Annotated in this window: 47 protein-coding genes (2 of these 47 cut by a window edge); 16 read left to right on the forward strand and 31 right to left on the reverse strand. The window is 61.4% G+C overall.

Features of this window, described 5'->3' with window-relative positions; all coding sequences use genetic code 11:
- Positions 1 to 719 carry the 5' portion of an ABC transporter substrate-binding protein gene (locus LPJGGPFB_RS27340; RefSeq protein ID WP_173423085.1) on the reverse strand. 304 nt of this gene lie to the left of the window's left edge, so only the first 719 of its 1,023 coding nucleotides appear in the window; its start codon is at positions 717 to 719; its stop codon lies beyond the left edge, outside the window.
- Positions 716 to 1,834, reverse strand: coding sequence for a LacI family DNA-binding transcriptional regulator (locus tag LPJGGPFB_RS27345; RefSeq protein ID WP_173423086.1), 1,119 nt, complete (start codon positions 1,832 to 1,834; stop codon positions 716 to 718). The genes LPJGGPFB_RS27340 and LPJGGPFB_RS27345 overlap by 4 nt, the downstream gene beginning before the upstream one ends.
- Positions 1,835 to 2,054: 220 nt before the next feature.
- On the opposite strand from LPJGGPFB_RS27345, the gene LPJGGPFB_RS27350 reads away from it, so the two are divergent.
- The 7 genes from LPJGGPFB_RS27350 (at position 2,055) to LPJGGPFB_RS27380 (ending at position 9,167) form a co-directional block, all read left to right on the forward strand.
- A complete protein-coding gene (locus LPJGGPFB_RS27350) occupies positions 2,055 to 2,735 on the forward strand; it encodes a YoaK family protein (RefSeq protein ID WP_173423087.1) in 681 nt (226 codons plus the stop codon).
- A gap of 294 nt (positions 2,736 to 3,029) precedes the next feature.
- Positions 3,030 to 4,487: an ABC transporter substrate-binding protein gene (locus tag LPJGGPFB_RS27355; protein WP_234903124.1), complete on the forward strand. Its 1,458-nt coding sequence runs from the start codon at positions 3,030 to 3,032 to the stop codon at positions 4,485 to 4,487.
- 433 nt (positions 4,488 to 4,920) lie between these two features.
- Entirely contained in the window at positions 4,921 to 5,874 is a 954-nt protein-coding gene (locus LPJGGPFB_RS27360; protein ID WP_345791092.1) for an ABC transporter permease, read from the forward strand.
- Positions 5,871 to 6,722 (forward strand): ABC transporter permease, encoded by an 852-nt coding sequence (locus tag LPJGGPFB_RS27365; protein WP_173423089.1) that lies wholly within the window; start codon positions 5,871 to 5,873, stop codon positions 6,720 to 6,722. The genes LPJGGPFB_RS27360 and LPJGGPFB_RS27365 overlap by 4 nt, the downstream gene beginning before the upstream one ends.
- A complete protein-coding gene (locus tag LPJGGPFB_RS27370; protein ID WP_173423090.1) occupies positions 6,719 to 7,531 on the forward strand; it encodes an ATP-binding cassette domain-containing protein in 813 nt (270 codons plus the stop codon). The genes LPJGGPFB_RS27365 and LPJGGPFB_RS27370 overlap by 4 nt, the downstream gene beginning before the upstream one ends.
- Positions 7,525 to 8,271, forward strand: a complete 747-nt coding sequence (locus LPJGGPFB_RS27375; RefSeq protein WP_173423433.1) for an ATP-binding cassette domain-containing protein — start codon at positions 7,525 to 7,527, stop codon at positions 8,269 to 8,271. The genes LPJGGPFB_RS27370 and LPJGGPFB_RS27375 overlap by 7 nt, the downstream gene beginning before the upstream one ends.
- A gap of 191 nt (positions 8,272 to 8,462) precedes the next feature.
- Entirely contained in the window at positions 8,463 to 9,167 is a 705-nt protein-coding gene (locus LPJGGPFB_RS27380) for an OmpW/AlkL family protein (RefSeq protein WP_173423091.1), read from the forward strand.
- A gap of 110 nt (positions 9,168 to 9,277) precedes the next feature.
- On the opposite strand, the gene LPJGGPFB_RS27385 is transcribed toward LPJGGPFB_RS27380, so the two are convergent.
- The 4 genes from LPJGGPFB_RS27385 to LPJGGPFB_RS27400 form a co-directional block, all read right to left on the reverse strand.
- Positions 9,278 to 9,697 carry a CBS domain-containing protein gene (locus LPJGGPFB_RS27385; protein WP_173423092.1) on the reverse strand — a complete coding sequence of 140 codons (420 nt, stop codon included), beginning with the start codon at positions 9,695 to 9,697 and terminating at the stop codon, positions 9,278 to 9,280.
- 189 nt (positions 9,698 to 9,886) lie between these two features.
- On the reverse strand, positions 9,887 to 10,648 hold the full coding sequence (locus tag LPJGGPFB_RS27390) for an FkbM family methyltransferase (RefSeq protein WP_173423093.1): 762 nt from the start codon (positions 10,646 to 10,648) through the stop codon (positions 9,887 to 9,889).
- Between the two features lie 99 nt (positions 10,649 to 10,747).
- Positions 10,748 to 11,212, reverse strand: coding sequence for a cyclic nucleotide-binding domain-containing protein (locus tag LPJGGPFB_RS27395; RefSeq protein WP_077501973.1), 465 nt, complete (start codon positions 11,210 to 11,212; stop codon positions 10,748 to 10,750).
- A 92-nt stretch (positions 11,213 to 11,304) separates the two neighbouring features.
- Positions 11,305 to 14,007, reverse strand: coding sequence for an ABC transporter ATP-binding protein (locus tag LPJGGPFB_RS27400; protein ID WP_173423094.1), 2,703 nt, complete (start codon positions 14,005 to 14,007; stop codon positions 11,305 to 11,307).
- Positions 14,008 to 14,325: 318 nt separating this feature from the next.
- On the opposite strand from LPJGGPFB_RS27400, the gene LPJGGPFB_RS27405 reads away from it, so the two are divergent.
- The gene (locus LPJGGPFB_RS27405) at positions 14,326 to 15,000 is read left to right on the forward strand and encodes a class I SAM-dependent methyltransferase (protein ID WP_173423434.1); all 675 of its coding nucleotides are present in this window, start codon (positions 14,326 to 14,328) and stop codon (positions 14,998 to 15,000) included.
- Here LPJGGPFB_RS27405 and LPJGGPFB_RS27410 read toward each other — a convergent pair.
- The 9 genes from LPJGGPFB_RS27410 to LPJGGPFB_RS27450 form a co-directional block, all read right to left on the reverse strand.
- Positions 14,978 to 16,144: a glycosyltransferase family protein gene (locus LPJGGPFB_RS27410; protein WP_173423095.1), complete on the reverse strand. Its 1,167-nt coding sequence runs from the start codon at positions 16,142 to 16,144 to the stop codon at positions 14,978 to 14,980. The genes LPJGGPFB_RS27405 and LPJGGPFB_RS27410 overlap by 23 nt on opposite strands.
- Positions 16,141 to 17,385, reverse strand: a complete 1,245-nt coding sequence (locus tag LPJGGPFB_RS27415; RefSeq protein WP_173423096.1) for a glycosyltransferase — start codon at positions 17,383 to 17,385, stop codon at positions 16,141 to 16,143. Before LPJGGPFB_RS27415 ends, LPJGGPFB_RS27410 begins: the two co-directional genes overlap by 4 nt.
- A 4-nt stretch (positions 17,386 to 17,389) precedes the next feature.
- Positions 17,390 to 18,607, reverse strand: coding sequence for a glycosyltransferase family protein (locus LPJGGPFB_RS27420; RefSeq protein WP_173423097.1), 1,218 nt, complete (start codon positions 18,605 to 18,607; stop codon positions 17,390 to 17,392).
- A gap of 75 nt (positions 18,608 to 18,682) precedes the next feature.
- Positions 18,683 to 19,858, reverse strand: coding sequence for an ABC transporter permease subunit (locus LPJGGPFB_RS27425; protein ID WP_173423098.1), 1,176 nt, complete (start codon positions 19,856 to 19,858; stop codon positions 18,683 to 18,685).
- Positions 19,855 to 20,853: an ABC transporter permease gene (locus LPJGGPFB_RS27430; RefSeq protein WP_173423099.1), complete on the reverse strand. Its 999-nt coding sequence runs from the start codon at positions 20,851 to 20,853 to the stop codon at positions 19,855 to 19,857. The genes LPJGGPFB_RS27425 and LPJGGPFB_RS27430 overlap by 4 nt, the downstream gene beginning before the upstream one ends.
- A gap of 1 nt (position 20,854) precedes the next feature.
- Entirely contained in the window at positions 20,855 to 22,756 is a 1,902-nt protein-coding gene (locus tag LPJGGPFB_RS27435) for an ABC transporter substrate-binding protein (RefSeq protein WP_173423100.1), read from the reverse strand.
- Complete coding sequence (locus LPJGGPFB_RS27440; RefSeq protein WP_173423101.1) at positions 22,753 to 24,645, reverse strand: ABC transporter ATP-binding protein; 1,893 nt, start codon at positions 24,643 to 24,645, stop codon at positions 22,753 to 22,755. Before LPJGGPFB_RS27440 ends, LPJGGPFB_RS27435 begins: the two co-directional genes overlap by 4 nt.
- Positions 24,646 to 24,767: 122 nt before the next feature.
- Entirely contained in the window at positions 24,768 to 25,718 is a 951-nt protein-coding gene (locus tag LPJGGPFB_RS27445) for a polysaccharide lyase family 20 protein (RefSeq protein WP_173423102.1), read from the reverse strand.
- Between the two features lie 8 nt (positions 25,719 to 25,726).
- Positions 25,727 to 27,076 (reverse strand): adenylate/guanylate cyclase domain-containing protein, encoded by a 1,350-nt coding sequence (locus LPJGGPFB_RS27450; protein WP_173423103.1) that lies wholly within the window; start codon positions 27,074 to 27,076, stop codon positions 25,727 to 25,729.
- Positions 27,077 to 27,462: 386 nt separating this feature from the next.
- Between LPJGGPFB_RS27450 and LPJGGPFB_RS27455 the strand changes: the two genes are divergently transcribed.
- On the forward strand, positions 27,463 to 28,800 hold the full coding sequence (locus LPJGGPFB_RS27455; RefSeq protein WP_173423104.1) for a nucleotide sugar dehydrogenase: 1,338 nt from the start codon (positions 27,463 to 27,465) through the stop codon (positions 28,798 to 28,800).
- Here LPJGGPFB_RS27455 and LPJGGPFB_RS27460 read toward each other — a convergent pair.
- Positions 28,790 to 29,950 (reverse strand): DUF3095 domain-containing protein, encoded by a 1,161-nt coding sequence (locus LPJGGPFB_RS27460; RefSeq protein ID WP_173423435.1) that lies wholly within the window; start codon positions 29,948 to 29,950, stop codon positions 28,790 to 28,792. The genes LPJGGPFB_RS27455 and LPJGGPFB_RS27460 overlap by 11 nt on opposite strands.
- 329 nt (positions 29,951 to 30,279) lie before the next feature.
- On the opposite strand from LPJGGPFB_RS27460, the gene LPJGGPFB_RS27465 reads away from it, so the two are divergent.
- Positions 30,280 to 31,110 (forward strand): MBL fold metallo-hydrolase, encoded by an 831-nt coding sequence (locus LPJGGPFB_RS27465; protein ID WP_173423105.1) that lies wholly within the window; start codon positions 30,280 to 30,282, stop codon positions 31,108 to 31,110.
- Here the strand turns inward: LPJGGPFB_RS27465 and LPJGGPFB_RS27470 are convergent.
- The 6 genes from LPJGGPFB_RS27470 to LPJGGPFB_RS27495 all read right to left on the reverse strand — a co-directional run bounded on the left by LPJGGPFB_RS27470 (position 31,097) and on the right by LPJGGPFB_RS27495 (position 39,996).
- Positions 31,097 to 31,867, reverse strand: a complete 771-nt coding sequence (locus tag LPJGGPFB_RS27470) for a polysaccharide deacetylase family protein (protein ID WP_173423106.1) — start codon at positions 31,865 to 31,867, stop codon at positions 31,097 to 31,099. The genes LPJGGPFB_RS27465 and LPJGGPFB_RS27470 overlap by 14 nt on opposite strands.
- Positions 31,864 to 32,961, reverse strand: coding sequence for a glycosyltransferase family 4 protein (locus tag LPJGGPFB_RS27475; RefSeq protein ID WP_173423107.1), 1,098 nt, complete (start codon positions 32,959 to 32,961; stop codon positions 31,864 to 31,866). The genes LPJGGPFB_RS27470 and LPJGGPFB_RS27475 overlap by 4 nt, the downstream gene beginning before the upstream one ends.
- Positions 32,962 to 33,035: 74 nt before the next feature.
- The gene (locus LPJGGPFB_RS27480; protein WP_234903103.1) at positions 33,036 to 33,320 is read right to left on the reverse strand and encodes a hypothetical protein; all 285 of its coding nucleotides are present in this window, start codon (positions 33,318 to 33,320) and stop codon (positions 33,036 to 33,038) included.
- A 335-nt stretch (positions 33,321 to 33,655) separates the two neighbouring features.
- Positions 33,656 to 35,110, reverse strand: a complete 1,455-nt coding sequence (locus LPJGGPFB_RS27485) for an MltF family protein (RefSeq protein WP_173423108.1) — start codon at positions 35,108 to 35,110, stop codon at positions 33,656 to 33,658.
- A 25-nt stretch (positions 35,111 to 35,135) separates the two neighbouring features.
- Positions 35,136 to 37,280: a mechanosensitive ion channel family protein gene (locus LPJGGPFB_RS27490; protein ID WP_427858559.1), complete on the reverse strand. Its 2,145-nt coding sequence runs from the start codon at positions 37,278 to 37,280 to the stop codon at positions 35,136 to 35,138.
- A 118-nt stretch (positions 37,281 to 37,398) separates the two neighbouring features.
- Complete coding sequence (locus LPJGGPFB_RS27495; protein WP_173423109.1) at positions 37,399 to 39,996, reverse strand: SH3 domain-containing protein; 2,598 nt, start codon at positions 39,994 to 39,996, stop codon at positions 37,399 to 37,401.
- 268 nt (positions 39,997 to 40,264) lie between these two features.
- Here LPJGGPFB_RS27495 and LPJGGPFB_RS27500 point away from each other — a divergent pair, with 268 nt between their 5' ends.
- The 6 genes from LPJGGPFB_RS27500 to LPJGGPFB_RS27525 all read left to right on the forward strand — a co-directional run bounded on the left by LPJGGPFB_RS27500 (position 40,265) and on the right by LPJGGPFB_RS27525 (position 45,339).
- Positions 40,265 to 40,723 (forward strand): helix-turn-helix domain-containing protein, encoded by a 459-nt coding sequence (locus LPJGGPFB_RS27500; protein WP_173423110.1) that lies wholly within the window; start codon positions 40,265 to 40,267, stop codon positions 40,721 to 40,723.
- A gap of 29 nt (positions 40,724 to 40,752) precedes the next feature.
- A complete protein-coding gene (locus LPJGGPFB_RS27505) occupies positions 40,753 to 42,624 on the forward strand; it encodes an AfsR/SARP family transcriptional regulator (protein ID WP_173423111.1) in 1,872 nt (623 codons plus the stop codon).
- 136 nt (positions 42,625 to 42,760) lie between these two features.
- Entirely contained in the window at positions 42,761 to 42,991 is a 231-nt protein-coding gene (locus LPJGGPFB_RS27510; protein ID WP_077502012.1) for a hypothetical protein, read from the forward strand.
- A gap of 18 nt (positions 42,992 to 43,009) precedes the next feature.
- Positions 43,010 to 44,260, forward strand: coding sequence for a YcaO-like family protein (locus tag LPJGGPFB_RS27515; protein ID WP_173423112.1), 1,251 nt, complete (start codon positions 43,010 to 43,012; stop codon positions 44,258 to 44,260).
- Positions 44,257 to 44,982, forward strand: coding sequence for a TfuA-like protein (locus LPJGGPFB_RS27520; RefSeq protein ID WP_173423113.1), 726 nt, complete (start codon positions 44,257 to 44,259; stop codon positions 44,980 to 44,982). The genes LPJGGPFB_RS27515 and LPJGGPFB_RS27520 overlap by 4 nt, the downstream gene beginning before the upstream one ends.
- A 120-nt stretch (positions 44,983 to 45,102) precedes the next feature.
- A complete protein-coding gene (locus LPJGGPFB_RS27525; protein ID WP_025428511.1) occupies positions 45,103 to 45,339 on the forward strand; it encodes a hypothetical protein in 237 nt (78 codons plus the stop codon).
- Between the two features lie 185 nt (positions 45,340 to 45,524).
- On the opposite strand, the gene LPJGGPFB_RS27530 is transcribed toward LPJGGPFB_RS27525, so the two are convergent.
- From LPJGGPFB_RS27530 to LPJGGPFB_RS27570, 9 genes are all read right to left on the reverse strand, one after another.
- A complete protein-coding gene (locus tag LPJGGPFB_RS27530; protein WP_173423114.1) occupies positions 45,525 to 47,102 on the reverse strand; it encodes an ABC transporter substrate-binding protein in 1,578 nt (525 codons plus the stop codon).
- A 48-nt stretch (positions 47,103 to 47,150) separates the two neighbouring features.
- Complete coding sequence (locus tag LPJGGPFB_RS27535) at positions 47,151 to 48,245, reverse strand: S-methyl thiohydantoin desulfurase family protein (RefSeq protein WP_173423115.1); 1,095 nt, start codon at positions 48,243 to 48,245, stop codon at positions 47,151 to 47,153.
- Positions 48,242 to 49,372: an S-methyl thiohydantoin desulfurase family protein gene (locus LPJGGPFB_RS27540; RefSeq protein WP_173423116.1), complete on the reverse strand. Its 1,131-nt coding sequence runs from the start codon at positions 49,370 to 49,372 to the stop codon at positions 48,242 to 48,244. The genes LPJGGPFB_RS27535 and LPJGGPFB_RS27540 overlap by 4 nt, the downstream gene beginning before the upstream one ends.
- Positions 49,365 to 50,924, reverse strand: a complete 1,560-nt coding sequence (locus LPJGGPFB_RS27545; protein ID WP_173423117.1) for a hydantoinase/oxoprolinase N-terminal domain-containing protein — start codon at positions 50,922 to 50,924, stop codon at positions 49,365 to 49,367. Before LPJGGPFB_RS27545 ends, LPJGGPFB_RS27540 begins: the two co-directional genes overlap by 8 nt.
- A gap of 50 nt (positions 50,925 to 50,974) precedes the next feature.
- Entirely contained in the window at positions 50,975 to 52,642 is a 1,668-nt protein-coding gene (locus LPJGGPFB_RS27550) for an ATP-binding cassette domain-containing protein (protein WP_173423118.1), read from the reverse strand.
- A gap of 4 nt (positions 52,643 to 52,646) precedes the next feature.
- On the reverse strand, positions 52,647 to 53,507 hold the full coding sequence (locus LPJGGPFB_RS27555; RefSeq protein WP_173423119.1) for an ABC transporter permease: 861 nt from the start codon (positions 53,505 to 53,507) through the stop codon (positions 52,647 to 52,649).
- Positions 53,507 to 54,535 (reverse strand): ABC transporter permease, encoded by a 1,029-nt coding sequence (locus LPJGGPFB_RS27560; RefSeq protein WP_173423120.1) that lies wholly within the window; start codon positions 54,533 to 54,535, stop codon positions 53,507 to 53,509. Before LPJGGPFB_RS27560 ends, LPJGGPFB_RS27555 begins: the two co-directional genes overlap by 1 nt.
- A 186-nt stretch (positions 54,536 to 54,721) precedes the next feature.
- Positions 54,722 to 57,088, reverse strand: a complete 2,367-nt coding sequence (locus tag LPJGGPFB_RS27565; RefSeq protein WP_234903104.1) for a helix-turn-helix transcriptional regulator — start codon at positions 57,086 to 57,088, stop codon at positions 54,722 to 54,724.
- Between the two features lie 119 nt (positions 57,089 to 57,207).
- A protein-coding gene (locus LPJGGPFB_RS27570; RefSeq protein ID WP_173423121.1) for a LysR family transcriptional regulator crosses the window boundary here: on the reverse strand, positions 57,208 to 57,671 show its 3' portion. Its footprint extends 436 nt past the window's final position; the window shows 464 of its 900 coding nt (coding positions 437-900); its start codon lies beyond the right edge, outside the window; its stop codon occupies positions 57,208 to 57,210.

Genomic DNA, 57,671 nt, shown 5'->3' on the forward strand with positions numbered 1-57,671 from the left:
CACTTGATCGGCAGGCCAAGCTTGGTGAAGCCTTCCCAGGAGAAGCGGCCGATCGGAGCGGCCCAGATTTCTTCCTGCTGCATCAGCTGCACGAGCTGCGAAGACTTGACGTAGAAGGTGACGATCTCGTCCTTCTTGGCGCCGACGGCGGCGATCGCTTCCTTCAGGTCCGGCGTGTTCTTGCCGATCGCTTCACCGACCATGTAGAGGGCCGGCGGGCCCTGGTTGGTGGTGACGTTCGGGAAGGCGACGTGGCTGGCGTTCTTCTCGTCGAGCAGGTCTGCCCAGGAGCTCACTTCCATCTTGTCGGAACGATAGACGATCGAGGTGGCGTAGAAGGTGTAGCCGACGCTCATGCCGTCGCCGTTCGGGTCCTTGGCGATGTCATAGAGCTTGTTGAAGTTTGTGAGTTTGCTGTTGTCGATTTTCTCGATCAGGCCGGCACGCGAGGCCGAGAGCGCGTCCGCCATGGAGACGACAGCCATGTCGACGACAGGGCTTGCCTTGTTGGCTTCCATCTTTGCCAGGCGCTCGACGCTGTTGCCGGTCTCGACCACCAGCTTGCAGCCACACTTGGCTTCGAAGGGGGTGTAGACCAGCTCCTTGAAGGCGTCCTGGGCAAAACCATAGACGGAAATGGTCAGCGTCTTTTCCTGGGCGGAAGCGGCATTGGCGCCGATGAGCAAAAGCGCGCTGGAAGCGAGCAGGATCTTCTTCATGACTGGTGTTCTCCTTCTGGGGCGGTGGTTCTGGCTGGGGCGGTGGTTCTGGCTGGGGCCGTGGTTCCGGCGTTGGCAATCGTCTGAGGCTGAAACTGTGTGGTCGGCGGCGCGGCGCTCGATTGCCGCACGACCAGCTGCATAGGCACTTCGGCGTTTTCGGCGGTCACCGGCGCACCGATGCCGGCGTCGGCCGGATCACGCTCGCCGATCGCCTTCACCAGCGCTTCGACGGCGATCGCAGCGATCCGCGTCATGTCCATGCGCGCCGTCGTCAGCGCCGGGGTTACCACCGGCGACCAGATGAGATCGTCGAAGCCGGTGACGCTCGCCTTTTCCGGCACGTTGATGCCGGCACGCTGCAATTCGGTCAGCGCCCTCAGTGCATGAAGATCGGAGACGCAGGCAAACGCGGTGAAACCTTCGGCCACCTTCTCGGCAAGACCGAGCGGACAGCCCTTGCCCGCTTCGCGCTCGAGCGCTTCAATCCAGAGGATTTCGACGAAGGCGGCCTCACCAAAGGCCGAGCGAATGCCGCCGATACGGTCGTTCTGCACGTTGGAAGCCGGATTGTTGCCGATGACAAGAACGCGCCGGTGCCCGAGCGCCTTCAGATGCTCGGCGATCTGCCGGCCACCGCCCCAATGATCGGCGGCAACCGTGTTGCCCGGCGTCGATGGGGTATCGATGACAGCGACGGGACAGCCGACATCGGCGATGCGCGTGCCGCGCCGGGGCACGATCACCATGCCGTCGACGTCGCGGTCGATCAGCCGTTCGATGGCCTTGGTCTGGGTGGCGACGTCGCCGCGGGAGTCGGCGATCAGAACACCATAGCCGGCCGAAGACGCGGCAAGCTCGATCGCCTGCGCGATCTGTGGGAAGAGCGGATTGGCGATATCGGGAAGGACGAGACCAAGGACGGCGGTGCGGCCAGTGCGAAGCGCCCTGCCCGCAAGGCTTGGCACATAACCGAGTTCCGCGGCAGTTGCGCGGATCTTCTCGGCGAGTTCGGCGGAGACGCGGCCCTTACCGGAAAGCGCGTTGGAGACCGTCGCCGCGGAGACGCCCAGTGTTCTGGCAATCCTCGTCAGTTTTGGTCCGGAACGCGCCAAGGCCGTGGTTTCCGCTATCGGTGATTAAACGATTAATCATGCGATATATCAGAATCTCGTCACTGTCGAATCCTTTTGCCGGCTGTCGAATAATTTGTGCTTCTTGTCGCGCCCGATCTGTGGACAGACGACGCAACTCGCCCTCATTGTCGCTGGGCTCCGACCCCTTCCATTCGCGCGGGCAGCCAATTAAGTCTGAGGAAAACGGCGGGGCAGCATCATGACCTTTCAACGACGGCGTCGGATCATCAAGCGCCAGCGAACCGGCACAGCGCTTCTCGTGGTCGCGCTCATTTCCTTTCTGGCCGGAATGACCGATGCGATCGGCCTTTTGACGGTGGGCGACTTCGTCTCTTTCATGAGCGGCAACACCACGCGTGCCGCGACAGCCGTCGCCGACGGCAACATCCTGCGGTCGCTCATCCTTCTCGGCTCGCTCGCGGTCTTCGTCGTCGGCAATGCCATGGGAACGATCATCGCAAGCCGGCTTCGCGCCGTCGGTGTTCTGTGCAGCGTTACCGTCATCCTCGTCCTTGCCGCCGCAGGCGGCGACCACTTGGCAAACGAACTGCGCTTCTATCTCATCGTCCTTGCCATGGGCGTCGTGAACGCCTCCGTCGAGCACATCGAGGGACTGCCTATCGGCTTGACCTATGTGACCGGCGCCCTCTCCCGTTTCGGCCGCGGCCTGGGCAGATGGATCATGGGGACGGGCAACATACAATGGACGATCCAGATCGTCCCCTGGATCGGTATGCTTGGCGGGGCCATCGTCGGCGCCGTATTGGAAAATCGATTCGGGCAACTCTCGCTTTGGGCGCCCGCAATCCTGGCCGGGCTGCTGTGCATTCTGGCCCTGACGATTCCGGCGCGCTGGTCGAAGCGATACGCGCAACGATAATCCCGTCGATGCATCCTCCATGGGAGGAACACCCTTCGCCTGCCGGCGCCAGCCGCAGGTGCAAATTTCAACTTTGCGCGACAAAACGAACCAAAATTCCCACTAAATTACTAGGGAATTTGTATGATGCACCGCAACCGCCCGATGTGTACATTCGGATGGCAAGCGCGATAGCGCGTGATGAGCATTTATGCAGGAGTTAGGGAAATGACTGGCAACACGATCGATTTGGGTGGACTTTCAGGGAATGGCCGGAAAGGCGGGCGCTCGATCCTTGCCTCTGCAGCCTTGGCCATGGTTCTGTCGACGAGCACGGCAGCGCTCGCGCAGGACGCAGGCTTCAACCCGGATGCCTCCATCGTCGTCGGTTCGCTCTATGAGCCGCAGAACCTGGACAACACTGCAGGCGCCGGCCAGGGCATCAACGAAGCCTTCAACGGCAATGTCTACGAAGCGCTGTTCACGCTGACCGACGCGGGCGACGTCGCGCCCGGTCTCGCGGCCGAACAGACGATCAGCGAAGACGGCCTGACCTACACCTTCAAGCTCCGGCCGAACGTAACCTTCCATTCCGGCGACCCGCTGACGGCCAAGGATGTGAAGCACAGCATCGAGCGCGTTGTCGCGCCGGACTCCAAGAGCTCGCGCAAGAAGAGCCTGGCGACGATCAGCGAGATCCAGACGCCCGACGACCAGACTGTCGTGGTCAAGCTTTCCGCCCGCTCGATCTCGCTTCCCTACAATCTCAGCTACGTCTGGATCGTCAATGACGCGGCCAAGGATCTGAACGCCAGCGAAGACGGCACAGGCCCCTACCGCCTGGACGAATGGCGCCGCGGCTCCTCGCTGGCGCTGACGCGCAACGACAAGTACTGGGGCACGGCGCCCACCAATGGCGAAGTCGTCTTCCAGTACTTCACCGATGCGACCGCGCTCAACAATGCGCTGCTGACCGGCGCAGTCGATGTCATCACCAGCGTCCAGAGCCCGGATTCAATCGCGCAGTTCAAGGACAACCCTGATTTCACCGTGACCGCCGGCCAGTCGACCACCAAGCAGCTGCTGGCGTTCAACGACCGGGTCGAACCCTTCAACAACATCAAGGTCCGCAAGGCCATCGCCCGCGCGATCGACGACAAGAAGCTGCTGGAGTCGATCTGGGGCGAATACGGCACGTTGATCGGTTCTTTCGTACCGCCGACCGATCCCTGGTATGTCGACCTCACTGCCGTCGACACCTATGACGTCGAAAGCGCCAAGGCGCTCTTGAAGGAAGCCGGCTTTGCCGACGGCTTCTCGTTCAAGCTCGACACGCCGAATTATGACCCGCATCCGATCGTTGCCCAGTTCCTGCAGAGCGAACTGGCGAAGGTCGGCATCAAGGTCGAGATCAACGTCATCACCGCCAATGAGTGGTACACCAAGGTCTACAAGGCGCATGACTTCCAGGCGACGCTGCAGGAGCATGTCAACCATCGCGACATCGTCTTCTACGGCAACCCCGACTTCTACTGGGGATACAACAATCCGAAGGTTGTCGACCTGATCAAGGAATCCGAAGCCGCCGCAAACACCGACGAACAGACGGCAAAGCTAACCGAGGCGAACCACATCATTGCCGAGGACGCAGCCAGCAACTGGCTCTACCTCTATCCGCAGATCGTGGTCTCGAGCTCGGCCGTTACCGGCTATCCCGTCAACGGCCTGAACTCGCAGTTCTTCGCCTACAACATCAAGAAAAGCGGGAACTGATCCCTCGTTTTCCAGAGCATTTCCAGGAAAAGTGCGAAGCGGTTTTCCGTCAGGAGATGCGTAAAAACAAAAGACAGAGCGCTTCCGCTTAAGTCGGAAGCGCTCTGAGTTCTCCGTTGTAACGACGCGCTGATGAAGGAGCCCCAAGCGATTTGGGGCTCCTTTGCGTTGCACGTCAGTCCGCTTCACTGCGCCGACAACAGCAACGCAAGGTCAGATCATTTTCGCCCGCATTTGCGACTGCTCCCCGCGCCGGCTCGGATGCCCGAAGTGCAGTGCAGCGTTTGAAACCCGCCGGATCATTTCCGCGGAAATCGATGCTCATTTCGCGGACAATGCAGTAGCGTCACGGTTGTTTTTGTGCAAAAGCCAGCACTGCCGGCCTCGGGCGTCACGCCTGCCGGACGAAAGGAATCCTGCCATTCTCGCCTATATCCTGCGCCGATTCGCCATCTTGATCCTGTCGCTGCTGATTGCTGCGGTGGTGCTGTTTGTGTTGCTGCGTCTGCTGCCGGGCGACCCTGCGAACGCCCTGCTCTCCGTCGGTGCCGATCAGCAACAGATCGAGGCGGCGCGCGAACAGGTCGGTTCCAACCTGCCGCTCTGGGAGCAGTTCCTGCGCTTCGTCGGAAGTCTCGCCCGCTTCGATCTCGGAGCGTCCTTTGTCAGCGGCAAGCCCGTTGTCGAGGAAATTGCCACGCGCCTGACCGTGACGGTGCCGCTGGCGCTGCTCGGTTTCGCGCTCGCGATCGCCATCGCCGTTCCGCTTGGCATCCTCTCGGCCGTCAAAGCCAATCGCTGGTATGGTGCGGCCATTTCGACCGTGTCTCAGCTTGGCATAGCCATACCGGTCTTCTGGGTCGGCATCCTGCTGGTGACCGTCTTTGCCGTCAATCTCCGGCTCTTTCCCTCCGGCGGCTACCCTCGGCGCGGTTGGCAAAACGAGGGCCAGGTTCTTTACGCGCTCGCGCTGCCGGTTTTAACGATAGGGCTCGTGATGGCAGCCTCCCTCATCCGCTACATTCGATCTGCCACGCAGGACGTATTGGGCAGCGACTATCTGCGAACCGCCCGCGCGCTCGGAGCCAGCTTCTCGCAAGCCTTGATCCGGCATGGCATTCGTAACGGCGCCGTGCCGATCGTCTCGATCCTTGGCATCGAACTTGCGACAACCCTGCTCGGCGCCGTCGTGGTCGAGCGGGTGTTCGCCCTGCCCGGCCTCGGCTCGATGCTGCTGCTTGCAATCGAGCAGCGCGACTACCCGAACGTCCAGGGCGTGTTGTTCATCTCGACCCTGCTGGTGCTGCTGATCGGCTTCGCCGCTGACCTGCTCCAGCGCGTCATCGATCCCCGTCTGCGCGAACGGGCGACGGGAGCTGCAACATGACCGCATTGGACCTTTCATCGGATCGCCCCGCCCGCAGACATTCGCTGGCGCTATCGATCGGGCTTGCCCTCGTCGGCCTCAATGTCGCGGTCGCGATCCTCACCCTGTTCTGCACGCCCTACGATCCGCTCAATGCCTCCGGCGGTCGTCTCGAAGCGCCGTCGTTGCTCCATTGGGTCGGCACGGACCGGCTCGGCCGCGACTACCTGACGCAAATCATGATCGGCGCCAGAACGGCCTTGATCGTCGGCACCGGTGCGGTTGCGATCGGCGCCTCGATCGGCGTGACGCTCGGCATTCTCGCTGCTTTCGCCACGCGCCTGCTTGACGATGTCATGGCCGCCACGCTCGATATCCTGATCGCGTTTCCGACGCTGCTGCTGGCGATGCTGGTCGTTGCCGCGAGCGACAGTGCCAGCCTATGGTCGGCGATCCTGGCGCTCGGCCTGGCGATTTCGGCGATCGTCGCCCGTTTGACCCGCATCCTCGCAAAGCGCGTGCTGCGTCAGGACTACATCATCGCGTCGCGGACCTCTGGCACCTCCTGGCCGGGCGTCGTCGTGCGCCATGTGCTGCCCAACATCTGGCCGACACTCTCGGTCAACTTCGCTCTGCAATTCGGCCTGGCAGTGATCGCGGAAGCGTCGCTTTCCTATCTCGGCCTTGGCGCACCGCCACCCAACGCCTCCTGGGGCAGGCTGCTGCAGGAAGCTCAAGGCACAGTCTATACCGCCCCCGTCGGCGCAATCGCGCCGGGCATTGCCCTTGTCGCACTGGTCATCGGCATGAACCTCCTTGCCGATGGCCTACGGGATGTCGGCGACCCGACACGCGGGAGATCACGATGAGCGCCTTGCTTTCTGTTCAGGGCCTGACCGTAAGTACCGGTGGCAAGACACTGGTTTCGGACGTGTCCTTCTCCATCGGCTCCGGCGAACGCATGGGATTGATCGGCGAATCCGGTTCGGGCAAGTCGATGACCGCGATGGCCATTACCGGGCTTTTGCCGGCGAACATCTCCGTCACTGGCTCGATCATGCTTGATGGCCAGGAGGTGGTCGGCACGGATGACAAGCATCTGAACCGGCTTCGTGGGGTTGCAACCGCAGTCGTCTTCCAGGAGCCGCTGACAGCGCTCGACCCCCTGATGAAGATCGGCAAGCAGATTGCCGAACCCGTCCGCCGCCGGCTCGCGCGCGAGCAGGGACGCGTGACGCGACTAGCGGTCGACCGCGAAGTGCTCGACCTGCTCGACAAGGTCGCGCTGCCGCAGCCGGAGCGCATTGCCAACGCCTATCCGCACGAAGTGTCGGGCGGCCAGCGCCAGCGTGTGGCGATTGCCATGGCGCTCGCCTGCCGTCCAAAACTTCTGATCGCCGATGAACCGACAACGGCGCTCGACGTGACCACGCAGGCCGAAATCCTCAAGCTGCTCGATGGGCTGGTTCGCGAAACCGGAATGGCGCTTCTCTTCATCAGCCATGACCTGCCAGTCGTGGCCGAAGTGGTGGAACGGGTGATGGTGCTTCGCGACGGGATCGCGGTTGAAGAGGGCGCCGTTGCCGACGTCTTCGGCAATCCGTCTCATGATTATACACAGACGCTCGTCGACGCCGCACGTGTGTTCGACGAGGCCCTTGGACGGACGGGATCCTGATGCTCGACCTGCGGAATGTGAACTTCGGCTACTCCCGCCACCGCAAGGTTTTGACCGATGTGTCGTTCAGCGTGCGTGCCGGCGCCAGCGTCGGCCTGGTTGGCGAGTCCGGTTCCGGCAAGACAACACTGCTGCGACTGCTGCTCGGTCTCGAACGGCCCACCAGCGGCACCATTCGCTTCGGTGATGATGCGCTCGATCCGGCCGATGGTGCATTCATGCGTCGCTACCGGCGCGCGGTGCAACCGGTCTTCCAGGATCCTTACTCCTCCCTTGATCCGCGCCAGAAGGTGCTCGACATCATCGCCGAGCCGCTGCAATCGCTGCGCATCCCCGGACCGCACAAGGACGCGGTGGCGCAGGCGCTGGAGGCCGTTGGCCTGCCGCTCGACGCCATGCAGCGCTATCCGCACGAATTTTCCGGCGGCCAACGCCAGCGCATCGCAATTGCACGCGCCATCGTCGCACGCCCGCAGATCATTCTTGCAGACGAAGCGGTCAGCGCGCTTGATCTGTCGACCCGCATCCGCATCGTCGATCTGTTCAAGACCCTTTCCGCAACGCTGACCCTGGTGTTTGTGTCGCACGACCTCGGTGTCGTCGCAGCACTTTGCGAGGAGATGGTCATCCTCGAAAAGGGACAGGTGGTCGAGAGCGGTAAGACGCGCGATATCCTGGCAGCACCGCAGCATCCCTATACGCAGCGGCTGCTATCCAGCATCCCGCGGATGCCCGCATGAGCCTTTCGCCTCGATAGCCTTTCGTCAGGTCACGAATCTGCCGGCAACGACCATATCGTCAACGAACAGAATACCTTGATCTAGAACAACCCCTCCTTGAGCGGAGTTGCCCATAGTGCCCGCGGCCGCAGATTCCCTGCAGCCGCCTGCCCTAAATGGCAAATTTGAAACTCTTCTGGGGGTCCGGAATCATGTCTACTCGCTCCATCCTGCCAACCGCCGCCGCACTTCTTCTGCTGGCGGTCTCGGTCACTGCGGCGCCCGCCGCGGACCTGACTGCACCGAGCGAACCTGCCCCTGAATTGCCGGCCATCAGCGAGCAGAGCCCATGGATGATCCGCGCTCGCGCCCTTGCCGTCCTGCCGGAGGACAGGGCCTCGCTGCAGTTGAACGGCACGTCGCTCGACGGCGAAAAGGTCGGCGTCAGCAATTCGGTCGTGCCCGAGCTCGATATTACCTACTTCTTCACCGACAATATTGCGGCGGAACTGATCCTTGGCACGACCCCGCACACGGCCCGGGGCAGCGGCTCGATCGCCGGCCTGGGCGAGATCGGCAAGGCTTGGTTGTTGCCGCCGACGCTGACGCTGCAGTACCACGTCAATCTGACCGACACGATCAAGCCCTATGTCGGCGCCGGCGTGAACTACACCATCTTCTACAACGAAAAGGCCAAGGGCGACTTCTCCAGCTTCAACCTCAAGAACACCTTCGGCGTCGCCCTGCAGGCCGGCGTCGACATCAAGCTCGATGATCACTGGGGGATCAATTTCGACGTGAAGAAACTGTTCCTGGAGACGGACGTCAGCGCGACCCTGCCGGGCGCCGGTGCTGTGACCGGCAAGGTGAAGCTCGATCCCTGGCTGATCGGAACGGGCCTCAGCTACCGCTTCTGACGTTCATCGCCAGTACGAAGCAGGGCTACATCAAGACCGATGCAGCCGAACGACTGTGCGCCTTCGTCACCGTTCAGCGGCGAAGGCGCATCCAGGTCGTCAGTCGCATGTCATGCGTGATGTGCGGTTACGGCCTTGACCAATCCGGTCGTCAGTTCGCGGCTGGTCGCGTGCGAGATATCGCCGAGCGACAACATGCCGACCATGCGCTTTTCGTCATCGATGACCGGCAGGCGCCGTACCTTCTTTGCCTCCATAAGACGGACAGCCTCTTCGATACTCTCGCTCGTGCGGCAATAGACGATGTCCTTCGTCATGATGTCGCGCGCGGTCAGCGACGCGGCGTCGTGCCCATTCGCCCAGGCCCGAACCGCAATGTCCCTGTCCGTCACCATGCCGATGAGGCGATCGTTTTCGCCGACCGGCAGGGCGCCGATATCCTCATCACGCATGATCCTTGCCACGGTGCGCAAATCCGTTTCAGGGGCTATCCAGCGCGCGCCGGGGTGCATGGCTTCCCAAGTTCTCATCGCTTCCTCCTACGGTTTGGAGGAGTGACGATAGACGAAGATCGTGGCCAATCATTGATCCGCGCAGCCGGCATGGTCAGCGAACGTGGCTATTCCTACTCCAACAGGAAGTCGGTCGTCCGGCCGCACGGCCAGTGTCGGCTGCCGTGCGCAAGAAGAGCGAGAAGCTTTGATCTGGGAAGAGCGAGGTTACCGGCCGTCGCCCTTGGCAACGAAGAGAAGATCGAAACCGCGGAATTCACGCCGGGCGGCGGACTTCTTGAGGGCAGTCCATATCGCCGAGGGATTGTCGAGGCGGAACCCGTTGAAGCTACGGACCAGGCCGAAGGTCGCCATGATGGTGCGAAACGCCCTGACGATGACAGGGCCACTCAGCGAGGCGAACAGGATCTGCGGGTGCACGGCAAGCAGGACGCCCGCTGTCCGCGTCCGATCGATATCCCCGAACTGAGCCAGCGACCTGTACTCATAACCCTCGATATCGATCTTGAAACACAGCTTGTCGGTTCGCGCCATCGACTGCAATTCGGCGATTTTGATCGTTTTCGCCTTGATGGCCTGCCCGGTCTCGTCCGCGATCAACGCCGAGGTTTCCGAACTGCCAAAACCGCCGCCGACCGAGTTCAGCACCAGCACCTCGTCCTCGGAGAGCGCGGCATTGATCAATGTGACATCGCCCTCATTCTGCGGCTCCATTTCCTTCAGTATGCCGAAGCAGACGGGATCAGGCTCAACAGTAATGACATTGTCGGCGATCTGAGCCGCCCAATAGGGCGTCACGCCGATCCAGCCGCCGATATCGACAAAGGTCGTGTTGCCGTCGACGAGGCGTTCGATGTTCTGGAACGTGCAAGGCTCCCACTCGCCGCTTTGAAGGCGCGTAAAGAAACGCTTCTTCTCAGGCTTGTCGGGGAAATGGACTGTCTTACAGAAGTAGGTGATCGCACGCATGGCGCTTCTCTAGCCCATATCCCGACGAAGCGGAATCGTTTTTGCGAAGATCTTCCATGCGGCCAGGACATGTCAAAGGCAGGCGCCGCCGAGATGGTTTCACGCTTCCATGCGCTCGTTGCGGCTGCGCGCTTCCGTCAGTTCAGCGGTCGTCTGGCTCAAGCGGTCGGCCAGCACGCGCATGATCTCCACCGCCATTTCCGGGAAGTCGGCCAAGAGCTTCAGGAAGTCGTCCTTGCGGATGCGCAGGGCCTCGAGCGGGGTCGTGGTGCGCACAGTTGCCGTACGCGGGGTATTACAGAGAATGGCGATTTCGCCGACGATCGAGTTCTGCTCGACCTCCGCCAGCTTCAGCGGCCCGCCTGCGGTCGTCACCAGCACGTCGGCCTTGCCGGAGAGGATGACATAGGCGGCGTCGCCGATATCACCCTGGTAGAAAAGGGCCTCCCCGGCGCTATACATGACCCGATCGGAGGTAAAGGCAAGAAGCTTCAATTTTGCAGGCGGCAATCCCGAAAACAGGGTTATCCGGCGCAGCATTTCCACTTCATCCTTGAGCAACATCACAATCCGTTTCTCCCAGTATCCGGTCGAGGGCAACCCGTGTCCCGCTTCGCCGCGGGACCTTATGCTCGTGCCCTGACATTAATATTACATCAAGATGCCATTTCCTTATAGTCGGGTCCTTCGTTAGCCCCCACTTCCGTATCGTCGTCGCGAAGCAGACGGCCATTCTCGAAAACTGCGACGCGGTCAAACAGTTCCATCACCGCCGGATTGGCCACCACCCAGACGATTGCCGGGTTGCGGCCATCCTGGCGCAGAAGCGCAAAGACGTTGCGGATCACCTGTTCCTGAACGCGTTGGTCGAGTGCCAGCAGCGGCTGGTTGAAGATGTAGAAATCGCAGATGCGGATGAGCGCGCGAGCCAGATCCAGCTTCTGCCGCTGACCCGCCGTCAGTCGCTTCCCCCCAGCGCCGACGTTGAAATCGAAGCCGAAGGCGAGCACATCGTTGTAGAGACCGACAGCCTCGAAAAGATCGCGCACGATCGCCCGGATCTTCTCCGATCCGTCGGCGTGCTTGTGGCCAATGCGCCCGAAAAGCACGTTATCGATGATGCTGCCGGAAGCGATGTAGCGGTTCGGACGATAGTGCTCGATCATGCCTGCGAGGTCCGCCGGCAGCCCTTCGTCGAACTCGCGTCGTGCTGCGACGATCCTTGCCATGAGCTCGTCGGTCAGTAGACCGAAACGGTGACGAGGTTCGATGTAACCGAAACAAAGCCGAATGATCTTGATCTGATCGTCCTCGGCAACATCAGCGCGCGCGCGGCCGCGAACCTTTTGCAACAACGCCTCATAAACGGGGATATCTTCAGCCGTCATGAAGGTCAGCTGCTGGAAGAACGGGTGATCCGGCGGCAAGTCGCGGAACAGTTCGACAACGTTCTCGGCAATCTCCAGACCCATCTCATAGAAGACATCACGCAGGCCGACCCGCTGCAGCACTGTCTTGAAGAATGGATGCCCATCGAGCGCACCGTCCCACATTACCTGGTCGGTGATCGTACCGAAGAGCAGGTTTTCGCCGATGGTCGCTTCGATGTTGTACGAGCCGGGCTCGAAGAACACCACGAGATCGCTGAGCTTTTCCTTTTCGAGGCGCTGCCGCAGCGCACCACGCATCTCGACGATACCGGCGGCAAAAGCCGCATTGCGGTTCGGATCGATGGTAGAGCGGACCGCGAGCGCCATCACGTCGTTGGTGAGAAGAACGGCATCGAGGACCGGCCTGATCTTGACCAACAGATCTTCGGGCCCGGTTGCGCCAGCAGCCCGATAGTCGATCCAATCGCTATTGACGTCAAAGTGTGGGTTCCCGGCGAGCTTGGCTTCGACCAGCTCCCACTTGCGATGGACCGCACCTTCACCTTCATAGTGCACTTCCGTCAACGGCGCGTGCTTCAACCCGTAGAGCAGGTTGTCACCAAGGCTGCCCTGGAACACGTAGACATCCGAGGAAGCGTAGGAGATGCGTCTGCCGGTAACCGATTCCGGCATCTCCAGAATATCCTGGCTGCCGATGAGAATTCGACCGCTCGCCGGCCAGATCAGTCGGGCGAAAGCTTCGGCCAGCACTTCGCCGCCGGGCTTGAGTGCGACCGCCTCGCCTGGCTGCACCTGCAGCGAAACGTGATCGAGAAGCGTCGCGCCGCCATCATCGGTCACAGTCAGGTTGACCGCGGCGAGCGCGCCGCTCAAAGGCTCGGCACTTGTCGCGGCGATCGCATGAACCTTGGGATCGAGCAGCGGATCGACGCTGAATTGCTCGACGACCTGCGCATACTTGACCTGCACGTCCTGGCGCGCTTGATCCCAGTCGATCAGTTCCTTCAGAGGTCCCGGCAGATCCTTGTAGGCGCCGATGACGGCAACAAGCTGGCCTATGTCAAGCCGGCCCTGAAGCGCGAAATAGCCCCCGATCGAATAGAACAGGAAGGGCGTCACCTGGGCGAGGAAGTTATTGATGAACTTGACCAGAAACTTCCACTGGTAAAGGTCGTAACGGATCTTGAAGATCCGGGCGAGCCGCGATGCGATGTCGGCGCGCTCGAAATTGGAGGTGTCGTATCCCCGGATGGTGCCGATGCCGTCGACGATCTCACTCACCCGGCCGGACAATTCTCGCGCAGTCAGCTGGCGCTCCCGCCCAAGGACGAGCAGCCGCTTGCGCATGCGTGGAATGATGATCGCCTGCACGGCGACGATGACCGTGGCGATGAGACCGAGCCAGAAGCTCTGCAGCAGAATGAAGATCAAGGCCGTCAATGCCTGGCCACCAAGCAGCGCCGGCGACACGAAGGCATCGCCAGTGAAACCGCCCAGCGGCTCCACTTCATCCTTGATCATCGTCGAGATCTCGGCCGGCTTCACCCTCTTGAAATGCGTCGGTGGAAACCGCAGCACCCGATCGACGAGTTCGAAGCGGATGCGTCGCAAGAGACGCTCGCCGAGCCGTCCCTTGAAGGTGTTGATGTAGAACTTGAAAAGGCCGTTCACCACCACAAGCAGCAGGAAGACGAGGCTCAGTGCCAGAAGCATACCTTCGCGGCCGAGCTGGAAGCCGTCGAACAGATTGATCGTCCCCAGATAGGGCAGGTCAAAAGAGATCGCCAGGAACGCCTGCGTCGCTTCCGGACTGTCAAAGCCGTCACCTTGAATAGGTCCGTTGACGATCTGCTTGGGCAGATCGAAGGACAGGAAATACGGGATCATGGAAAACGCGACGACCACCAGAATCCAGAGCTGGTCCTTGCGCGTATGGGTCCAAATGTAGCGGGAGAGGCGTGATTCCATGTTTCTGGCAACGGGACCTTATTGAACACTACGATGTATGCGGCGAGGGCTGCCACCATACCCGGCCACGATATGCTTGCTTACCGCGCATTTCGACTGAATTGGCACAGGCCTTTGGCCGCGAACGCGTTTCGGCGAAATCCGATCCGGTTTCGAATCCGGTTTATTAGATTATGCAGGTGCAAGAGAAATCCGCAATGGACACCTGCCTTCGCCTTTGAGACCCCCGATCGAATTCCATGACAAGAGGTGGAACTCGTACGAAGGGAGAAGAGCGCCCTTGTTGCACTCGATTGCCCGCCAGCTTACAACGGCAGCATGAAACACGCCAGCCACCACCCTACTCCCGCGAGCGACTGGTACGAAAATGCTTTCGACCTGACGCGCGGAATTGCCGCTTACACCAGAAGTCCGCTGATCGACGGTATCGCCAAGGTGATCGCCAAACACCCCGACGCCGATATCGCCAACGCCTTCAACCACAAGCAGGTCGCCTGCAAGATCTGGGCGCGCGACACACTGCTGGAAGCAGCAGGAAAATCCTATCAGCGGATCGTGGTTCTGGGCGGTTGGTACGGGATCCTTCCGGCAATGTTGCTGGAGGACCGCCGCTTCGAGATTGCCGCAGCTGAAAGCTATGACATCGACCCCTCGGTCGAGACTGTGGCACGCACGCTCAACGCGACCCATGCCGACCGTTTTCGCGCGGTCACCGCCGATATGTATGCGATCGACTACCCTCGTCTCGGCGCCGACCTGATCGTCAACACGAGCTGCGAACACATCGCCGATCTTCGCAGCTGGCTTGAGCTGATACCGGCGGGCACACGTGTCCTCCTGCAGTCCAACGATTATTTCAGCGAACCGACACACATCAACTGCGTTGCGTCCGTCGAAGCGTTCGCCGACCAGGCCAAACTTGCGACACTCGATTTTGCCGGCGCCTTGCCGACGAAGAAATACACACGGTTCATGCTGATCGGGACGGTCTGACGGGCGCCTTCAAAAGCCACGCACGCAGGATCGCCGCCGTCTGGGCGGCGCCTTCGAGGTCAAGCGGCGGCATTGCCGGCTTCGCACGAGCAAGCTGCGTTTCGACATCGCGCGCCAGGCGAGCAGGCGATACGTCGTGCTCGGGCAGGACGCCGGCGAGCCCGAGCTTTTCCAGTCGCGCTGCCCGCGTCGATTGTTCCGTTTCGCCGCCGGCCGTGAACGGGATCAGCAGAGATGCGCAACCCGCTCGAATGATGTCGCAGACCGTATTGTAACCGGCCTGTGAGACGGAAAGCCGCGCACCGGAAAGCAGGCTGGCGAAATCCCGGCGAAACCGGAACAGTTTCACATTCCCCGGAGCGGCGGATTCGAATGCGTCGTAGTCGACCTGCGGCAGATTGGGCCCGGTCACCAGGCACCAACTAAGCTCCGGCGGCAGAAGTTTCGCGGCCTCCAGGCCGGCGCCGATCAGTTCCTTACCGACAGCGCCGCCGCCAGCCGAAACGACCACATCGAACCGCTCCAGCGGCAGCGCAGGCGCGCTGCCCGCAACGAGGCCGGTATAGGCGACTTTGTCGGCGATCTCCCGCGCGTAGGGAAACGTCTCTTCAAGCCGGGCAAAGGCGGGATCGCCATGCACGAGCACGAGGTCGAAATGCGCCTGCACCAGCTCCAGCATTTCCTCCGCCCGGCCCGGCTTGTTCCGCTCCTGCAAGATATCGCGCAGCGATGTAGCCACCAGCGGGCGCCGGTTTGACGCCTCGATCAGGTCGAGCAACGGCATCAGTTCGAACCGCATCTGGCGCCGCCCGAACGGAAAGGCCTCGAAGATCACGACATCCGGATCACATGTGCGGAATGCGTCCAGCAGCATGTTCCGCCGACGTTCCCTGAAATCATCATCGACGGGCTTTCCGGTTTCGTCGGCGAGGCCCGAAAACCCCTTGTCGCCGGCAACGACCGGTGGAAGCGCGACGTGCTTCAATTCGGACGCTGGAAAGCCGGGAACCGGTGTACCGCCAGTGACCACCGTGACGTCGAAACCATCGAAAGCGAGCGCACTGCAAACGCGGCTTGCCCTTGCCAGATGGCCGATCCCCAGCAGATGCTGGACATAAAAGAAGACCCGCAGCTGCCGTGTCATGCCGATTTCCACTCGTGTGCAAACAGGTTCGTCAGCTGCTCGATGCTGGAGTGATGGTCAAACTGCGTCCTCACCCGCCGTTCGGCAGCAGCGCCCAGCTGGCTGCGGCGCGCAGGGTTGCGGATCAGCTCTTCCAGGGCGAGCGACAGCGCTTGCGGATCTTCCGAAGGAACGACCCGGCCGTTTTCACCGTCAATCAGGAGCTCGGGCACGCCTGATATTGCCGTAGACACGCAAGCAAGCCGCTGGCTCGACGCTTCGACGAGCACATTCGGCAGGCCATCGCGATCACCGTCGGCCGTCACGCGGCAGGCGAGCGCAAAGATATCACTGGTTCGATAGTGCGCGAGCACGTCCGTCTGGTCGAGTGCACCCTTCCAGGCAATTCTGTCGGAAATGCCGAGTTCGTCACCCAAAACCTTGAGCTTCCCCGTCAATTCTCCGGCGCCGATGTGCTCGAAGCGCCAATGCAGCTCGGGCGGCAACAGGGCGAGCGCCTTCAGGAGGACATCGTACCCCTTCTTGCCCACCGCCCTGCCGACGCTGACGATGCGGACCGGTTCCGCCCTATCGGAGCCATCGCGGATCGAATGTTTGCCGTCGAAATGCGGGAAGCGCTGAAGGTCGAGACCATGATAGCTCAGGTTCACCCTTGCCTTCTGCGATGTCAGGCTCCGCAGGTGCTCATATCCGGTGCGCGTGCACGTCACCGTCCAGCGCGCGCGACCGAGCTTTTCGGAAAGCTCCCAGTCGGGCGATGTCCAGATATCCTTGGCATGCGCCGAACAGGTCCATGGCGTGCTCGCGATCACGCTTGCATATGCCGTGACCGAAGCGGGCGTATGGATGAAGTGCGCATGCAGCCAGCCTGGATCACCCGGCCACTCCGATGCAAGCACCAGGGCCTGTCCGAAACGACGGAAGCGATTGCGGGTCGGGTCCCGTGCAAGGTCCTTCGAGAATTGCCCAAGCGCCTGCCAGAAACCCGGTTTCGGCAGTGAACGCACCAGCGCCTTAAGAACCCGCAGCGGCTCCTCGTGCAGATACTCCGGCAGATAGTGCACATCCGCGCGGATCTCGTCATGCACCGGATGGCGCTTGCCATCGGTCGGACGTCTCAGCGCGATCAGGACGAGATCATGCCCGGCCTTCTCAAGCCCGAGCAATTCCTGCGCAATGAAGGTTTCCGAAAGGCGCGGGTATCCTTTCAGAACGACGGCAATCTTGCGGTCTGTTGGCAATGCTTCAGCTCGATTTCTTGACGATGCTCAGATGCTCGCCCGACTGCTCGCCGAGCCACCCACCGACGATTTCCGAGATATGGACGAGCCCCTCGAGCCGTAGCCCGTTGGCACAGCTTTTGGATGGCGGTGCACGTTGCGGCAGCGCTTTCAACGCAGCAGCGAAACGCAAGGGGTTCTCGGCCTCCTCGGGCAGCAACATGTCGATGAGACCCAACTCGGAGGCGCGGCGTGCGCGGATCAGCTGCTCTTCACGCGGCTGGATACGGGGCACGATCAGCGCCGGCTTGTCGAAAGACAGGATCTCGCAATAGGTGTTGTAACCGCCCATCGCGACGACGCCCTTGGCTCCCGCGATCAGCTCTTCCATACGGTTGTCGAATTCGATGATCTTGATGTAGGGGATCTTGCTTCCCTTCTTGATCAGCTTTTCGCGTTTCTTCACCGGCATGTAGGGGCCGAGGACCACCAGCGCCTTATGGGTCAGCTCCGGATCCTGCTGGTAGGCATGAATGAAATCGTGGATCAGCTCGGCACCATCGCCACCGCCACCGGTCGTGACGAGAATGTAATCGCCTTCCGGCTTATGGCCGGGCAATTCCTCGCGCGGCACGCTCCTCTGCAGGAAGCCGACGAAGTTCATGCGCTCGCGCACCGCAGGTGGCACTTCGAGTTCCGTGAGCGGATCGTAAAAATCCGGCGGGCCATAGACCCAGATCGTATCGTAATACTGCTCGATCTTGCGCATGGTGTCGCGGCGCTTCCATTCCGCTTCGAGCAGATGCGGCGCATCCATCACCTCGCGCAGGCCCAGCACAAGCGTGGTACCATGCGCCTTGAGGTAGGTCAGCGTCTCCTCGACCTCGCCGCGCAACCCCATCGGCTCCTTGTCGACGATGAAGATGTCCGGCTTGAAGGTTTCTGCCGTGTGCCGGATGATCGACTGGCGCATCTTCAAAGTCTCGTCCAGCTCGATATGGCGATCGAGGGACGTGTATTCGCCGTTATGCAGCTTGATGACGCTCGGTATCTTCACGAAATCGACGCGTGCGCGATAATCGAACGCACCGGCAATCGTTGCGCCCGAAATGATCAGGATGTTCAAACCCCGATAGTCTTCCACCAGCGAATGCGCAATCGTACGGCATCGGCGCAGGTGGCCGAGCCCGAAAGTGTCGTGGCTGTACATGAGAATTCGGGCATCTTCTAAGCGCCGCATCATGCCAGAAACCTTTCGCTCAGGAAAAAACGTACCAAAAGACGCGACGCCGGCTTGCGGCCGGCGTCGAAACGAACCTCATTTGTAGGGATCGGCGGCATCGCGCAAGCCATCTCCCAAGAAGTTGAACGCCAAAATCACAAAAATGACCGGGATCGTTGGGAATAGCAGCCAGGGGTAGAAAGCAATGACGCTCACGCTTTTCGCCTCGGTCAGCAGGATACCCCAGCTGGTGATCGGGGGACGCAGCCCCAAGCCAAGGAAGCTCAGCGCCGTTTCGCCAAGGATCATGCCGGGGATGGAGATCGTCGCGGTGGCGATCAAGTGAGACATGAAGCCTGGCACCAGGTGGCGGCCGATGATGCGGCCGCTCTTGGCGCCCATCAATTGCGCGGCAAGAACGTAGTCCTCCTCGCGCAACGCCAGCAATTTCGAGCGCACCGCTCGGGCAAGCCCGGTCCAGTCGAGAAGCCCGAGGATGATCGTGATGCCCAGATAAATCAGGATCGGGCTCCAGGTCGCCGGCATGATTGCGGCCAGCGACAGCCACAGCGGAATGCTCGGGATCGACTGCAGCACTTCGATGACGCGCTGGACGATCAGGTCGAAAACACCGCCGTGATAGCCGGCAAGACCACCGATAACGATGCCGAGAACGAAGCTGACGGTAATGCCGAGGAGACCGATCGTCAGCGAAATGCGGGCGCCATAGATGATACGCGACAGCACATCACGGCCAAGCCTGTCGGTACCGAGCAGGAAGAGTTGCCCATCCTTTGCCGGGCACACGAGGTGCAAGTTGCTTTCAAAAAGCCCCCAGAACTTGTAGCCGTCCCCGCGGCAGAAGAAACGGATCCGTTCGATTTGCTCCGGGTTGTCGGTATAGGTGCGTCTCAACGTCTCCATATCGAGTTCCATCGTCCGTCCGTAGACGAACGGCCCGATGAACTGGCCCTCGTGAAACAGCCGTACGGACTGCGGAGGCGCATAGATGAAGTCCACATTGCGCGTGTGCAGATTGTAGGGCGCCAGGAACTCGCAGATGAGGATCATCAGGTAGAGCGCCACCAGGAAGATGCCGGAGATCAGCGCCAGCTTGTGCCGGCGGAATTTCCACCACATGAGCCGCAGTTGCGACGCCTGGTTAACCCGCACCTGCTCTTCCGTCATCGCTTCGACGGAATAGGGATCGAATGGTGCGGTCGATACGTAATGCGGCAACGGTTCGCCGGGCGCCGGAAGGAATAACGTCACTTGGTGCTCCTGCCTTGCAGCCGTATCCGGGGATCAAGAATGGCGAGTGCGAGATCGGAAATCAGCACGCCGATGACGGTCAGAAATGCGAGGAACATCAGGAAGGATCCCGCCAGATACATATCCTGGCTCTGCAACGCCTTGATCAACATCGGGCCGGTGGTTTCGAGCGAAAGCACGATCGCCGTGATTTCCGCACCGGAAATGATTGCGGGCAGGATGGAACCGATATCCGAGATGAAGAAGTTCAGCGCCATGCGCAGCGGATACTTGACGAGCGTGCGCATGGGCGAAAGCCCTTTTGCGCGTGCCGTCACGACATACTGCTTTTGCAATTCATCGAGCAAATTGGCACGCAGACGCCGGATCATGCCGGCGGTCCCTGCCGCACCGACGATGATGACCGGTATCCAGATATGTTCGAGGATCGATTTCGCCTTCGCCCAACTCATGGGTTCGGCCATGTATTTCTGATCCATGAGGTGACCGATCGAAATACCGAACCAGATATTGGCGAAGTACATCATGATCAGCGCCAGCATGAAGTTGGGGATGGCGATACCAATCAGCCCAATCAGCGACAGGCCGTAATCACCCCAGCTGTATTGATGCGTAGCCGAGTAAATGCCGATCGGGAAGGCGATCAGCCAGGTGAAGATGATCGTCAGGAAGGAGACGAGGATCGTCAACCACAACCTGTCGCCGACGACATCGCTGACTGGCAACTCATATTCGAACGAATAACCGAAATCGCCCTGCAGCATGCCCCCGAGCCAGTGGACATATCTCAGCAGCGGCGGCTGATCGAAGCCATATTCCTTCCGGAGCGCCTCGATCTGCTCCATGTTGACGCCTTCGCCCTGCGCCCTGATCTCGGCGACGTAGCTCTCGAAGTAGTCGCCGGGCGGCAATTCGATGATGGTGAAGACAAGCGCCGAAATGATGAGCAAGGTCGGAACCATCGCTGCGATACGCCAGAGAATATATCGCAGCATGTCAGCCTTCCTGCTCGATCCAGAACGTGTCGGGTTTGTAGACGCCGAAGTAACTCGTCGGATCGAAGCCGTAGAGCGCGGATTCCGGGACGTTCTTTATCTTGTTGGCGACGAGGATTGGTTGCAGCGAGGAGTTTACGAGGCCGATCGAGAAGACCTGATCGGTGTAGATCGATAGCATCCGCCCCCAGATTTCCGCGCGCTCCGCATCCTCGGCCGAGCGCCGCCAGCGCTCCAGCAGCTCCGTCAGTTCAATGGCGGCCGGCAGATCGGGCGCCTGCCCCATCTCCCCATGCGAGAGATAGTTGAGCCCCCAGACCGGCCATTGCAGCTGATCGTCGGCGGTCGGCGCCAACTGTCCGGGGTTCATGTCCGCCGTCGGCACGCCATTGTCGAGCCCGAACCACATGGACATGGTGATCTCGCCACCGACAGCGCGGCTACGGAACGTGTCGCGTTGCGACGTGCGGATGAACAGGGAAATGCCGACTTTCTGCCAGTAGTCGGTGATCAGTTGCAAGACATCGGTCTCAAGCGTGCTTTCGCCCGCGGTCTCGACCACGATCTGCGCGGCGCGGCCGTCCGAGAGAATACGAATACCATCGCTGCCGCGGTCCGTCAGGCCGGCTTCATCCAACAGCGCGTTGGCCTGCACCGGATCGTGGGCGATCCAGGCGGAGGCGTATTCCGGCCGGAACAGCGGGCTCTCGGGTAGAACCGTGTCGGCACTTTCCTTGGTCAGCCCGTAGAAGACGGCCTTATTGATCTCTGAACGGTCGATGGCCAGCGACAACGCTCGCCGGACACGCACATCCCGCAGCAGCGGACGCCAGACCGGATCGGAGCAGTTGAGGTTGGGAAGCAGCGCAAGCCGTGAGCCTTGCGTCTTCTTCCACAACTTGACCGTGACGGGATAGCGCTTCTCCGCGTCCTTCAGGAAGGTGTAATCGATGAAATCGATATTCGCCGCTTGCAGGTCGCTTTCACCGGTGCCCGCTTTCGCGGGGATCAGTGCCGGCGAACTGACATTGAGGACAAACTTATCGATGTAAGGCAGTTGCAGACCGTTCTCGTCAACCCTGTGATAATAGGCATTACGCTCGAAAACGAATTGTTCGGCCGGCATCGGTGTCGTGTTGCGCCAAGGGTCAAGCGTCGGCAGATCGGGATTTTCCGGACGATAGGAACGGGCCATGCGCATATGCAGCTGGCTCCATTTCTTGACCCTTTGTTCCTTCATGATCGCCTTGAGCTTGTCCTCTTCCTGGTACTTTTCGTGGAATTGCTTGAGGTAGGCGGCCGGCATTGCCAGCACCAAAGGCTGCGGCGCCGCGAGCTTCTGCAGGAAATCTGGATTGGGTGTGGACCAGGAATAGCGCACGGTCCGCTCGTCGATGAGCTCGAATTTCCCGGCTTCGCCATCCATCACCAGCGCGGTCGACAAGCCTGCCGGACTGAGCTTCTCATTGAGCAGCACATCTTCCCAACAATAGCGGAAGTCTTCCGTCGTCAGCGGACTGCCGTCTGACCACTTGTGCCCCTCGCGCAAATGGAACGTGAAGATCCGATCCTCGACCGTCTCGTAGCTTTCCAGCACATCTGCGTGCATCTCGAGTTTTTCGTCGTAGCCGACGAGGCGCGAATAGCCATAGACGGTCATCAACCGTATGTCCTTCGCGCTGCCGATCAGGCTTTGAACGGTGCCGCCATGCTTGCCCGGCTGGCGGCCCATGCCGGCAACATTGATGACGCGCGGGGTCTTCGGCACCCGCTCATTGACGGGCGGCAGCTTTCCCTCGGCGACAAGCGCCTCGAAAAACTTCGGCTCGCTGGCCGCCGCAAGGAGATATTTGGGAAACGCCACTGTAGCGAGCAGGGCGAGCGCAGTTCGGCGAGTGATCATGGCCGTAACTCCCTTGCATCCACTGACTTGCGCGCCAGCACGAAGTGGTCGCCGCCGAGATCAGCAGGAAAAAGCGAACCTTCCTCACCGCCGTCACTGAACTGCGGCCCCCACCGTCGCATGTCCGATCCCTCAACTGCCTTGAGCAGATCGAAATCCAGCGGACGATCGAGATCCGGATACGGAACGGCAGCGAGCAGCGATTTCGTATAGGGATGCACTGGCTTGCGCATCAGAACCTCGCGCGGGGCGAGTTCGACGATGCGCCCTGCACACATCACCGCAATCCGATCGGCCATGTAGTCGACCACCGCGAGGTTGTGCGAGATGAACAGGCATGTCAGCCCGAGTTCCTTCTGCAGATCCTTGAGCAGATTGAGAATCTGGGCCTGGACAGAAACGTCGAGCGCCGACACCGGTTCGTCGCAGATCAACAGTTGCGGCACCAGCGCAAGCGCCCTGGCGATACCGATGCGCTGGCGCTGGCCACCGGAAAAACTGTGCGGATAGCGGTTGATGAACCGCTGATCGAGGCCAACGGCCTGCAGCAGCAGGCGAACGGTCTCGACGCGTGACTTCGCCGTACCACGGCCGTGGATCTCAAGCGGTTCGCTCAGGATATTCTTGACGGTCATGCGGGGAGAAAGTGACGACACCGGATCCTGAAAGACCATCTGGATCTTCGAGCGCAGCGTCTTCAGCTCGTCACCTTCGGCCTTGAGGACATCAATCGGCCCCTCGCCGTCGTCGAAGTTGACACTGCCGCCGTCCGGGGTGATGGCACGCATCAGGATCTTGCTGACCGTGGTCTTGCCGCAGCCGCTTTCGCCGACCAGGCCCAGACATTCGCCACGACGGATATCGAAGCTGACATCGTCCACCGCGCGATGCCGGGACAGGTCCTTCTTGCCGAACCAGGAAGTTTTGCGCGTGCCATAGGTCTTGGAAAGGTTGCGCACCGACAGAAGGACGTCGGGGCCAGGCGCCTTGCCGGAATCCTTCGCTCCGAGCAAAGTCCCTGCCTTGACCGGCACTTCGCGAAGCGCCTTTAGCCGCTCGCCCGGCTTCATGTCGAAATGCGGAACGGCGGCCATCAGGCCCTTGAGATAGGGGTGCTGCGGATTTCGGAAGATCGCATCGACCGGGCCCGCCTCGACGATCTGGCCGTGGTAGATCACCACGACTTCGTCAGCCATGTTGGCGACCACGCCAAGGTCGTGGGTGATCAGCAGCATCGCCATGTTGAGCTTGACCTGCAATTCCCGCAGCAGCTGCAGGATCTGCGCCTGCACCGTCACGTCGAGCGCCGTCGTCGGCTCGTCGGCGATCAGCAATGCCGGCCTGCAGATCAGCGCCATGGCAATCATCGCGCGCTGGCGCATGCCGCCGGACAGCTCGAAAGGATACATGTCATAGGCCCGCTTCGGGTTGGCGAACCCAACCAGACCAAGCAGTTCTTCCGTGCGGGCGCGCCGTTCCGGCTTTTCCGCATCCGTATGAATCTTCAGAACTTCGGAGATCTGGTTGCCGATCGTATGGAGCGGCGACAGCGATGTCATCGGCTCCTGGAAGATCTTGCTGATGCGTGTGCCGCGCAAGGCACGGATTTCCTCGCCTTCCCGTTCCAGCGAAAGCAGATCGATCGGCTTGCCCTTGGTATCGGGATCGTCGAACAGGATCTGTCCACCGACACGCGCAACATTCGGAAGAATGCCCATGACAGCCTGGCTGATGGCCGACTTTCCGGAACCGGATTCGCCGACGAGGGCCGTCACCTTTCCTGGCAAAACTCTGAAATTCGCTTCCTTGACGGCTTCAACTTTGCCGCCGAGCACCGAGAATGTGATCCGCAGACCTTCAACTCGAAGCAGGTCCGCCCCTGATGTCATCGCAGCACGCTTCCCTCATCGCCCGTGTATCCGTCGCCTCTAAAAAAGACTATCGCAGCTTCAGGAGGCTGTCCAGCTTAGGCCTTGCAACCACAGCATAGTTCACGGTCGCGTCGCAATCATCAGGGAAAGGGGCAAGCCTCTTTGGCCAGCACGTCGGCGCAGTTCGGCGAGCGACGGAAATCGTCGTAATAGAGCGTCCAGTCCGTCACGTCGGCCGCACGATACGGACCGAACTTGAAATACTGGTTATGGCCGAGACCCTTGTCGTCATGCCCGACATGGCCCTTGACGGTGATGATCGGCTTACCATTGGCATAGAGTTCGATATGGCCGGCGCCATCGGCGCCGGGCTTCGTGTAGATCGCGAAATCGATCCAGCCCGATTTCGGATCCGGCAGCGGATTGCCGTGGTTCGTCACGGCGATGGCGTCGGTGCAGGCATTGAACAGTTTGCCGTCGTCCGACCTCCACGCAGGATCTGTCGCCACGAGCATGCGCATCTGGTTGATGCCCGGGCGCCCCCAGACCGGCACTTGACCCGGTCTGCAGGCGGCAGCAACGCCGTCCGGCCCCGAAGATGCCGGCGCGATGTAGTTGGTCTCCACCGTTGCAAACAGCTTGCCGAAATTCATGCGCAATGCCAGGAACGGACTGAAATCGCCTTCCGCCCCCGGTTCGATTTCGCGCTTCCATTGCGCCACGAGGTAGCGGTGGTCGCCGGATGGGATCGGATCGGCGAACTTCACCGAGAAGCCGTACCAGATACCCTGGTCATAGGGCACCCGAAGCTCCGTCTTCTCCCAGATCTCCGCTCTCTCGCTGCAGCCATCAAGTGAATCCGGGCAGACTGGCACGACACTCAGCTTAAGACCGCCATTGCCGCTGCGTTTGACGGCGCTCTGAAACTCGACCGTGCCCGCGCTCTGTTCGAAATTTTCCCGGTAGTAAAGCCCGCCATCCGGCGAGAACTCCTTTCCCTCGAAACCGTCGTAAAGTTTGGTTTCCCACGGTTGCGCAGCCGCAACGCCAGTGATGAAGAAGCTCGCGATGATAAGGGCTGTTCGGAACATTGCGGTCCTTACTGAAGCATCTTGTCGATGAGGCCGCGCGGCGGCTGCAACGGACGGGTGTTGCGATGAAGCAGCATGACATGTTCGGCCTCCGAAAGTCCATCCTGCAAAACATCGTCGAGGCGCTCGTCCGTCTTCGGCAGAAGTGCTGCCTCGTTCGGGTAGAGAATGGTGAACTTCTGGCGCACACCCCGCAGTTTTTCCTGGCCCAGCGCCGTCCAGTCGCCGCCGCAATAATTGACGAAGGCCTCACTGGCGACGATGCTATGGGCGTATTTCTTCGTGAGGTTCTGCAACCGCTGCACCTCGTTGACCGCCGAACCGAAGGCCGAGAACGTCAACCGGTCGCGAAGACCGACATTGCCGAACATCACATTGCCGACATGCAGGCCGACGCCGTAACCGATCGGATCGCGCCCCTGCTTGCGCCGCTCGGAGTTGAGCAGTTCCATACGGGCCGTTGCGGCGCGCACCGCGCCAAACGCTTCGCGGGCCGCAAACTCGGACGGTTCCTTGTGCCGTCCACAGGGATACACCGCAAGGAAACCGTCACCGACAAAGCTCAGAATGTGGCCACCATTGCGGTTGAACGGTGCGGCAATCGCATCGAAGTAGCCGTTCAGCGTTTCGATATAGGACTGGCGCCCCTCCTTTTCCGCAAGCATGGTTGAGCGGCGCATGTCGGCCATGACAAGGATGGCGCGCACCGTCTCGCCGTCGCCGCGCCGGACCTGCCCGCTCATCACCCGACGGCCGGCACTCGACCCGAGATAGGTTGTCAACATGTTGTCGGCGAGCTTGCCGAGAACGGCCATCTTGGCCGCAACCGCCAGATGGTTCTGCAGCCGCAGCAACGCTCCGATCACATCATCGGTGAAGCCGCCATGCTGGTCCGTCGTCCAGGAGCCGACCATCCCGTGGCCGGAATCAGCACCGAGCGACTGCATGAAGGCGATATAGTCGGTCGCCCCCTGCTCCTTCAGTTCGTCGAAGATCGGGAACTCGGACGGCGTATCCTTGTAGAGGCGCCGCCGCACATGCTCGAGATTGTTGTTGAGCAGGTAGTAGTAGGGGCTGCGCAGGAACCGCTCGGGGTTGAGCGCAAGCTCCTCATGTCGAAGACCGCTGACCTCGACGCCCTTGCCCCGCACCCAGGTGAAACCGAGCGCGTCGTAAAGCGGATGCAGCATCGAAAATGACAGGTGAACGCGCATCAAGGGCAGGCCGGCCGCAGCCAGCCGCTCGCAAAAGCCCTTGACGATCGTCTCCAGCGACTCGTCGCTGAGCGACGTCCGCATGAGCCAGTCCGCGACCTTGTCGATCAGAATTTCGGATACGTTGTCGTTTACCGGGCCCATTTCGCGTCCTCACCGTGACAGACAGTCCAGCACCATCCCTTTGCGATGGACGAACGGCCCGACAATGTGTCGGCGTTCGCTCGCGGCGGGTGATGATGATACGTGCCCGTTAAGAAAATGCTCCAACCGATTCCAGCGTCGATGACGTGCAGGCACCCGGAATGCGGCCGTTATATGCTGCAGATATTGATGGCCCTCTGCAATTTCCAGAGGTGTGACAAGTTTTATTCGTTCATCCGGCCACACGAAGATTTGATGGCTGGCTCACCAGGCGCGGTCACAGCCGGGAAGAGGTGCCGCGCTTGACTTGCAGCCTGTTTCTATCCAACAAACCACGGCATGTCGCCGAGTTGGCGCTTCCCATTCACGAGAGCTGGAACCGAACTTTGACCTCATCCCATAACGAAAGGCTGCTGGCGTCGATTTCGGCCCGCGCCGCCCATGTCGGCGTCATCGGACTTGGTTATGTCGGCTTGCCGCTGGCGATCGCAGCGGCGCGCGCGGGCTTTTCCGTCACCGGATTCGACATCGACCCGGCAAAGATCACGACACTTGATGCGCACAAGTCCTATATCGCAGCCGTACCGGACACGGTCCTTGCCGAGCAAGCGACCGCCGGACGGTTTCGCTCGACAACGGATTTCACGAGGCTTGGCGGCTGCGATGTCATTGTCATCTGCGTGCCGACGCCGCTGACGAAACACCGCGACCCCGACCTTTCCTTCGTCGAAAAGACGGCGCGCGCGATCGCTGCAACGCTGAGGACCGGTCAACTCGTCGTGCTCGAGTCGACGACCTATCCAGGAACGACCGATGGCGTTGTGCGCACCATTCTCGAAGAAACGGGGCTGAAATCCGGCGTCGACTTCTTTGTCGGCTTTTCGCCCGAGCGCGAAGACCCGGGCAATCCGGTTTACGAGACGACGAGCATCCCGAAGGTCGTCGCCGGCGACGGACCGCTCGCTGCAAGCCTGATGGAGGCGTTCTATGGGGCCGTCGTCAAGATGGTCGTTCCGGTATCGTCCAATGCCACCGCCGAAGCGGTCAAGTTGACGGAGAACATCTTCCGCTCGGTCAACATCGCCCTCGTCAACGAATTGAAGATCGTCTACGAGGCCATGGGCATCGATGTATGGGAAGTGATCGAGGCGGCCAAGACCAAGCCGTTCGGCTACATGCCCTTCTATCCGGGGCCCGGCCTGGGAGGCCACTGCATCCCGATCGATCCGTTCTACCTCACCTGGAAGTCGCGCGAATACGAGTTGCCCACCCGGTTCATAGAACTGGCCGGCGAGATCAATTCGGCCATGCCCCGGCACGTGGTCAGCCGGCTCGCCGAGGCGCTCGATCGCCATCTGGGCAAGGCGCTCAGCCGCTCGACAGTCCTCGTCATCGGCCTCGCCTACAAGAAGAACGTGCCGGACATTCGCGAAAGCCCGTCATTGAAATTGATCGAACTGATCGAGGAACGCGGTGGCCGTTGCGAGTACCACGATCCCTATGTGGCCGAGATCCCGTCGACGCGCGAATACAGCGCCCTGAAGGGCAGGCGATCGGTAGTACTCGACGAGCAATCGATACGGCGGTTCGATGCCGTGCTGGTGGCAACGGACCACGACCAGGTCGACTACGCCGCGCTTGCTGGCGCCTCGCCGCTGATTGTCGATACCCGCAACGTGTTTCACCGTCAGGGCCTGACTGGCGGGCACATCGTCAAGGCGTAGCGAAGGTCGCCTTCAGCTTACTGGCGGCCACCGCATAACCGCCGGAGGCTCCATCGACGAAATGCATGTGGTCCCGGCTCATAGGCGTGGGGACAATGCAGGTCATCAGCGCGGAATCCTGCTGATGCAGGCCGTAGCGACCGACACCGGCCGCTACGGCCTGCCGCAACCGAGCCTCGATCAGGGCGAGGCGCGCGGCACTGATATCAATGGTCATCTTGAGACCGTCGTCGAACTTGCGAAAATCGGTGTTGTTGGCGAGATCTCGTCTATAGCGGTTCGTATCGAACGTTCCCAGATTCCAGCCCATTCGAAAACAGACGAACAGCACCAATGTCTGGAGCGTGATCCACAGGCGCGCCAGAAGCCGCCCTCCCCGCGGCGACCTCGCGCGCGATTCGGCTTCGATGCCCTGGGTGGAGAAGCGCGGTTCGGGTCCGAGTTCGGGCACCGGGTGTGCGTGTCGCTCCTCCTCGTCGGCAAGCGCGACAATATCGGCGATCAGCGCCTGAAACTCAGGTCCGCTGCCTTTTTCGCCCGGCACTGCGATGATGGAGGCGATCGAACCGTGGCGCGACTGGATCGGGTTCCAACGGCAGGAAAGCCCCGTGAGATCCGGCCGTGTGCCTGGCTGTGCGGCCTCCACCTGGTACCGCCCCGCCTTCATGGCCGCTTCCGCCCAACTCGCACCACCACCGGCAAACATCGCGTAGGAAACATCCTCGCTCGCCTTGAAGCGCGCGACGCGCATGTCGAGGCCGGCGGCCCTAATATCGCTGACCGGAACCAGTGCGGCGCGCAGTTCCAGACCGAGTTCTTCGAGCACCCAGGTCTTGACGGCAGAAAGTGCATCCTTCGCTCGCCCGGACATCGATGACGGCAGGACCGCCAAGGCGCCGTCGCCGCCGAAGACAAACGGCATCGACTTCACGTCGAACGCGTTCATCAGCGCGGAGATGACGCTCGCGCCAGCCATGTTCACGGATTTGTATCGACCTTCGGCGATCGCCCCGGTTGAGTTGACGATATCGGCAAGGGCCAGCACCCAGTCGTCAGGCAATGCGCGATAGTTAGCCTCGTCTGCCACGCCTTCGAAGACGTCGAAGAGCGGCACGCTATCGTAAAATCCCGTTTCATCTACCTGTGCCATGGGTACCCCGACCTGCTGACCGTCGGCTATGTCGATAGATGTTCCACGCGAGACCGCAAGAAAAAGTTTCATACGGCATCTCCGATACGGCACGGCAACACCGGCGGTGAACGGGCTGCGGGATCGCAAGGTAAGGCCAAGTGTGCCGCTTATCGCGACGTTCCACCGTGCCGCTGTTACCTGGGGCACAGCGGCGCATGTGTGAGCATCGATAAGCTTAATGTCTAAACAATAACCCATGGCATTGCAGGGGGGTGGTCATATGTGCTTGTCTATTGGGTAAGCGCAGGCAACCAGGTCTGCGTGGGCAGCGTGAAGCCGAAACAGGAATGCAAGAAGACAACTTTCGAGTGCGGTTCTGGGGCGTAAGAGGGAGTTTGCCGGTCTCCGGCGAGCAGTTCCTGCGCTATGGGGGAAATACATCCTGCATCGAAATACGGTGCGGCAAGGAAGTCTTGCTCTTTGATGCCGGATCCGGATTGCGGGAAGCCGGCGCTTCGCTGATCGCCGAAGGGGTCGACAACTACGACCTGTTCTTCACCCACAGCCATTACGATCACATCATCGGCCTGCCCTATTTCAAGCCGATCTATAAATGCCAGTCGTCGGTACGGTTCTGGTCAGGCCATCTGCACGGCGTGATGACCACCAAGGAAATGATCCGCGACTTCATGCGGCCCCCTTGGTTCCCGGTCGATCCGGACATCTGTCAGGCGAGCCTCGAAGGCATCGATTTCAAGCCGGGTGACGTCCTGACGCCGCGCGAGGGCGTGACGATCCGCACGACGAGCCTCACCCATCCCGGCGGATGTGTCGGCTACCGCGTCGAATGGAACGGCCGCGCCGTTGCGCTCGTCTACGACACGGAGCACGAACCCGGCATCCTCGATCCTGCGGTTCTGGAACTGATCGCCGGTGCCGATATGATGATCTACGACTGCACCTATCTCGAAAGCGAGATGACGTACTATCGTGGCTTTGGGCATTCGACCGGTGACCACGGCGCTCGCCTTGCCATGGCCGCCGGCGTCAAGCGCCTGGCGATGTTCCATCACGACCCTGCGCGAACGGATGCGCAGCTGGACGCGATGGAAGTGGACGTGCAGTCTCTCTTCGCCGAAGCATTTGCCGCCCGCGATGGCCAGACTATCGATCTGTAAGATCTCTTGTCCGGCGCCAACAGCACGCGGGATGGCCTGATGTGGCGGTGAAGAGTTTTTCAAGAAAATCCCACACGGCTGCATCGTGCACGAGGTGATGGGTCAAAAGCCCGAGCGTGCCGCCCGACTGATCCTCCCTGCCCTCGACGTCGCCGCAGACCTGCCGTATGCGCTCGATGATATCGGCAATGATCAACGTGTGGTCCCTGCATCCGCGCGTGCCGCGCCAATCCATGACGTCGACGTGGGTATTGACGAGCGGGAACGGCGATGGCTTCTCCGGGCCGAAAACCGAAAGCACGGAAAACCCGATCTCGGGCAACCGTGGCGATAGAGCTGCATCGATCCGGTTCCATGGCGGCACGAGCATCGGGACGAAGTGTTCGGGAAAAAGCGTCCGCAGGCGCTCGGCGCCGCGTCGCAGTTCATCGAGGATCACCGCCGGAGGGCGATGCGCACCGAGTTCCTGCTTCTTCTCCTCTCTCGGCGCATGGTTCCGGTGCGCCCAGCCATGCGCCGCCACACCGATATCGGCACGGCCGGAGAGATGCCGCGCCAGCGCTTCGGTTGCCGGCGCAGGCGGCACGGCAAGTGTCAAGGGCACGGCATGGCTTGCCGCAAGCGACAGAAGTCGATCGAGTGGCGCAGTCGGCTCGACGGCGTCGTCGTCCCTCAACCAGAAGTCGATCTGACGTTCCCGCGCCTGAACGCGATCGAGTTCATCGATGAGCAAGTGCCAATCCGCGTCAACGGTCACGACGTCTTCTCCAGGAATTTGCCGAAAATCTCGTCCAACCGTCTTGCCGCAGCGCAAAAGGACCGCTCTTCGTGGACGAAGCGGCGGGCGCTTTCGCCATACCATCGACGGGTCTCCGGTTGATCGATCATGTGGCGTATCGCGGCCGCATAGGAATTGATATCGCCCTCCGGCGTCAGCAATCCGGTCACGCCGTCCCTGACCACCTCCGGCACTCCGGCCGTCCTTTGCGCGATAACCGGGAGTCCCGCCGCCTGCGCCTCGAGGTAGGCCAATCCATAGGCTTCGCCGCAGCCAGGCCAGAGATAAAGCGCACTTTCGCCGAGGATACCCGGGATCTCGCTCGCGTCTCTTTCGCCGAGCCATGCCAGCCGACCCGCCGGCAACGCGGCAAAAGCTTCGTGGACATCCGGCCGGCATGGCCCATCGCCGACAATGGTCATGGTCCAAGGGCGATCGGCGACCATGGAAAGGGAACGGGCAAGCATCTGATAGCTGTGCATTTTGTCGCCGCTACGCATCATCGCCACGGTGACGAGACGGCAGTCGTCGACGGCACCAGGCGATACCGATGGGAACCGCGTCGTATCGATAAAGGGGGCCAGCATCGCATGCCGGCACCCGGGCGCTGCCTCAAGCAGGCCATCGCGATCCCGCTGCGTCAGGCAGATATTGACCGCGGCCTGCTCGATGCCGGCAAGCACATGGTGTTGCGCGACCGCGCGGATGCCTTCGTTTCGGCGCAACGAGTAGGAGGCTTCGGCAGTCAGGTAGGGGATGGAAAACTCGGCCGCAAGCCCCGGCCCGATCAGGTCAGGCGCCTTGTAATAGGGGTGGTAGCAAAACCAGGCATCGGGCGGCGTTCCTGCCAGCCAAAGCTTGCGAAGACGCTCTGTTTCGCCCGCTGCCGCTGCCATCGTCAACGCAAACTGAGTGTCGGACCCATCGGCCATGAAGCTGCGCAGTTCGCTTGCGATCGACACTTCGTGCCCGGCTCGTCCCAGCGCATCGACCAACATGCGCGCCATCAGCCGGTCACCGGACGGAACAGGGTGGCTGGGCGATTTCAGCGGTGCGTAGAAGGCGATTTTCATGCAGGCTGAGCTATCTCGCCTTCCTGGTATGGTGTCAACGGCGCCAAGGCGTGCAAGTGCAGCCTTTGCCCGGGTCAATTGACCGGAATGTCGAAGTAGTCCCTTCGAACAAGCTTGAGCGATCGGTCGGGCTGGATGATGTAGCTCTCTTTGACGAAGCTGCTTCCGCTCATGAAAGTGTGCGGCACGATGCTGCCGACCGGTGCTTTCGTCAACTTGGTGCGCGGCTGCCCACCATAGGTGATACTGCCCGGTATCGGCTCCAGATCTGGCGTCGTACAGCCGGCAAGGGCAAGGCACAGCGCAGCGAGCAGCACCAATGACTTGCCGGAAGGGGACGCCCGTCCAAATACAACCATCACCAATACCTCCTTAAGCCGGAACGAAACGAAGTCCGAAAGCATGACACGCGAAGAACTGCAGCGTTTTGCGACCACGACATGCGCAAGAACAATAGACTAAAGCGCTGTCAACGAATCTCAAGGACCGCGACGCGCTTTGGCGGTCGGTGCTGGCGCACCGCAAACAGGATGCGCAACGATCGCCGGACATTCCAGACGGACCATATGATGCTTTCCGCTGGTCGCGGTTCAAGCATTATTGCTCAAGACTTCTGCCGCGGCGCGACCGCCCTCACCTTCAGATTGCGGCCGTCAGCGACAACGCTGAAGCGATCCAACGGACCGGCTGCGAACTACTGTGCGCTGGCGTCGGCCGCAGCCGGCGATTTGGCCGCGGACGTTTCCTTGGCGTGTTCCGCCAAGAGTTCGTAGGCGACATAGTACTTGTAGATATTGCTGACATATTGGACCGTCTCGCGCCCGACGATCTCGGCGGCAGCATTCTCGACGTTGCCGAACCACAGGTCAGGATCAAGCCCCATCTCTTTTGCCTTCGCCCGGAACTTGCGCAGGTTTCCCGGTCCGGCGTTATAGGCCGCAAACGCGAAGAGGAGCTGGTTGTGCGGCGTGATCTGCGGGTCGTTGATATAGACATCGACAAGATGTCTTAGATATTTCGATCCTGCCTCGACGTTGCGATCCTGATCCTTGTCGATCCCCTTGATACCGACGGACTTGTCGGCCGCGGTCGATGGCAGCAGTTGCATGACGCCAACGGCGCCGCGCGGGCTTCGCCTGGACTGATCGAGCTGCGACTCCTGATAACCTTGCGCCATCAGCATGAGATAGTCGAAGGAGTATGTGCCGCCATGCTTGCGGAAGATCTCTACCAGCTTCTGGAAGCGCTCCACGTCCGCCGGCGCATAGGCGCGCTTCAGCATCTTGTCGCTCTTGTAGTAGGTGTTCCTCAGGATGTTGCCGAATGTCGTGCCGACGCGGTGCGTCTTGACGAAGGCATCGAGCGTCGCTTTCAGCCTGGGGCTGTCCTTGCGGATCGCCCAGGCGATCTGTCCGTGGTCCGACACCAGGATGTCTTCCCGCGCCTTGATATCCTCAAAGACCGTCGCCCAGATGTCGGCCTTGTACTTATCGACAACCGTCCACGGCAGCAGGCCGGCGTTGACCATCTCGAGCACGTCTTCGTCCTCGAGGTTTTCATCCATGTCCTTGATCGATATCGGCGCTCGGCCGGCTTTGACGAAGGCTTCACTCAAGGCAGCCAGATGTTCATAGTAGCTGCTTGATTTCCGGACGCGGACCTCCTGCCCACTGAGATCATCCAGGCTGGCAATCGCCGGCGCCGATGGCCCCGTTACCAGCACTTCCTTGGCCTCGTTGAACAAGGGGTCGGTGAAATCGACCTTGGCGAGCCTTGCCTCGGTTATCGTGAGGTTACCCATCACGATATCGCCGCGCCCGTCTTCCAGCGCCGTCAGGAGATGCGCTCGCGGTACGGGCACGAAGGCGATGCGAATTTTCTCGATCTCCTTCTTCCGGGCCGCATTGAGCTCCTTCTCCAGTGCCGTCCCAAACTCCACGGCCGTGCCGAACTGCCGGCCGCGATCGATGAAGTAGATGGTCTTGCTGAACGGAACGAGAATGCGAATGAGGCGTCGCTTCTCCATGACGTCGAGATCGCCCAGATGCGGGGCGGTGATCGCCTGGAATGTACTTTCGTTCGATTGTGCCCATGAAGGTCCGATCCCCGCCATCGCGAAGAGCAGAACAAGCAATGCCAGCCGTCTCATCTTGGCCTCCCCAGCCCGAGAAAACCTACTCCTGCGGTGCGCCCTCGCCGAGTGCTACCGCGGCATTCTTCTTGGCGATGGCATCGCGCGTTGCCGCCGCTGCGGCCGCATTCTGCTCGTCGCCAGCCACCTGCACCGTCGGCGATGCGAAGGAGATGCCGTTCTCGTCGAACGCTTCCTTGATCATCGCCTGCGCCCGGCGACGGACTTGCGTCTGGTGCCCGGGCTTCGTCGTCATTGCAAAGCTCAAACTGATGCCATAGTCGCCGAAGGCCTCCACACCCTTCATCTTCACGGTCTCTATGATCATCGGACCCAGCTCGGGATCCTCGAGAAGTGCGGCACCGATGCCCTTCACCACCTTCTTCACCTTGGCGATATTGGCGTCGTAGGACACGTTGATCAGGAACTTGTCGATGACCCAGTCGCGGCTCATGTTCTGAACGGCTCCGAGGGAACCGAATGGCACGGTGAAGACCGGTCCGCGGTGATGCCGGAGCCTCACCGAGCGGATGCTGAAGGATTCGACAGTGCCCTTGTAGCTGCCGCTCTGAATGTACTCCCCGATACGGAAGGCGTCATCCGTCATGTAGAAGATGCCGCTGATCACATCCTTGACCAGGGTCTGAGAACCAAAGCCGATGGCGACGCCAAAAACGCCAGCGCCAGCGATGAGCGGACCAATCTGCACGCCAAGGCCCGAAAGGACCATCAACACCGCCACCACCAGGATGAAGGCGGCGAGGAAGTTGCGCAGGATGGGCATCAGCGTCAGCAGACGGGTGTTGCGGGCACGTTGTGCCGGATCCATCGTTTCGCAGGCCGCGTGCTTGACACGCAGGCTGATCAGGCTCTTCGTCAGCTGCCAGATCAGATCAGCCGCCAGCAGTATGACGATGCCGGCAAGGACACCACGGAAAATCCGGTTGAAGGCGTCGTCCTGGATCATCATCGATGCGTTGACGCGGAAGACAAGCGCAAGCCAACCCGCCGCCAGGGCAATGATCACAAGTCTGGCGCCGCGTTCGATCAACACGTTGCGCATCACGCGCATGTCGTCGTCGGCCGACGTGTCCAGCATCGTCTTGGCAAAGGCGCTGGTGAAACGCAGAAGCGGCGGCAGGCCGATGACGTAGAGGCCGATCCAGAACAGAACCCGCATGTCCGCCACCCACAGCAGCCACAACAGCACGAGAAATGCGACCATCATGATATTGCCGACCACACGGCGCGAGCCCGTGGTAGCGCCCGCAGGTCGCCGCAGCACGGTAAGGATCGCAAGCGCAAGCACGACAAGACCGAGAATGGCAGCAATAAAATCGCGAACGTCCGGGGAGACCGAAAGGGCGGTCATGGCGTCGCCGATGCCCCATATGCCGGCCGCAATACAAATTATCGCCGCTGACGAGCGATACCAGAACCGTGCATCCTCAGCCGTCAGCGAAAAATAGCCGGTTCGGCCGGACGGATCCGTCGCGTCGACCGGTCCGCCGGACAGTACGGCGGATGCAATAGTGATCAAAAGGCGGGCCCCGATCCAGGCAACAAGGAGCGGCGCAATGGTTTTTTCAAGCCGCAACGGCCAGTCGGCCACCGCAAGCACTGTGGTCGTGGCAATCGCGAACACGAGCAGCGGCAGCACCTTGACGAGCATCGAACGCGCAGGCCCAGTCAATTGGGCAGAACTCAATGTCCGTCTCAGCAGATAACGCAGGAGATATTCGGCGCCGTAGCCAATCACCAGGATGAAGAAGAAACCTTTGAGGATCGGCGACGAGCCGTGGTTTTCCATTTCTCCCGCCAGGCGCGCGCGCGCCGCGTGGAATTCGGGACCGATGCGCGGAAACGCTTTCGTGATGCCGGTCATGTGGCGACGGAGTTCAGCAGTCCAGCGCGCCGCAAACCCGCTCGCCGGCGCCGCATCGGCTGGCGCCGCCGTCTCCGGCGCTGTAGCGGCGGGCGTCGCTGGCCGTTTGGTGGCCAGCCATTGGCGCACTTCGGGATCATCGAGCAATTCGATCAGTTGCTGCACTTTTGCCGGTTCGGCGGCGGGTGCAGCGCCTTGCGTCTGGGCATGGCCTACGGACAGGAGCCCAAGGAATATCGTCAAAAAAGCGAGCATACGGGGCATCAGCCCCCAAACGCCATGCGACAATCTGATACCGATCATCCTGAACATTCCCCCTGCGATCGGCGGAGTGCCGATCGATTCCTGCCCTCATCCGCACAAACGCTAACACAGTCCCCGACGTTTATGCCAACTTCCGTTTCCGGTGCGCCTTTTCGGATCAACGACGACGGAAACCTCCGCCGCCACCGCCATGAAATCCGCCGCCGCCTCCGTGAAAACCACCACCGCCGGAGAACCCGCCTCCACCAAATCCGCCGCCACCACCGCCGCCAAATCCGCCGCCACCGCCAAATCCGCCCGGGCGATCGAACCCGCCCCCTCCGAAACCGCCACCGGTTGGGGCATTCAGTGGACGCTGGTTGAATGACTGGTACTCGAATGAGCGCTGATTGCCGACCTGGCGCCCGGCGCGGTCGATCGCCAGATGGTCGGGCGCTCGATTGCGGGCCGCAGTTCCGCCGCCAGTGGTGCGGCGATTGTCGATCCGCTTGTTCAGGTTTTGCGCCGCGTCCGGGTGCTGGGTCGCAAACTGCTGCCCGGACTTCTTCGCGCCCTGAATCGATGGCTTTTGAACCGGCTGCCAGCCGTCCTGCGTGTGCTTCTGCCATTGACCATTGTCGCGGCGGTAGACATTGCCGTCGCGCCCGGCATAGACGTCACCGCCCTTGCCCCCCGCGACGAAACCATGATTGCCGTCGGACGTGCGCCAACGGGCGCCAGCGGCTCCTCCAGCGGTCGAACCGCCGCTGATGCGGGCGAAATCCGACCCACGCTTGACCGCGGCCGTCCCCCAGTTGCCGTAAACGTTGCTGCCGCCGCGTGCGATCGCCGCGTTGCCCGTCCGGGGATTGTAGGCCGCGACGAAACCGCGCTCACCCGCAGGACCGTAGGCTGCCGCACCGCGAATGTAGGTGCCAGTCCGCGGGTTGTAGGCGGCACCTGCCACGATGCCGCGATAGGGGCCATAGGCGTAGCCGTAGCGTCCAAAGGTTCCGACAGCCGGATTATAGAAGGCACCTACGCCATAGGTGATGGGCCGCGGATAATAGGGCCAATAGCCGCCCCCGGCCCAGCCATAGTCCCAGTAGTCGTCATAGTACCAGCCGGTTCCATAGACGAATGTGTCCCAGGCGAGATACGCCCCCAGATAGCCCATGGTGTAGCCGAACCAGACCGCGTCCGGCTCGGTTTCATAGATCCGCACATAGGTGGCATTGTAGACCGGCGACGACGGCGGGATCGTGTAGACTTCGTCCGGAACGGCCTTCGCCACTGTGAACGGCCCGGTCGGGGTATCGCCGACAAACCAGACACCATCCTTCAGCACGAAATACTTATCGGCGACCTTGATCACCGTCTCGTTGGTGTTGACGGCGTAGGTGAGCGACGTTCCGTCGATCTTCTCGAATTTCGGGTCGCCGCTATAGGCGACATCAACCGTGACGGAGCCGTCCAGAGAGACGCGCGCTTTTTCGGGGATGCTTGCCTTTAGCCTGGCTTCGGCATTCTCCGAGGTGCCGGGAACCGATGAGCGGACGGTATAATAGGAAGCGTCCTCGGGAATATTCAGGAAATCCTGCGGTAGGTCGGGCGTAGCGAAGGTCCAGGGCCCCTCAAGCGACGCGGCCGCGAACCAGCGGCCCGAGACCAGCACGTACCAGTTCGAATCCGCATCTAGATAGAAGACGTCGCTTTCGGTGTTCGTTGCAACCTTCAGCGCGGTTCCCGGCACCGGTTCGAGCTTCGGTTCACCGTTGAAGACGAGCAACTCCGACGGCTTGTCGGAATAGACGACCTTCGGCGCCGTGCCCTTCCCGGCAACCAGAGGGATCGCCGCCTTCGCATCCTTCCAGTCGTCGCCGTCGGGCAACTTGGCGAAGAGATCGGGCAGCGCGGTTGCCGGCTGCCAGCCATTCGACAGGTCCTTCGACTGAAGCCATGCCTTTTCGTTGCGAAGGTAGTAAGTGCTGTCCGCGTCGAGCTTGAACAGATCCCAATTGGTGTTGACGGCGAAGGAAAGGCCCTCAACACCCTTGACTGGCGCGAACACGGCCTTGCCGTCCGTCTGGACAAGCAGCGCCGGCTCCTTGCTGACATAGATCGGCGGCGGATCGGCTTTCAGTCCCTCGACGTTGCCGAGCCGTTCATAGTCGGCAAGGCTCGCCGTCAGCTTGTCCTCCGACAGCGTTATGGTGCCAACAGGCATCAACTTGCCGACGTCCAGTGCCAGGTCGGCAAGCTCCTGCCGATCGAGCACCGAGAAATTGATCTCGTCGACCTTGATGTCGGAGACGATGACCTCGTTAGAGCCGCTATCCGTCACGGTCTTGCCCGTCACCCCGATGACACCGAAGATCGGCTTGGCATCGTCGGACTGCTTGTACTCGGCAGCAATCAGGGCGTCGAGATCGGTAAAATCCTTCCAGGCGTTCACCTGCGGTTGGTAGAGCGTGATCGTCGCCCCCTTGTCGGTCTTGTAGGCGCGTGGCCATCCGAGGCCTTTCGGGTCTGCATCGCTCAGGTATTTGCCGCTGACGAAGCCATCCTTTCCCTCGAAGCTGACGGCGCACCAGGTGCCGGCATCATCACATTCCTTGACGTCGACCTGCGCGCCCTCGTCTATCGCTCCCATGCTGTCAAAGCCCGTGCCCGGACCGGCGCGAAAGTTGACCGACGCCGTCGTCGTGGCGGGGCCTGCCCACGCTGGAGCGGTAGCAATGGCGAGCAGGGTCAGGGTGAAGCTTATTCCGCGCATCTCGCATCTCCGACGTGGTCGAAACTGTCTTATTGCCCGCGGGTTTATGCGCGGGTCGGTCCCACATTCTTCAACACCATCGCTCCGGCCAGATCCGCCGCAAGTACGTAACAGTAACAACGGCCGTAATTTCGGGCTTGCCTCGGCGCGCAGCGGCGCCTTCCCGAGCAATTATCCGTGTATTGGCGCCTAGTGATTGCATCGAGTCATTTATTCGAGCAAACTCATATGTATGATTTGGTGACGCCCACATGCGGAGGAAACACACGTGAACACAAAAGCACCCAGCCAGATTGATGTCTTTGTCGGTTCCCGCGTCAGGATGCGTCGGTTGATGGCCGGGTTGAGCCAGGAAAAACTGGCGGACGGACTCGGAATCACCTTCCAGCAGGTCCAGAAATACGAAAAAGGCACGAATCGCATCGGTGCCAGCCGGCTACAGGCCATCGCCGACGTTCTCGGCGTTCACCCAAGCTTCTTCTTCCAGGAAGGCGAAGAGGGCGCAACCCCGCGGGCGGGCCTTGGCGATGTGCGCGAACCCAACGAGATCTCGTCCTTCGTGTCGTCGAAAGAGGGCATTGCGCTCAACCGGGCCTTCCTGAAGATCACCGACCCGGTGCTGCGCAAGAAGATCATCTCGCTGGTCGCGGCCGTCGCACAGACGCCCGAGGCAGAAGCTGTCGCTGCCCATGGCAGTGCGACGCACGCCCCTGACCTCCACGGATAGGCCCGACCGGTTGCCGATGAGATAGCCAGATGAAATTTCGTTTGCAGACCCTCGGACGGTTACGTCTCGTCGATGAAGACGAGTGCGACGTCGCCTTCCCCGAAAAGGGTCTGCTCATTCTCGCTCAGGCGATCGCCGGCGGCCATCGCGAGCAATCGCGTAACGACGTCGCCAAGCTCTTGTGGAACGAAGTCGTTCCGAGCCAGGCCTTTGTCAATCTGCGCAAGACGATATCCCGCGTCACCTCGCGGCAGGAGGAACTCGGCCACACGTTCCTCAGTTTTTCGCCATCGACCGTCCGGATGGAGCCGGAAGCGATTGCGAGCGACCTCGACGACATCGTCGGAAACGACGATCAGGATGTGTTATCGCGTTTCCGGTGGGCCGCAGAAAAATTCCGCGACGACTTCCTCAAGGATCTGAAATCGCAGGGCCAGGCGCTGCGCGACTGGATCGCCCAGCAACGCTCCGATCATGCCGCTCTCCTGCGCGAGAGCCTGATCAACGCGGCCGACAATGCGACCGGTCCGGATCGAAGGCTCGTCAGATCGACTGCCGTCAAGCTTCTGGAGAGAAACCCCGAAGACGACGAGGTTCGCAAGATCCTCGATACTGCCCTGGCATTGGAGGGGCGGCAATTCGATGCGCGCCTGCTGCCAAGGGGTGGCCCGCTACCCGTGCCTGCCAAAGCGGCGCCATTGCCAGCCGCCGCCATTGAACCGCTGCTGGAGACCATGAGCGAGATGCGCCCGCCGCGCGTGGTGCTGCTGCCGCCAGGCGCCGGCAACGCCGACGCGACGGCAACATTGTTTGCTCATTCCTTGATCGAGGACGTCACCATCGGCCTTTGCGCACTTCGCTCGGTCTCGGTGATCGCACCCTACACTGCCGCCCAGATCAGCCTGCAGGCAGACAAGGCCAGCACCTACGAACAACACGCCATCAGCTACATCCTCGATACCCGCCTGACCAATGAGGGCAGCCGCCAGACGTTGTTTACGCAGCTCATCTTCTTTGCCAACGACGAAGTGATCTGGGCCGACCGCTTCACGCTCGATGACCGCGGGTTGATGAAGTCGCGACAGGAGATCGCGCGACAGATCGCATTCGCCATCGCCAGCCAGGTCGAGCGCAACGAGACGATGCGCAAGACCTACGAAGGCAATGGTGGCTCCTATCGCAGTTACCTGCTTGGCCAGCGCTACCTCAAGCAACTCAATCTGCCGGAGGTGCGGCGCGCCCGGAAGAGTTTCCGCGAGGCGCTCAACCAGAATGCCGACCTGGCTCCGGCCATGAGCGGGCTTGCGCGCAGTTACTTCGTCGAGTGGCTTTTGACCGCCCGCGGCGACAGCGAACTCCTGGCTCTTGCCGAACAGCACGCCCGAGAGGCGATCGCCATCGACGATACCCTTGCGGCCGGTTACCGCGAACTGGGCGTCGTCAAACTTTACAGCCGACAATTCGACGAGAGCATCGAGTTTCATGAGCGAGCCGAAGCGCTCAGCCCGCAGCACGCCAATGTGATTGCCAGCTACGCCGATACGCTCGTGCAGGCCTCGCGGCCGGATGGCGGCCTGCAAAAGATCGAAGCGGCGATCAATCTCAATCCGATCGCTCCGGACGAGTATTTCTGGACCGCCGCCGGCGCCTGCTATTCGCTTGGTCAATACGATCAGGCTCTCGCCTATATCGAGCGAATGCGCGATCCCACGCCCGCCGATCGGCTCGCCGCAGCGAGCTGGGGCATGCTCGGCAATCGCAAAAAGGCAGGCCAGTACGTGCGCAAGACGTTTGAAGTTCATCCGGACTTCAACCTGGAAAAATGGATGGCGATCGTCCCGTTCCGGGAGGAATGGCAGAAAACCCATTACGGCGAAGGCCTGCGCAAGGCTGGCTTCTAAACTGGAGCATTCCGCGTTCAAGTGGCTTCACTCAAGGCGGATAAAATGTTCTAGAATCAAAGCGCACCGGGTGTTCTCCGTGCGTCCTTACGCACGGCGCTCTCGCGCAATCACATGAGGGATAAGGGGAAAATTGATGACGGCACAAACGACACAGGTAGTTGTATTTGGCGTTGAGGGTGACGATGGCCTGTGGCTTGCCGATCTCGCGGCGGGAACTGTCACACGCATCGTAGATCCGCTCACCGGCGCCTTGGCTTCGGCAAACGAGCACAGAAATGCCGGCGCCACTGTGGTCAAGGGCGTGAACTTCGCCGTCAGGGCCAATTCGGCCGGCTCCGTCTCCGGCGGATTCATGGACGGCTAAGCCTCGGCGCGCCCGTGCATGACGATAGCCATCAATACGGATCGGGCGAACGAAAATCGCCCGATCTCAGCAAATTCCGACAATGCTGACAGATACTCCGACCGCGTCTGTGCGCCCGAAGAAACCTTCGCGCGCATCGCTTTGCTGTTGCCCGCTTTCGGCATCAGCAGACTGGCACGCCTGACCGGGCTCGACAGCATCGGCATCCCCGTCTGGAACGCGGTCTCTCCCAACGCAAAATCGATCGTCATCAATCAGGGGAAAGGCATCACCGATATCGACGCCAAGGTATCGGCGGCGATGGAAGCTCTGGAGCGTGCAGTCGCCTGCAACCCGTCGGCGCAAGTGCTAAACGCAACGCGACAGTCACTTCTGGAAAGCGGAGAAAGGGCGCTCAACCTGCCCGGCCTTGTCGCGGCAGGCGAGAGCGATCTCGGTGATGATGAACCGGCGCCATGGTTGCGCGGTTTCGATCTCATCGGTCAACAGACGACTTTCGTGCCGTTTCATGCCGCACTGCTCGACCGCACGCTCGAGCGGTGCCGCTACTGGCAGTCGTCGGACGGACTTGCCTCCGGCAACACCGAAGACGAAGCAATCCTGCACGGCCTGCTGGAACGGATCGAGCGCGATGCCGAAACGTTGTGGCGGCTGCTGCCTTTAACGGCGCGTCTGAGCACGTGCATCGACGCCGGTTCGTTCAAAGACCCCATTCTCGATGACATGACAGGACGGATTGCCGCGGCCGGTCTCACGTTCCGCCTCTTCGATATGACCAGCGACATTGGCATCCCGTGTCTGACGGCGGTCATCGCGGATACCGGCATCCTCGAGGCGAAAGAACCGCACTACCATGACGTGACCATCGGGCATGGCGCCCATCCCGATCCGCGACGCGCCGCCATCCGGGCCGTCACCGAGGCCGCGCAGTCCCGCCTCACCTATATCAGCGGCGCACGTGACGATGTCTTTCCGGAGACTTTCACCCGCAGGCTGCCGCGCGAGACCCAGCAACTGTTTGAGGCATTACCGCGCGCAGAAAACCCGGTCGCCGCGGTTGCCGGCAGCACAGCAAATTCGCTGATCGAATATGTGCTCGATGCCTTGAAGCGCGCCGGCATCGGCACCGCCGTGGCCGTTCCGCTGCTCGCCGAACCGTTGCCGTTTTCCGTGATCAAGGTCTTTGTGCCGGAACTCGAAAATCCGGATGGAGCACGCAAGCGCCGTTTCGGCGCGCGGGCACTGTCGCGCGCCCTGGAGATCGCATGAAGATCCTCTTCTGCGGCCCCACCTTGCCCGATGCGCAGGCACTGATCGGCACGGACATCGTGCTGCGCCCGCCAGCCGTGCAAGGCGACATCCTGCGCGCCACGCAGGACGGCGCGACGGTCATCGGACTTGTCGACGGCCATTTCGAACAGGTCGCGCCGGTCTGGCACAAGGAGATCCTGTTTGCGCTTTCTCAAGGGGTAGGCGTTTACGGCGCAGCCAGCATGGGCGCACTTCGTGCCGCCGAATGTGCGGCCTTCGGCATGGTCGGCGTTGGCAAGATCTACCAACAATACGCCGCAGGCGAACTCGAAGATGATGCCGATGTTGCCCTGCTGCATGGGCCGGCGGAGCTGGGCTACATGCCATTGACCCTGCCCTTGGTGAACGTCGTGGCGACGCTTGAGGATTTGTGCGCACGGCAAAAGATCGATCCTGCGCCTGCCGCGCAACTTCGGTTGGCGGCCGCCGAGATCTTCTACAAGCACCGCAGCTGGCGCGCGATCGTGGCGCGTGCCGACCTTCCAACCGGCACGGATCTGAAACGCATCGAAGCGTGCCTGTCGACCGGAACGATAAATCAGAAGCGCCTCGACGCGCTGCAACTGATCGACATCCTGCGCTCTGCCCCCGCCCTAAGGTCGACAGCGCCGGAAGGGTGGACATTCAATTCCACAAGTCTTTGGAAGCGCTTGCTCAATCAACTTGTCGCTTCATCTTAAGCACGCGGTTTTCCCATGCAACGTGTGTCACGCTCGTGTCACGCGCATCAATGAAAAGTCACGCTATGATTTGCCATGTTGAAGCGGATCGGGCTGATCCGCAGGGAACCGGGGAAAATCATGCAATCTTCGATCGCCATGTCCTTTGAACCTGAAGACAAGGAGAAGGAGCTGCTGGCGCTGGCCCGCCTTGTCACCTACGCGCGCGATTCGTCGCGCACACTGAATGTCGAAGGCGTTCAATATTGCCTCGAGCTCGCGCTCGCAGCGCTGCTCAAGGAAGTCGAGGAATGCGGCGACAAGACCGCACTGCTGACCAACGAACTCATGAGCCGCGCCAGCCTCGGAAACTGCTGAGCAGTCGGGGTCGACGTCAATTTCGCTGGTGGCATAGAAAAAAGCCCTGCTTCGCGCTCCCGCAAAGCAGGGCTTTCCATTTTAAAGCGCTTCGCGATCTTTCAGATTCACTTGACGCGCTTTAAGTTCTTGTTTTTGCGCATGTCGTTATCGCAAAACCGCGGCACACTTTTGCGTGACATGCTTTAGTCAGCCTGGCAATCCCACCAGAAACGCGAGAAGTTCAGGTCCCAGCTCTGCATCGGGATATAGGCATAGCCCTGGAGGCATTTGCTTGCGGCGTAGCGCTGCGACTCCACCGTCAGGAACACGTCGGCCTGCGCATCGGTGACCTTGCGCTGTATCTGCTTATAGAGATCGTTCTGCGCGGCCGGATCGAGCGTCTCGCGCGACTTGTCGATCAATGCGTCGACTTCCGGATCCTGCAACCATTCCATCGAGGCCCAGGTGCCTTTCGCCTTGGAGTGATACTGCACATAGAAGACGCTGTCAGGCGACGGATAGGTCGGGCCATAGAAGACCTGGGTGGTCGCCGGCGTCGTCTCCACCTTGGCAGCCAGTTCGGTGATACGGTTCCAGGGCTCCGGCTTGATGTCGAGCTCGATACCGATCTGCTCGAGATTGGCCTGCATCAACAGCGCGATGTCCTCTTCGAAGGCCAAGCCCGTGACATAGGTGTGGCTGAGCTTGATTGGCCCCTTGCCGGCATATTTCGACTTGGCAAGCTCTTCCTTCGCCTTTTCCAGGTTGTATTCCGGGGCGGACAAATCGTTGAGATAGGCATCCTTGAACACGGACGCCAATGGCCCGTTCATAGGTTCGCCGGGATGGATGACATTGCGCACGGTTTCGTAGTCGGTCGCAAGCGCAATCGCGCGCCGGACGTGGATATCGTCGGTCGGCGGGACCTGGGTGTTCATCTTGATGTAGAAGCCGGTCGCCGTCGTGCCGCGCAGGATCTTGTAGCCCGGCATCTTCTCGATTGCCTCGAAGGTCTCGTTTGCCTGGGCGCGCGCCGACATGCCGAGTTCGCCCTTTGCCGCAAGCGCCTTCACCGTCGCTTCGTCATGGGTGATGACAAAACGGATTTCGTCGATCGGTGTCCCCTTGCTCCAGCCGCCGTGATAGCCCTCGAAACGATTGACGACCATCTGCGAGGCACGTTGCCAGGATGACAGCATGTAAGGTCCAGCACCCGCCGGATGATCTGTCAGGTAGTCCGTCCCCCACTCCTCCTTGCTGTTCTCCCGGATCAGTTTTTCATTGAGAACAAGGATCAGCGGCGTGTTGCTGATGAACGGCGCATAGACCTTCTTCAGACCGATCTCCACGGTCCGATCATCGACGGCCTTCAACTTGGCGGGATCGACGATATCGGTGAAAAGGTAGGACGGACCTTCGTTGATCGCGAGCAGGCGCTTGACCGTGTAGACGACATCTGAAGCCTTGACTGGCGTGCCATCCTGGAATTTTGCGCCGTCCTTCAGCTTGAAGGTGTAGGTCTTGTCGTCATCGGAGACGCTCCAGCTTTCGGCGAGTTCCGGCACCACAGAGCCATCGGGGTTGACCGTCGTCAGACCTGAATAGAGGTTCACGGCAGCCATATACTCGGTGTAATCGTTGATCTTGCCGGGATCGATGGTGCCGAACTCCTGCGTCGCGTTGACGACGATCGACACCTTCTCCTGAGCCGCGGCCGGGGCGGTGAGTGCCGTCGTCTGCACCAGCCCCAGAAGCAGCCCTGTGATGAGTGTTCTCTTCATGTCTCAGTTCCCTTTTTGTTGATTGTCGTTGTTTCGGTCCGGCGGCCCTCAGGCGGCCGGGTTGAGCGCCTCGACCGGCTCGTAGGCATGGTCGTAGCCAAAGTAACCGGGGCCCGCGAGTTCGAGCCCCTTGGCCGTCCGCCACTGCCGATCACAGGGAAGCCCGGTGAATTCGACCGTCAGGCCATAACGCAACTGCTCCGTCGTGACCGGCAGCCCACCATCGGCGTCGAGTGCGCAGATGAGATCCGGCGTCGAGGCGATGACCTGTCCGCCATCGCCGCGCGCGACCAGGAACTCGTTCTGGAAGGCGACTTCGAAAGTGCGGCCGGAAAAACCGTCGATGCCCTTGAGCACGGCCCTGCCCCGCGCGAAACCGCCTGTCGTCACCCGGTCGACATCGACGACGCGGCCGGTAAACAGGTGTCGGCCGTCGAACTGCTCGCGAAGCGCGATGCCGGGATGACGCTTCGCTCTGCGCTCGGCGGCAATCGTCTCGCCGATGCCCTTGATGAGACTGAGTGTGCCGCGCAGGATTCCAGCCTTCATCTGGGCCCCGGTCATCGGATAGGCGGCAACAAGGCTGGCGCCACCCATCTGGATCGCCTGGACGCGGGCGAGCCGTTCGGTCCACAGGTTCGAGACTGCATTGATGATCGCGCTGTTGCCCTTGTCGTCGGCATGAACCAGTGGCGTTGCGCTGATGTCATGCATGGTGAAGCTCACCATCTGCAGCTCGGGAAAGGCCCGACCCATGCCGTCTCCGTCGATCAGCGGCAGGCCGGTTGCGGCGGCCACGGCAAAGGGGATGGTCGAGTTCAATCCGCCGGCCTCAACGCAGATCAGCGCATCGGCATTGCGTCCGAGGAACCGCTCGAGCTGGCGCAGCGCCTCCAGCGCTTCGTCGCCACGCGGCAGCTTCTCCACCATTACGGTCGGTGCGCCCATCATGAAGACCGGAACACAGAGCGCGTCATCGGCGACGGTTTCCGGCTGGACCACCCGAACCGGACCGTTCGCCTCGATCGCCGTTCGCGCCATCAGCTTGCCGATATAGGGATCCCCGCCGCCGCCGGTGCCGAGATAGGCACCGCCGATGGCGATCGCCTCCATGTCGGCAGCCGTAATCAGCTGCTCGGTCATGGCTGCATCCCCTCGATCGGCCGGAAGGTCACATCGTCGAAGCCGAAGGCTTTCGGGCCGACAACCTCCAGTGCCGCGGCGGAGCGCAGCAGGGAGTGGCAGGGCAACGCCACGATCGCGACGCGCTGGCCGTAGCGCAGCATTTCGGTGGTGATCGCGTTGCCGCTGTCGACATCGAGCACGATGATCAGGTCCGGGACCGACACTTCGACTTCGCCATTGCGGCTGAAGACGAGGTTTTCGTTCTGGATCATCACCGAGGCGGTGTCGCCGTTGAAGGCATCGATGCCGGCAAGCTTGGCTTCACCGATGACGAAGCCGCCACGCAGGTGACGTTCGAGATCGACGATCTTGCCGGAAAAGACCTGGCGCCCGTTTTCCTGGGCGCAAATGGCCGCAACCGGATCGGCGTGTTCGCGCCGCGCCTTCAGCACAGCCCGTCCGAGCGAGACCGCTTGAGTGTAGGAATGCGGGATCGAGTACTTCTTGAGAAACGCTCCCGTCATCGGCGCCGAGGCAAGCGTCGAGGCCCCGCCTTGCGAGACGACGCAGGCGCGCGCCATGCGTTCGTGCCAGAGTTCGGATGCCGCATGCTGGAACAGGACGACGTTGCCGTGCAGGTCGCACATGACGCTCGGGGTCGAGCGATGACCGTAGATCGAGAAGGTGGTCATCTGCATTTCCGGGAAAGCACGCCCCATGCCATCGCAATCGACGACCGGAAGCCCGGCAAAGGCGGCCGCGATCAGCGGCTCCATCGAATTGGCGCCACCGATTTCCTCGCAGACGATAGCGTCGATCGCGATCCCGAGATGCTCTTCGAGCGCACGAACGCACCGCAGCCCTTCGCGCCCCTCCTTCAGCCGCTCATAGGCAACGACCGGTGCGCCGATGCCACCGAGCGAGATGCAGCGCGCATCGTCGGCCAGCCGGTCGAGCGGCAGGATCGACAGGTTGTAGCCGCTGCGCATCGCCAGCCGCGCCCGCAGCTTGCCGATATAGGGGTTGCCGCCGCCGCCGGTGCCGAGAATGCCGGCGCCGATTTCCAGCGCCTCCAGATCCTCTTCGTCGAGCACCCAGAGATCGGACGGATCGTAGTTCAGAGCCTTCAATGCACGCTCAGCCATGGAAGCCTCCCATTTCGCCGACGACCTTGACGTGGATGCGGGTGGCATTGCCCGGCAGATAGGCAAGCGGCACGTCTTCCCGCTCGATGACCTGGATGGTTTCGGCAATCGCGCCGGCCGAAAGCGCGCGTTCCGTTGCTTCCTGCTCCGCCTGCTTCAGGCAGATTTCGCGCGTCAAACCCTTCTCGAGCGCAAAGACGCGATCAACTTCGCCGCTGATCTGGGCGATGGCGGCGCCGACGGCGTTGGCGACGGCAAAATTCTCCGGGCGGATGACGTCCAGATCCCCAAGCCTGTCTGGCATCAGGATCGAGCCGCCGCCGACGGCGATGACCGGGATCGGGTCGGCCGAAACGCGGCTGCGTTCGACCGAGTTTTCAAGCATCTGCACGATCCGAGCATGCGCCTTTTCGGCGAGCGCCCGATCGAGATGCGCGACCTTGGACGCATCGCCGACATCGGCCTTGCCGAGTGCGACGGCGATGTCCGTGGTCGTCAGCGTCTGGCCGCCGAAGACCAAGGCATCCCTGGCGATGCGATAGCCGACGGACTGCGGACCGACAGTCACGTCACCATTGGCGAGTTCACGCACCAGCGAGCCGCCGCCGAGACCGATCGAAAACACATCGGGCATGCGGAAATTGGTGCGCACACCGCCGACGTCGACGATGGTCGCCGCCTGACGGGGAAAGCCGTGATGCAGGGCGCCGACGTCGGAGGTGGTACCACCGATATCGACGACGATCGCTTCCTTGCGGCCGGTGAGGAAGGCAGCACCACGCATCGAATTGGTCGGGCCCGACGCGAAGGTCAGAACAGGGAAGCTTCTGACTGTCGCAGCCGCCATCAGCGTGCCGTCGTTCTGGGTGATGAAGAACGGGCAGGACAGTCCGGCATCCTTCAGCGCCTTGGCGAAGGCGTCGACCGTCTTGGCGGCCAGCGACAACAGGCTGGCGTTCATGATGGCAGCACTTTCGCGCTCCAGCAGGCCGATGCGGCCGATATCGCCGGAGACGACGATCGGAAGGCCCGGGCAATGCTTCTCGATGACAGCCTTGGCACGCTGTTCCATCTCGGCGTTGATGGGGCTGAAGACGCAGGTGATGGCCGCCGCCTTGACGTTCTTGAGGCGGATATCGGCCGCGATCCGGATCAGCTCTTCTTCATCGAGCGGGGCAATGGCGCGGCCGTCGAATTCGTAGCCGCCGCGCACCAGGTAGGTGTGATGACCGACGGCTTCGGCGAGATCGTTCGGCCAGTCGACCATCGGTGGCAGGCAGGCGGTCGCCGGAAGGCCGAGGCGAATGGCGGCGACATGGTTGATATGCTTGCGCTCGATCACAGCATTGGTGAAATGCGTCGTGCCGATCATCACGGTGCTGATCCTGGACCGGTCGATGCCGGCCTTGGCAATCGCCCCCTCCAGCGCCTCGATGACGCCCGTCGTCACGTCTTCCGTCGTCGACGCCTTGACGCCCGACAGAACGTGCCGCCCCTCCATGATCACGGCGTCGGTGTTCGTACCCCCGACATCTATTCCCAATCGATACACGGACAGTCTCCTTGTTGATGGGCCTTCGGCCCTGTTTCCTCGTTCGGCCTCTAGGCCGTTGATCTCACCAGGAAGCGCGCTCTCTCCTCGACGCTTACCGTTGGTTTCAATGCTTCCTCCTCGTCGCTCATCACCGGGATCGCCGAGATGAGCGCGCGGGTGTAGGGGTGCCGGGGATCGGCAAAGACATCCGCCGTCCTCCCCTCCTCGATGATCTCGCCCTTCAGCATGATGGCGATGCGGCTGCAGAAATTTCGCATCAGCGAAAGGTCGTGGGAGATGAAGAAATAAGTCAGCCCAAGCTCGTCCCTGAGGCGCTGCAGCAAGGCGATGACCTGCTTCTGCACGGAGACGTCGAGCGCCGACGTCGGTTCGTCGAGCACGATGATCTTCGGTTCGGCCGCAAGCGCCCGGGCAATCGCCACGCGCTGCTTCTGCCCGCCCGAAAGCTCGTGCGGATATTTGGAAAGATAGGCGGACGGCAGGTTGACCAGCGTCATCAGCTCTTCCATCCGCAATGTCGCCGCCTTGCCGTGCAGGCCAACATGGCTGAGCGGAACCGCCAGGGTCTGCGTCACCGTGCGCTTGGGGTTCAGCGACGTGCCGGGATTCTGATAGACGATCTGGGTCAGCCGCTGCGACGCACTTGCCTGCGCGGGAGAGCCGACGCGGACCGTGCCGGAACTCGGTGTAATCAGCCCCATCACCATGCGCGCAATCGTCGTCTTGCCGGAGCCGGACTCGCCCGCGAGCCCGAATATCTCGCCCTCAGGCACCGACAGCGTCACCGGCTTGACCGCCTCGTGGCGCTTCATGCGGCCAAGGAAGGGTTTTTCGACATAGACTTTGCCGGCCCCTTCAAGCGTGATGATCGGGGCATTCGAGGAAATCGGCTGATTGACCACCTTCGGACCGTAAAGCGGCGGGATCGCATCGATCAGATCGATCGTGTAGGGCTGCCGCGGCGTCTGGAAGATCTGGCGCAGATTGCCGCTCTCGACGATCTCGCCGTGACGCATGACGAAGACGCGGTCGGCCGTCTGCCGGACCACGCCAAGATTGTGCGTGATCATAAGCAGGGAAAGTCCCTCGCTGTCGACCAGCCGGTTGATCAGCTTCAGGATCTCGTCCTGGGTGGTCACGTCGAGCGCGGTGCCGGGTTCGTCGGCGATCAGCAGTTGCGGCTGGTGCAGAAGCGCAAGGCCGATCAGCACGCGCTGTCGCATGCCGCCGGAAAGCTGCGATGGATAGGCATCGAAGATCCGCTCCGGATCCTGAAGCTGCACGCGGCGCAGGACATCGAAGATGCGCTGCTTTCGGTCTTTCGCCGAAGTTCTGACACCGTCGCGCCGGTCGGCATAGAACATCACGTCGTCGAGGTGCCGGCCGATCCGGAAGACCGGATTGAACGAAGACAACGGGTCCTGCATGATGATCGAGAACGCCGTGCCTTTCAGCGCCTCACGCTCGCGGCCAGGCATATCGAGCACCCGCCTGCCGTTATATTCGATGCTGCCGCTTTCGATGCGGGCGTTGTCGGGAAGCGTGCCGAGGATCGCCTTCGAGGTGACCGATTTGCCCGAGCCGGTCTCGCCAATCAGCGCCACGCGCTCGCCCCTGCCGATCTCGAAGGAAACATCCTTCAGGATATGCTGGCGGCGGCCATAGGTGGTGAAGGCGATATTGAGGTCTGCGACCTTGAGGAGAGGAATGCTCATCGTCTCAGGCCTCCACATCGAACATGTCGCGCAGCCCGTCGCCGAGCAGATTGAAGCCGAGCGTGGCGTAGAATATGGCAAAGCCGGGTGCCAGAACCTCCCACCATTTCTCCGGCAGGAACTGCCGACCGTCGGCGACCATCGAGCCGAGGTCGGGTGTCGGCGGCTTCACGCCGAGGCCGAGGAAGGAGAGCGTCGCGCCGAAGAGGATGACGAAGGCGGCATCGAGCGTCGTCTTCACCGAGATGACCGAGATGCAGTTCGGCAGGATCTCCTTTGCGAGAATATGCAGGTGACTGGCGCCGGCGAGCCGCGCTGCCTCGATATAGTCTTCCGCCGCGATCGATTTTGTCACGCGATAGACGAGGCGCGCATGCCAGGTCCACCAGAGCAGCGTGATCGCCAGCATGGCATTGACCAGATTGGGCTCGAGCACGTTACCGATGGCAAGCGCCATCACCAGCGGTGGGATCGCCAGCATGATGTCGGTGAAACCGGTCAGGAGCCGCTCGGTCAGGCCGCCGGCATAACCGGCGATCATGCCCAACGCCGAGCCGATCGGGACAGCTACGCCAAGCACGCCGATGACAAGCAACAGCGAGACGCGGAAACCGAAGACCGTGCGCGAGAAGATATCACGGCCGGCCTTGTCGGTGCCGAACCAGTTGTCGACATCCGGCGGCATATGGCGGTTACGGAAGTCGACGACGGCGCCGACATGTTCGGGAAAGCGTGCGATCAACGGCGCGAAGATGGCCATGACGATGACCGAAAGCACGATCAGCGCGCCGATGACGGCGGCCGGGTTCCGGCTGAATCGGTACCAGGTCATGTAGCCGGCGGACAGGCGGGTTGCATCCTGCATCAGCGGGCCTCCTTGAAGCGAAGCCGCGGGTCAAGGATGCTGATGATCAGGTCAATGACGAGATTGGCGGCGATGAAGAAAATGCCCGAGACGAGGACCACGGCCATGACGGCGTTGAGGTCCTTCTGCAGGATGGCGTCGAGGCCGTAGGAGGCAAAGCCGCCCCAGGAGAACACCATTTCGACGACGAAGGCGTTGCCGATCAGCGAGGCGAATTCGAGCCCCATGATCGTCAATGGCGCGATCGAAGACAGCTTCAGCAGATAGCGAAAGACGATGACACGGTCCGGCACACCGAAGGATTTCAGCGTCAGAACATGATCGCGGCGCTGATGGTCGATCATTGCCGAGCGGGTGATGCGAGTGATCTGGCCGATGCCGGCCATTGCCAGCGACAGCGCCGGAAAGGCGAGATGCTGGAGGGCGCTCAGAAACACGTCCGGGCGGCCAGCAAGTAGGCTGTCGACCAGCAGGAAACCCGTGGGGCCAGCGGGTGCGCCGAGCTGGAAATCGACCCGGCCGAGCGTCGGCCATGAGGGAAAATGATCCGCCGCGAGGATCTGAAGAGTCACCGCGAAGAGAAAGCTCGGAATGGTGACGCCGATGAGCGAGAAGAAACGGCCGCTATTGTCGATCCAGCTGTTCCTGTAGCGCGCCGTCAACACGCCGAGTGGCACGGCCACCGCGAAAATGATGACGATGGTGACGATCACAAGCTCCAGCGTCGCCGGCAGGAAGGTGGCGATGTCGGCGCTGACCTCCCGATCGGACACGATCGAACGTCCGAGGTCGCCGGTCACCGCATGGCTGACATAGCTGACATACTGGGTGATCAGCGGCTCATCGAGGCCCATGCGCTGGCGAAGCTGGTCGACCTGCGCTTGCGTTGCGCTCGGACCGAGGGCCATGCGTGCCGGGTCGCCCGGAACGATGCGGGCGAGCACGAAAATCATCAGCGACAACACGAACAGCACCATAAGGAAGCCGACCGCGCGCCGCGCAAACAAGGCGACGTAATAATTGCCCATTGGCAACCCTTTCCCCTCAGCCGGTTATCGTCCGGCCTGTCTGCCGCTTTTTGCGGTCGAAGGCAGTTTCAAGCCGAAAGGGTCGTTTGCACAACGGCTAGAAAGGATAGGTTTTTACAAGAAAGGTATAGGTTCTTGTATCGGCCGAACGAGCGAACGGTGTATATCGCGCGGACTGCAACCTGATCAGGAAATGACGCCGAGCGCCTTTGCAGCGATGATCGCTTCCCGTCGGCGGCTGCAACCGAGCTTGCGATAGAGATTGCCGAGGTGGAATTTCACCGTGGCCTCGCTCAAGCCCAGGGCATGGGCGATGAACTTGTTCGACGCCCCCTCAGCAATCATCAGCAGCAGGCGGGTTTCGCGCCGGGTCAGGCCGTTCTTTTCGCCGAGCGGAGTGTTGGGCAGGCCGGTGTCGCGCAGCCGGCGCAGGATCTGCTGGGACGTCGGCGTGGTCTGCAGGAAGTCGCTGATGCGCCGGTCGCCGGTCAGTTCCCGCAGGAATTGCCGCTCTTCCGACAGCGGCGCAATGGTGCCAAGCCGCGCCGCATTCTCGAACGTTTTCTGCAGGATGGCGCGCGCGCTCGTGAGGTTGTGCCGGCGACGGGCGACATAGGCCTGCCAGACCTCGATGCACAATCGCTGACGGCCCGTCAGGTTGAGGTTGCTCGCCAGCGCCGTAAGCTGACGGTCCAGATGCACGCGCCCCGGCATTTCGAAGACGATATGGCGCAGCCAGACGACTGCCAGGGCGATCTCGTCGCGGTCCTGCAGGCGGGTCAGTTCGTCAACCGCCGCCTCCACCCAGGTTCTGTTGATCCGCGCCTGCACTGCCGCAAGCTTTTCTGCCGCTTCCTGCCAGCGGTTGCCGTTCTGCAGGATAACGGCGTCGCGGACCTCGATCATCAGGCGGAACTGTCTGTTGTAAACCTGATAGGCGCGCCAGCGATCGAGGAAGCCGCGTGCGGCGATCATCGAAAAATGCTCGCTCAGCGCCTGGCTGCCATATTGCAAGGCGAACTCGATCAGGCTCGGCCAGATTTCACCATGCGAAAAGTCATCCATTTCGGAGGTCAGGAAGCGCGCCAGTGGCTCCGGCTTGCCGTCCTCGTACTCAACGCATGCCTGTAGCAAAGCGAGCAGTCGCGCATCCATCGGGCTTTCGAACGGCACGCGCGACAATTGCTCGGCAGCGTCGACCGCGTTCCTGCGGGCACGCACCGCATCGCCGCTCATCAGGTGCATCATCGCCTGATGCAGGTTGATGTAGAAGCACAGAAGCGGCACGCCCGCGCGCTCGTAATGGAAGAGCGCCCGATCGGCGATGTCCTGTGCGACGGCGAACCGGCGGCGGCGAATGTAGAATTCCAGGATCGAATTGTAGATGCTGCCGCGCTCAAGATCGGCGTCGAGCGGAAACTCCGACAGGAGCGTCGTCGCTTGCTCCAGAAGATCATCGCCGAGCACGACGTCTTCGTAGATCAGCATCACCAGGCGGAAGGAGCGGAATGCGGCTGAGAATGCGGCACGATCACTCAGTACCTTCAGCACATTGTTGGCGCGCGAGCCGTAACAATCAGCTAGCAGCCGCTGTGCGCGCAGCACCTCGCCGCGCTTCAGCGCCTGCATCGCAAGTGCGGTGACGATTCCCTCATTCTGCGCCGCCAACTCGGCTGGGAACCCGGCGAGAACCCGGTCGAACGCTTCCGAGCCGTGGAAGAAGATGTAGTACCGGCCGAAGTTCGCGATGAAGGCGCGAACCGCCAGTTCGTGAAGCCCGGCGCGCTGCAGCACGGCGATCGCCTCTGTCTGCATGCCGTGCGCCGCATAGGCAGTTGATATCGCCGGGACACGCGTGCTGTCTTCGAGACGCTCAGCCAGCACCATGTCAACCGCTGTGGCGAGCGGACCGGCAATGCCACTTGCCTGCAGATAGGCCTGCACAGCTTCTTTCGCCTTGGCCGCCGGCTTTGCCGCCTGCTGGGCGAGCCTGAGCTGGACGAGTTCGAATTCGGCCGTTTCACTCAGGACATCGTCTGCCAGAAAGCGGGTGACAGCTGCCTCTTCCCGTGAGGCGCGGGAGAACAGCCCAACCAGAAACGGCCACCCTCCAGTCTCCGCCAGCAGCGGCCCGACCGCCGCCCTGCCACAGGTTGCCTCGAGTTCGCCACGTGAGAAGCAGAGGTCCTGAGCACCAAGGAAGAGTGCCTTGCCGTAGGCAATCGCCCGATCGAGACCGCGGAGGCGGGTATACGGCCGCTTCGCGATCACGACGCGTCGTCCCTCGTCCCGCCAGATTGCGGGAATTTCGGCTTCCAGCGTGTCCGGTGGCAGATCCCAGAGCAGCACGCCATCGCAGAAATCGTCCTCGCCGGGAGAACGCGCCGATCGCCATATGCGACATTGAAGATGGGACGCCAGTTGCGACAAAAGCGTCGACTTTCCCATGCCCGCAACGGCGTCCAGAACCACGATCGGTTCTGCCGCCATCACGATGCGTCGCAGAAGACCGTCTCGCCGGATGTCGATCGTTTTGTGGGGCGTATCAGCCATTCATTCTCTGCCCATCGGGCGAAGCGCGGTTGTCGGCGAAACCTAGACAAGGACGCTCGGGTTGGCAAAGGCGGAATAGACTGGCCGGCCAACATCGGCCGCAATTATTCGCTGCGCTGCTAGAAATCGCGAAAACGATCGACCAGGGCGTCGACCGCAACGCGCACGCGCGGGGTCGTGCCGAGCCGATGCGGCCAAAGGGCAAAGATGGGCAGCGGCACGGGCGCAAAGGCCTCGAGAACGGGAACGAGCCGACCGTCTGCGACCGCATCGTCGACAATCCAGGTCGGCAACTGCACGAGCCCATGCCCGCGGCAGGCTGCGTCCGCCATCAAGGCGTGGTCGGCAATGCAAAGCGCGCTGCGAACGTCGATGTGCTTCGTCTGCCCGGATTCAGTAAACCGCCAGGTCTCTGCTGCGCGCCCACGCGATTGCGTCACGCCATGATGCGCAGCAAGCTCCGCGGGGCGCGACGGTGTCCCGTGCCTCGCCAGATAATCCGGCGCACCGCAAAGCGTCAGGCGCTGCACACCGAGTTTTCTGACCATCAGGTCGCCACCGCCGGCAAGTTCGCCGACACGCA

This window comes from Ensifer adhaerens (genome assembly GCF_013283195.1).
Classification (GTDB): domain Bacteria; phylum Pseudomonadota; class Alphaproteobacteria; order Rhizobiales; family Rhizobiaceae; genus Ensifer; species Ensifer adhaerens_G.

Bases quoted from the DNA above. Each gene is read 5' to 3' on its own strand.
- LPJGGPFB_RS27450 (WP_173423103.1), bottom strand. From the start codon at position 27,076: ATGGGCCCGGTAAACGACAACGTATCCGAAATTCTGATCGACAAGGTC.
- LPJGGPFB_RS27485 (WP_173423108.1), bottom strand. From the start codon at position 35,110: ATGAGACGGCTGGCATTGCTTGTTCTGCTCTTCGCGATGGCGGGGATC.
- LPJGGPFB_RS27515 (WP_173423112.1), top strand. From the start codon at position 43,010: ATGACGATAGCCATCAATACGGATCGGGCGAACGAAAATCGCCCGATC.
- LPJGGPFB_RS27530 (WP_173423114.1), bottom strand. From the start codon at position 47,102: ATGAAGAGAACACTCATCACAGGGCTGCTTCTGGGGCTGGTGCAGACG.
- LPJGGPFB_RS27355 (WP_234903124.1), top strand. From the start codon at position 3,030: ATGGTTCTGTCGACGAGCACGGCAGCGCTCGCGCAGGACGCAGGCTTC.
- LPJGGPFB_RS27560 (WP_173423120.1), bottom strand. From the start codon at position 54,535: ATGGGCAATTATTACGTCGCCTTGTTTGCGCGGCGCGCGGTCGGCTTC.
- LPJGGPFB_RS27495 (WP_173423109.1), bottom strand. From the start codon at position 39,996: ATGCGCGGAATAAGCTTCACCCTGACCCTGCTCGCCATTGCTACCGCT.
- LPJGGPFB_RS27420 (WP_173423097.1), bottom strand. From the start codon at position 18,607: ATGATGCGGCGCTTAGAAGATGCCCGAATTCTCATGTACAGCCACGAC.
- LPJGGPFB_RS27385 (WP_173423092.1), bottom strand. From the start codon at position 9,697: ATGAGAACTTGGGAAGCCATGCACCCCGGCGCGCGCTGGATAGCCCCT.
- LPJGGPFB_RS27460 (WP_173423435.1), bottom strand. From the start codon at position 29,950: ATGGCACAGGTAGATGAAACGGGATTTTACGATAGCGTGCCGCTCTTC.
- LPJGGPFB_RS27490 (WP_427858559.1), bottom strand. From the start codon at position 37,280: ATGATCGGTATCAGATTGTCGCATGGCGTTTGGGGGCTGATGCCCCGT.
- LPJGGPFB_RS27555 (WP_173423119.1), bottom strand. From the start codon at position 53,507: ATGCAGGATGCAACCCGCCTGTCCGCCGGCTACATGACCTGGTACCGA.
- LPJGGPFB_RS27400 (WP_173423094.1), bottom strand. From the start codon at position 14,007: ATGGAATCACGCCTCTCCCGCTACATTTGGACCCATACGCGCAAGGAC.
- LPJGGPFB_RS27565 (WP_234903104.1), bottom strand. From the start codon at position 57,088: ATGGCTGATACGCCCCACAAAACGATCGACATCCGGCGAGACGGTCTT.
- LPJGGPFB_RS27445 (WP_173423102.1), bottom strand. From the start codon at position 25,718: ATGTTCCGAACAGCCCTTATCATCGCGAGCTTCTTCATCACTGGCGTT.
- LPJGGPFB_RS27350 (WP_173423087.1), top strand. From the start codon at position 2,055: ATGACCTTTCAACGACGGCGTCGGATCATCAAGCGCCAGCGAACCGGC.
- LPJGGPFB_RS27430 (WP_173423099.1), bottom strand. From the start codon at position 20,853: ATGCTGCGATATATTCTCTGGCGTATCGCAGCGATGGTTCCGACCTTG.
- LPJGGPFB_RS27435 (WP_173423100.1), bottom strand. From the start codon at position 22,756: ATGATCACTCGCCGAACTGCGCTCGCCCTGCTCGCTACAGTGGCGTTT.
- LPJGGPFB_RS27540 (WP_173423116.1), bottom strand. From the start codon at position 49,372: ATGGCTGAGCGTGCATTGAAGGCTCTGAACTACGATCCGTCCGATCTC.
- LPJGGPFB_RS27380 (WP_173423091.1), top strand. From the start codon at position 8,463: ATGTCTACTCGCTCCATCCTGCCAACCGCCGCCGCACTTCTTCTGCTG.
- LPJGGPFB_RS27365 (WP_173423089.1), top strand. From the start codon at position 5,871: ATGACCGCATTGGACCTTTCATCGGATCGCCCCGCCCGCAGACATTCG.
- LPJGGPFB_RS27370 (WP_173423090.1), top strand. From the start codon at position 6,719: ATGAGCGCCTTGCTTTCTGTTCAGGGCCTGACCGTAAGTACCGGTGGC.
- LPJGGPFB_RS27525 (WP_025428511.1), top strand. From the start codon at position 45,103: ATGCAATCTTCGATCGCCATGTCCTTTGAACCTGAAGACAAGGAGAAG.
- LPJGGPFB_RS27390 (WP_173423093.1), bottom strand. From the start codon at position 10,648: ATGCGTGCGATCACCTACTTCTGTAAGACAGTCCATTTCCCCGACAAG.
- LPJGGPFB_RS27405 (WP_173423434.1), top strand. From the start codon at position 14,326: ATGAAACACGCCAGCCACCACCCTACTCCCGCGAGCGACTGGTACGAA.
- LPJGGPFB_RS27505 (WP_173423111.1), top strand. From the start codon at position 40,753: ATGAAATTTCGTTTGCAGACCCTCGGACGGTTACGTCTCGTCGATGAA.
- LPJGGPFB_RS27440 (WP_173423101.1), bottom strand. From the start codon at position 24,645: ATGACATCAGGGGCGGACCTGCTTCGAGTTGAAGGTCTGCGGATCACA.
- LPJGGPFB_RS27475 (WP_173423107.1), bottom strand. From the start codon at position 32,961: ATGAAAATCGCCTTCTACGCACCGCTGAAATCGCCCAGCCACCCTGTT.
- LPJGGPFB_RS27395 (WP_077501973.1), bottom strand. From the start codon at position 11,212: ATGTTGCTCAAGGATGAAGTGGAAATGCTGCGCCGGATAACCCTGTTT.
- LPJGGPFB_RS27410 (WP_173423095.1), bottom strand. From the start codon at position 16,144: ATGACACGGCAGCTGCGGGTCTTCTTTTATGTCCAGCATCTGCTGGGG.
- LPJGGPFB_RS27480 (WP_234903103.1), bottom strand. From the start codon at position 33,320: ATGGTTGTATTTGGACGGGCGTCCCCTTCCGGCAAGTCATTGGTGCTG.
- LPJGGPFB_RS27465 (WP_173423105.1), top strand. From the start codon at position 30,280: ATGCAAGAAGACAACTTTCGAGTGCGGTTCTGGGGCGTAAGAGGGAGT.
- LPJGGPFB_RS27520 (WP_173423113.1), top strand. From the start codon at position 44,257: ATGAAGATCCTCTTCTGCGGCCCCACCTTGCCCGATGCGCAGGCACTG.
- LPJGGPFB_RS27535 (WP_173423115.1), bottom strand. From the start codon at position 48,245: ATGACCGAGCAGCTGATTACGGCTGCCGACATGGAGGCGATCGCCATC.
- LPJGGPFB_RS27550 (WP_173423118.1), bottom strand. From the start codon at position 52,642: ATGAGCATTCCTCTCCTCAAGGTCGCAGACCTCAATATCGCCTTCACC.
- LPJGGPFB_RS27510 (WP_077502012.1), top strand. From the start codon at position 42,761: ATGACGGCACAAACGACACAGGTAGTTGTATTTGGCGTTGAGGGTGAC.